Origin of the sequence: Arthrobacter globiformis (genome assembly GCF_003261175.1) — a bacterium.
In the GTDB taxonomy this organism is placed as follows: domain Bacteria; phylum Actinomycetota; class Actinomycetes; order Actinomycetales; family Micrococcaceae; genus Arthrobacter; species Arthrobacter globiformis_A.
Genome location: NZ_QLNP01000098.1, coordinates 285788 through 340769, shown reverse-complemented (window position 1 = coordinate 340769; position 54982 = coordinate 285788). Strand labels below are relative to the sequence as shown.

The window sequence follows — 54982 nt, the reverse complement described above, 5'->3', positions numbered from 1 at the left end:
CCCTTGAAGCTCAGCGTGGGCCCAAGGTGGTTGCCTTCGGCGGTGTGGTTGTAGACCACGTCGAGGATGACCTCGATGCCTGCCCGGTGCAGCGAACGGACCATTGCCTTGAAGTCCTGGACCTGCTGGCCGGTGTCCCCGGTGGAGCTGTAGGTGTTCTGGGGCGCGAAGAAGCCGATGGTGTTGTAGCCCCAGTAGTTACTCAGGCCCTTCTCCTGCAGCGTGCCGTCGTTGACGAACTGGTGCACGGGCATGAGCTCGATCGCGGTAACGCCCAGCTTCTGCAGGTGGGAAATCACGGCCGGGTGTGCCACGCCAGCGTAAGTGCCGCGCTGCTCCTCGGGAATCTCCGGGTGCAGCTCGGTGAGCCCCCGGACGTGCGCCTCGTAGATGACCGACTTGTGGTACGGGATGCGCAGGTTCTGGTCGTTGTCCCAGTCGAAGAACGGGTTGATGACCACGCCCATCATCATGTGCGGCGCGGAGTCCGCGTCGTTCTTGGATGAGGGGTCGCCCATGTTGTACGAGAACAGGGCGGGATCCCAGTCGATCTGGCCAGCGACTGCCTTGGCGTAGGGGTCAAGAAGCAGCTTGTTGGCGTTGAAGCGCTGGCCATTGTCCGGGTCGTAAGGACCGTGGACGCGGTAGCCGTACTTCTGCCCGGGCTGGATCTGCGGCAGGTAGCAGTGCCACACATAGCCGTCGACTTCGCGGAGGGTGACGCGGGTTTCGGTCCCCTCGTCGTCGAAGAGGCAGAGTTCCACCTTTTCCGCGTGCTCGCTGAACAATGCGAAGTTGGTTCCGGTGCCGTCAAACGTGGCTCCCAGCGGGTAAGCCGATCCGGGCCAGATTTCCATTCGTGCTCCTATACCTCGTCCAACACTGCGTCCGGCAGGTCTTCACGCACCACCTGCACGGAACTTGGTCTTACCGTAGCCGGTGGGTATGACTATTACGTGACCCACCGTTAATTACTAAGCGTGCTGACTTTACCCCATATTTCAGGTAGCGCGTCGCCAATCCGCCCCGCCGTCAGCGGGCCGCCGGCTGCAGCCGACGCTCCGGCCAGGCCGTGCAGGCTCGCCCCCATGGCGGCAATGGCCGCCCAGCGTTCGTCCGGATCGATGCCCATCCCCCGGAAGCGTCCGACGTCGGACCCCACCTGGGCGAGCAGCGCACCAATGATTCCGGCCAGCACATCACCGCTTCCGGCGGTGGCCAGCCAGGGCGTTCCTTCGGACTGGCTGTAGAAATCCTGGTACGGCGACGCCACCAGCGTGCTGGCGCCCTTCAGGAGCACGGTGGCCTCGGTCAGGCCGGCGGCGCGGCGCACGGAAGCGAGGGTGGAGGCCTCGACGGCCTCGCGGTCCAGGTCGGCGCCGAGGCGCTGCAGCAGGGTGGCCAGCTCCCCGGCGTGCGGCGTCAGCACCACCTGCGGTGCCAGCACGTCGGGCAGCACGGGCAGGGCGCCGGCGTCGGCCACGGTGGGCAGGCCGGAGTCGACGGCGTCGCGGACGCGCTGCATCTCTTCCTCGTCCTTGCCGTCCATCCCGGAGCCGACCAGCCACGCCTGGACGTGCGTTTCTGCCACGGTGCCTGTACTGCAGACCACCTCGGGGCAGCTGTGGCGGATGAGGTCCGCGACCTCCGGCGGCCCGACGTAGCGGACCATCCCGACGCCCGCGGCAAGCGCCCCGCGGCAGGCGAGCACGGCGGCGCCGGGGTAGGCCGGGGATCCGGCCACCACCCCGAGGACACCGCGCGAATACTTGTGGGCCCGCCTTGCCGGGCGAGGAAGCAGGACGGCCAGGTCGGCGGCTTCCAGGCGGCGCAGGGCGGGCCACGGGAGCGAATCCTCGATCCCGATCCGGACCACTTCCACCCGGCCGGCAAAGTCCGCTCCTGGGTCCGCCAGCAGCCCTGCCTTGGCCCCGCCGAACGCGACGGTGAGGTCCGCGGGCAGCACGGGTCCAGCGGCCTCTCCCGTGTCCGCATCCACGCCGCTGGGCACGTCGCACGCCACCACGAGGCCGCGTGCGCCGGCGGCAAGCTGCGACACTAGCTCCGCCGTAGCTCCCCGGAGTCCGCCCTGGGCGCCGGTTCCGAACAGCGCGTCAATCACGACGTCGGCCCTGCCGGCCAGCGCTGCGAGCTCGCCGGCGTTCGTGTCAGTGAGCGTCAGCACCCGCCCGCCGGCGCGCCGAAAGGCCGCCAGGCCGTCCGGATGCGCAGTGGCGGAGGCGAGCACCGCCGTCGTCCGCATTCCCCGTCCGGCAAGGTGCGCGGCGGCGAAGAGGCCGTCCCCGCCGTTGTTGCCCTTGCCGGCCAGGACAACAACGCTGGAGCCGTACAGGCGGCGTCCGCGGCTGCGCAGCTCCGCGATGGCGGCGCCGGCCATCCCGCGGGCCGCCCGCTGCATGAGAACAGCGCCCATACCTGAATCCAGCAGGGGCTTTTCGGCCTCCCTGATCTGGGTTCCGGTATAGGCGCTGATCATCTTGGTCAGTCGGTCCGGGGGTCAGCCCTCGGCCAGGACGGTGGCCGTGGCGATGCCGCCGTCGTGGCTCATGGACAGGTGCCACCGTTTGACGCCCTTGGCTTCGGCCACGGCGAGCACCGTTCCCTTGACCTGGACAGTGGGCCCGTTCTGGTCCAGCCCGATCCAGCAGTCCTGCCAGTTCATGCCGGCGGGCGCGCCAAGGACCTTGGCCACGGCCTCCTTGGCGGCGAAGCGCGCCGCCAGGGAGCGGGTGTTCAGTTCCCGTTCGGCAGGCACGAACAGCCGGTCCCGGAGTCCGGGGGTGCGCTCCAACTGCCGTCCGAAGCGCTCGATGTCCACTACGTCTACGCCGATGCCAACAATCATGGGCTTACTCTACTGTGACGCTCTTGGCCAGGTTGCGCGGCTGGTCCACGTCGTAGCCCTTGGCTGCGGCGAGTTCGCACGCGAAGATCTGCAGCGGGACGGTGGTCAGCAGCGGCATCAGCAGCGTCGGGGTTTCCGGGACGTAGAAAACGTGCTCGGCGTAGTCGCGGACCGCTTCGTCGCCTTCCTCGGCGATCACCAGGGTGCGGGCACCGCGGGCGCGGATCTCCTGGATGTTGGAGACCACCTTGGAGTGCAGCGAATCGCGGCCGCGCGGGGACGGGACCACCACGAACACCGGCTGGCCCTCGTCGATCAGGGCGATCGGGCCGTGCTTGAGTTCACCGGCGGCGAAGCCCTCGGCGTGGATGTACGCGATTTCCTTCAGCTTCAGCGCGCCCTCGAGCGCTACCGGGTAGCCCACGTGGCGGCCCAGGAACAGCACGGACTTCTCGTCCTTCATGCTGCGGGCCAGCTCGCGCAGTTCCTCGGCGGAGTCGAGGATCTTCTGGATCTTCGCCGGGATCTTGCCCAGGTCAGCCAGCACGTCCTTGACCTGCCCGGAGAAGATGTTCCCGCGCAGCTGCGCCAGGTAAAGGCCCAGCAGGTACGCCGCGGTGATCTGGGCCAGGAACGCCTTGGTGGAAGCCACCGCGATCTCCGGACCGGCGTGCGTGTACAGCACGGCGTCGGACTCACGCGGAATCGTGGACCCGTTGGTGTTGCAGATGGACACCGTCTTGGCGCCCTGCTCACGGGCGTAGCGGACGGCCATCAGCGTGTCCATCGTCTCGCCGGACTGGCTGATGGAGACCACCAGGGTGTTCTCAGTGACGATCGGGTCGCGGTAACGGAACTCGTGCGCGAGCTCCACCTCGGTGGGGATCCGGCACCAGTTCTCGATCGCGTACTTGGCCACCAGGCCCGCGTACGCGGCCGTGCCGCAGGCCAGCACGATGATCTTGTCGACCTTCTTCAGCAGCTGCGGATCAATGCGCAGCTCATCCAGGGTCAGCCGGCCGTTCAGGTCCGAGCGCCCCAGCAGCGTCTGGGCCACGGCGTCGGGCTGGTCATGGATTTCCTTCTCCATGAACGAGGCGAAGCCGCCCTTCTCAGCAGAGGCCGGGTCCCAGTCAACGTGGTACTCCTTGCCCTCCGCCGGGGCGCCGAAGAAGTCGGTGATCTCCACCGTGTCAGCGGTGATCGTCACGATCTGGTCCTGGCCCAGCTCCACCGCACGGCGCGTGTAGTCAATGAACCCGGACACATCCGAACCCAGGAAGTTCTCGCCCTCGCCCAGGCCCACCACAAGCGGGGAGTTCCGGCGCGCAGCCACGACCACGTCGGGCTGGTCAGCGTGCACGGCAAGGAGCGTGAACGCGCCCTCAAGCCGCTGGCAGGCCAGCTCCATCGCCCGGGTCAGGCCGCCGTCGGAGACGTCCCCGCCCAGCTTGTTCCGGAAAATGTCGCCCAGCAGCGCCGCGGCCACCTCAGTGTCAGTCTCCGACGCGAAGACAACACCCTTGGCCAGCAGCTCCTGCTTCAGCTCCGCAAAATTTTCAATGATGCCGTTGTGGATCACCGCAAGCTTCCCGCCATCAGACAGATGCGGGTGCGCGTTCTGATCCGTCGGGCCACCATGCGTGGCCCACCGCGTGTGCCCGATGCCGGTCAGCGACTCCGGCAGCGGCCGCTCCTCCAGCTCAGCCAGCAGGTTGCTCAGCTTCCCGGACTTCTTCCGCGAGGAAATCTCCCCGTCAGCCACCACAGCGACACCGGCCGAGTCATAGCCCCGGTACTCCAGACGGCGAAGCCCCTCAAGAACAACATCCAACGCGCCGTGCCCGGCATCAGCCCGACCCGACGAACGGCCTACATAACCCACGATTCCACACATGGGTATAAGCCTAACCGGCTTTGCGGGTAACCAACGTCGGATGACATCTCAGGGAACGCTCCGGCAAAACGACGTTCTGGCCCTGCCCACACCGTCTCAATGGCCCCGGAAGGCCCTTCATCAGGGACTTTACGGCAGGCCGCATTTCGCTCTCGGCGCCGGGCGGGGCAGAATCTCTAGGGTGACTTTGCAACGCAACGAAGCGAACGGAGAGGGTGTTTCCCCGTTCGTGGAGCTGGACCGGCAGACCTGGTCCCGGCTTTCGGCCCAGATGGAGCAGCCCCTTAATGAAGAGGACGTGCTGCGCCTCCGCGGCCTCGGTGACCCCTTGGACATCAGCGAGGTCCGTGAGGTCTACCTCCCGCTGTCCCGGCTGTTGCATCTGTACGTGGAAGCCGCCGGGCAGCTGCATGCGGCCACCACCACGTTCCTCGGCGAGAAGACCGAGCGCACCCCGTTCGTTATCGGCGTCGCCGGATCCGTTGCTGTGGGCAAGTCCACCATCGCGCGTGTCCTCCGCGAGATGCTGCGGCGGTGGCCGGGCACGCCGAACGTCGAGCTCATTACCACTGACGGCTTCCTTTATCCGCTGGCCGAACTCAAGCGCCGGCAGCTGCTCGACCGCAAAGGTTTCCCGGAGTCCTATGACCGCCGGTCGCTGCTGCGCTTCGTGAGCGAAATCAAGGGCGGCGCCGAGGAAGTGCGGGCACCCTGGTACTCGCACGTCACCTATGACATCGTCCCCGGCAAGGAAGTGGTGGTCCGGCGTCCGGACGTCCTCATTGTCGAGGGCCTGAACGTGCTGGCACCCGCCCGTCCCCGGCACGACGGCCGCCAGGGGCTGGCGCTGAGTGACTTCTTCGACTTCTCCATCTATGTGGACGCCAAGACGTCGTACATCGAGGAATGGTACGTGGACCGGTTCCGGAAACTACGTTCCACCGCCTTCGCGCAGCCGGAGTCGTACTTCCACCGTTACGCGACGCTTTCCGACTCCGAGGCCGAAGAGACGGCCCGCGACATCTGGAAGCGCATCAACGAACCGAACCTTGAAGAGAATGTGCTGCCCACCCGTGGGCGGGCCCAGCTGGTGCTCACCAAGGAAGCGGACCATTCCGTCCGCCGGATGCTGTTGAGAAAGGTCTAGCACGCATGTGCTACAACTGCTCTTCCGAGCCCTCCGCCGAGGCCCGGCCCGCCGTCGCCCGACCCGGGGATCGGCCCAGCCGCCGCGCGGTGGCACGGCTGCTGATGGCGGGTGCCGGCCTGTCTGCCCTGGCGGCCTGCACCCCTGGCCCTGCGCCGGAGGCATCGGGAACCACTTCGGAGGCTTCGGGCACGGCGTCCCCGGCCGCTTCCGGTGCGGCCTCTCCGGTCCCGTCGGGGTCCGGATCCGCCTCCAGCGGCTCCCCTGCAACGACCAGCGGCGCGGCCTCCCCCGCTGCCCCCGCGTCCGCTGCGTCGCCGGCCAGCTCATCCGCCTCGTCGCCGTCCACAACCGCACCAACCACGACGGCGGCGGCAGCCCCGCCGTCGGCCGCGTCCCGCCTGCCCAAGCAGTACTCGCTCACCGCGCCCAGCAGCCCCTGGGTGATCGTCAACAAGCACCGCCCGCTCAAGCCGGCCAACTACGTTCCGGCCGATCTGGTCCAGCCACGCGTGGCCCTCGCCGTCACCGGGGAGGCAGCCCAGCTGAACCGTACGACGGCGGCTGCCGCAGAACGGATGTTCGCCGCCGCGGCGGCGGCCGGCGTCACCATGACGCTGGCGAGCGGCTACCGCTCCTATGCGACGCAGACCGTCACTTACAACGGCTGGGTAAGCTCCCAGGGACGGGCCGCGGCGGACACCGCCTCTGCGCGCCCGGGCTTTTCCGAACACCAAACGGGCTGGTCGTTCGACATCGGCGACGGCGGCGGCGCCTGCAGCTTCCAGCCGTGCTTCGCCGAGCAACCGGCCGCCGCCTGGGCCAAGGCCAACGCGCACCGCTTCGGCTTCGTGGTGCGCTACCCGTTTATGCAGCACACCACCACCGGGTACTTCTACGAATCGTGGCACCTGCGGTACGTCGGTGTGGAGGCGGCCACGGACATGCGCAAACGCGGCATCGCCACCCTGGAGCAGTATTTCGGCTTGGACGCTGCCCCCGGCTACCGCTGACGCCATCGCACCGCCACCTGCGCTTCATGGGCCGGTAAGCGTCCCGTCAAGCCGGTGCGGTAATTTGGTTGGCATGCTTACTGGATTTAAGAAGTTCATTCTCAAGGGAAACGTCATCGACCTGGCGGTGGCGGTGGTCATCGGATCGGCGTTCAGCGCCGTGGTGGATGCGCTGGTCAAGAGCGTGCTGATGCCGCTGATCTCAATGCTGGTTGGTGAGCCGAACTTTGACGAATTCCTGGCGTTCGGCGATGTGCGGTTCGGCGTGCTGCTCACCGCGGTGGTCAACTTCCTGCTGGTTGCCTCCGCGCTCTACTTCGTCATCGTCGCCCCGATGAACCGGCTGATCGAGCACCGCAACCGCAAGCTGGGAATCGGGCAGGACGCCAAGAAGGAAGCTGCCGAGGATCCGCAGATCGCCCTGCTGAAGGAGATCCGCGACGCGCTGCAGACCCAGAACCAGGCCGCGAAGTAGCGCCGACGCCGAAGCGCAACAAGAAAAGCAGCCCGCCTCCGTTACGGAGGCGGGCTGCTTTTTCCCTTTGGGGCGCTTTACGGGGCGAGTCGAAACCTAGTCGCCGACGAGTTCGAGGGCCAGCTGGGTCTTCACAACCTGGGCGAGGCGCTCGGCGATGACCTGGGCGGTCTGCTGATCGCCTGCCTCCACCATGACGCGCACCACGGGCTCGGTGCCGGAGGGGCGCAGGAGCACCCGGCCGGCGTCGCCCAGCTCGGCTTCGGCCGCCGCCACGGCTGCAGCCAGGGTTGCGTCACCGCTGACCCGGGTCCGGTCCACGTCCTTCACGTTGATGAGGACCTGGGGCAGTTTGGTCATGACCGTCGCGAGTTCCTTGAGCGAGCGGCCGGTCAGGGCCACCTGCGCGGCCAACTGCAGGCCGGTCAGCACGCCGTCGCCCGTGGTGGCGTAGTCAGCGAGGATCACGTGCCCGGACTGTTCGCCGCCCAGGTTGTAGCCGCCGTCGCGCATTTCCTCCAGCACGTACCTGTCCCCCACGCCCGTTTCCCGGATGGCGATGCCGGCGTCGCGGAGGGCGATCTTGAGCCCGAGGTTGCTCATCACCGTGGCCACGAGGACGTCGTCCTTGAGCTTGCCGGCCTTCTTCAGCGCAACGGCGATGATGGCCATGATCTGGTCGCCGTCCACCTCGTTACCCTCGTGGTCCACGGCCAGGCAACGGTCGGCGTCGCCGTCGTGGGCGATGCCGAGGTCGGCGCCGTGCTCCACCACGGCCGCCTTGAGCGGGCCGAGGTGCGTGGAACCTACGCCTTCGTTGATGTTCAGGCCGTCCGGTTCGGCGCCAATCACAATCACGTCAGCACCGGCATCCTTGAACACCTGGGGGGAACAGCCGCTGGCGGCACCGTGCGCGCAGTCCAGGACCACTCTGATGCCATCGAGATTATGCGGGAGGGTTCCCAGGAGGTGGACGATGTACCGGTCCTCTGCGTCGGAGAACCTCTGGATGCGGCCCACCTCACCGCCCACGGGGCGGAAAGGCTCCTTGCCCATCTGGGCCTCAATGGCGTCCTCCACCTCGTCGGGGAGCTTCTGGCCGCCGCGGGCGAAGAACTTGATCCCGTTGTCGGGAGCCGGATTGTGCGAGGCGGAGATCATGACGCCGAAGTCGGCCTTCAGGTCTGCCACAAGGTAGGCGGCCGCGGGAGTGGGCAGGACACCGGCGTCGTAGACGTCGATGCCGGAGCTGGAAAGCCCGGCCTCAACGGCCGCGGCGATGAACTCGCCGCTTGCACGGGGGTCCCTCGCCACTACGGCTCGCGGGCGTGCACCTTCGCTGGTGCGTTCATGGCCAAGCACGACGGCGGCGGCCTGGGCCAGCTGCAATGCGAGCTCGGCTGTCAGCAGGCCATTCGCCAGGCCACGGACACCGTCTGTTCCAAATAATGTAGACATCGCGTCCAAGTTTAGACGATTGAGGTGCCCGCTCCTGCCTTGGACCCGGTCTGGACGGCGTCATCTGGCGGCGCCGGGGACGTTTTCCCTGCTCACCGGGGACCATGTTCCGTAACGGTGGTTAACGGCAGAAGCCCGCCCCGCAACGACTTAACGGCAGAAGCCCGCCCCGCCACATGGCGGAACGGGCTTCTGATCGAGGCGTAACGCCCCGGCAAGCGGATTTAGCGCTTGGAGTACTGCTGAGCCTTGCGTGCCTTCTTGAGACCGGCCTTCTTACGCTCGATGACGCGGGCGTCACGGGTGAGGTAGCCGGCCTTCTTCAGGGTGGCGCGGTTGTTCTCGACGTCGATCTCGTTCAGCGAACGGGCGATGCCGAGGCGCAGTGCACCGGCCTGGCCGGAGGGGCCACCGCCGTGGATGCGGGCAATGACGTCGTAGGCGCCTTCGAGATCCAGGATCTTGAAGGGCTCGTTGACGTCCTGCTGGTGCAGCTTGTTCGGGAAGTAGTTATCCAGCTCGCGGCCGTTGATGGTCCACTTGCCAGAGCCCGGCACAACGCGAACGCGTGCAACGGCTTCCTTGCGGCGGCCAACAGCTGCGCCGGCAACGGTCAGTGCCGGGCGCTCCTTCTTCGGGGCGGCTTCGGTAGCGCCGCTTTCCGAGGTGTAGCTGGTCAGGTTTTCCTCAGCCTCAACGGCTTCGGTGGTCAGTTCATCGTTCTGAGCCACGGTTCTCCTTGTAGATAAAAGTGTTGGTGGCCAGGACTACTGGGCGACCTGGGTGATTTCGAAAGTCTTGGGCTGCTGGGCTGCGTGGGGGTGCTCGGCGCCACGGTAGACCTTCAGCTTGCTCAGCTGCTGGGCAGCGAGGGAGTTCTTCGGGAGCATGCCCTTGATGGCCTTCTCAACGGCCCGGACCGGGTTGGACTCCAGGAGTTCCGCGTAGTTGACGGAGGTCAGGCCGCCCGGGTAACCGGAGTGGCGGTATGCGCGCTTCTGCTCCAGCTTGGCGCCGGTGAGGGCAACCTTTTCAGCGTTGATGATGATGACGAAGTCGCCCATGTCCATGTGGGACGCAAAGGTCGGCTTGTGCTTTCCGCGCAGCAGTGTTGCGGTCTGGCTGGCAAGACGACCCAGGACAACGTCGGTGGCGTCAATGACGTGCCACTGGCGGTTGATATCGCCGGGCTTCGGGGTGTACGTACGCACGGTGTTTGCCTCGTTCTTGTTCTGGCGTTCTTGTTTTAGGCGTCACACGGGGTGCGCCTACTATCTATGCGCGACCGGAACAGAGGTGAGGGCTCTATGGACCAGTTATCCCCTAGTCCCGAAAATGCCCGTCGGGTAGTGATCCTGCAACTGGATCCCCAAGCGGGCACGCATCATCGAGAAAGGACACGCACAACGACTACCAAGAATAGCGCCAACCGGCGGCCCGGGTCAAAATGGGGTATCCGGTGGCGGGGGTCGTGGAGTCCTGCGCCAGCGCCGGGCCCTTCCACCCAGGAGTGCACGTGACTTCAGCAGGTATCGCCGCCAGCGCCGGGCCGCTCTTCGCCTTGGTCATGGGACTCATTGGTATTTTACTGAGCCTGCTTGCTGAATACGTCATCGCCCGCACCCTCCCCCGCCTCGGCGGGCTGCCGGGCGCGCGGACAAGAATTACGACGGCGGCAGTTACCGGAGCCCTCTGCGCCGCCCTTGCGCTGCGACTGGGATCGGACTGGTCCCTGCCTGCTTTTCTCCTGCTTGCGGTCGTCGGCGTGCAGCTGGCCCGCATTGATGTGGCCCATCATCTGCTGCCGAACCCCCTCGTGCTCACGCTACTGGTGGCCGGCCTGGCGCTCCTGGTTCTGGGCAGTTCAGCCACGGCAGAGTGGGCCGAACTGCTCCGAGCGGGCGCCGGGGCGGCCATCCTGTTCGTCATTTTCCTGATTCTGGCCCTGATTTCGCCAAACGGCATCGGCATGGGCGATGTCAAGCTTGCCGCCCCCGTGGGCCTGTACTTGGGCTACTTGGGGTGGAGCCACCTGTTCTATGGCGGAGCACTCGGCTTTGTTTTGGGCGGTATCTTATCCGTCGTTTTGATTAGGCTGAAGCGCGCCAATTTCAGATCGGAAGTCGCCTTTGGCCCCTCGATGCTCGCCGCCGCCCTAGGGACTGTTTTACTGGCATCCTAAATACCGGCATTTCTGGTGAAACGTCGAATTACCTACAACAATCTTGATGATTTCTTGAGTTTCCGAGTAGCCCCGTGCTTGCAGTTTTCCTAGTATGAGTACCCGCTTGGGGGGAATACTTATTTCCCTGGGGGGAAAGACGGGTAGAACTACGCATTGTTGCCGGACTGCTTTCCGGTGGATTCTTTAGCTATCGAAGCACCAGCCCTTTCGCGGTACGGGGGAGGCTGGAATTCGAAAGCATTTATTCCATCGAACTTAAGGAAAAACAATGTCTACTTTCATGGTCTCCGTTCTTGCCTTCGTTTCCGGAATCAAGGGCCGGCTGGAATCAGAAAAAGGCGCCACCGCGACCGAATACTCACTGCTCGTGGCATTCATCGCGTTCCTGATCATTGGTGGCGTCGGTGTCTTCGGCGGCGCACTCGACACCTGGTTCCGGAATCTCGCCCTAGAGGTTGGCGGCTGGACAGTTCCCTAGCTCGACGTTCCGCCCGCTGCCGCCAGCCAACAAATGCGTGGGGCCCGGTCGCAGCAACAATCGGTGTGCCGCGTCCACGGACGCGGCACACCACCCTAATCGGCTGTAACTACTCACGGGGGATCCAGTGAACCGCAGCAACTTCCGAGCAAAAGGGCACCAAAGCGGCGCGGCTGCCGTCGAGTTTGCCCTGGTTGCGCCCATCCTCCTGGCCCTTGTGGCCGGCATTGTGGAGTTTTCTCACGCCTACAACCTGCAGATTTCCGTCACTCAAGCTGCCAGGGAGGCTGCCAGGGAGATGGCCATCGAGGACGACCAGAGCGCAGCAGCCGTTGCCGCATCCGCCGGCGCGCCCGGCCTGAACGGTGCGGATTTTGAGTACGCCTTCTCCCCCGGGTCTTGCACGGCCGGCGAGAACATGACCGTCACCATCACCTACCCCGCTCCAACACTGACGGGCATCTTCGGCAGCACCGTGACGGTCACCGGGACAGGAGCCATGCGATGCGAAGGCTAAAGCCTGGGCAACAGGATGGCGAGCGCGGAGCCGCTGGAGTCCTAGTGGCGGTCATGATGCTGGTGCTCATAGGTGCCGGTGCACTGGCCGTGGACGTCGGGCAGATCTACTCCGAACGGGCACAGCTCCAGAACGGCGCTGACGCGGGCGCCCTGGGCGTCGCCCAGGCCTGCCATAAGACGGGCTGCACCCAGGCAGAGGCCCAGGCATTCGCCGATCCATTGGCCAATAGCAATACAAACGATGGCGACGCGAACGTCTCCGAGGTAGACCTTTCCGTACCGGACCAGGTCACGGTCCGAACCACCACCAAGAACGGCAGCAGCAGCGTACTCGCCAAGCTTTTCGCCAGCGTACTGAATGCCCCCGCGGTGAGCGTGGGTGCACACGCCACAGCATCCATTGAGGTTCCGGGATCAGGAGGGGGCTTCCCGCTCGCCCTGTCCGAATGCCAGTACGACCTCACAGACGCCGTCGCAACCGGCATCCTCCAGCAGATCCGCTACAAGCCTGGAATGGGGACCTGCACGTCGACGTCCGGACATGCCATTCCCGGCGGGTTCGGCTGGCTGAACCAGAACGGTGGGCAATGCAGGGCGACCACAGACGCGGAGGACAACGCCGCCTACGATCCCGGCGCAGATTACCCCAACAAGCCGGGCGAAAACTGCGATTCCGTGCTTCAAGGCTGGATCAACACCATCCAGGCCGGCGACGAAGTACTCGGCGTCTTTCCGGTATACGACAATGCTGGCAAGGGCAAGGGTAACGGCTGGTTCCATATCCGCGGTTATGCCACTTTTCAAATGGTTGGCTGGAAGTTCGGCGGCGGTTCGAGCGGACCCCGTACTTACAACAATTCTCCCACTCCGGCTACCGCCTGCGTGGATCCTTGCCGGAGCATCATCGGCAAATTCAAGAAATTCGAGTCCATTGATGCATTCGAAGGAAACACAGGCACCGGAGACGACCTTGGAACCGTCTACATTCGCCTCGTCAACTAATAACTAGCTAGGGGGATAAAATGAAAGCTCGCCTAATTGGAGGCATTGCCGCCCTGTTGGTGGCAATTATTGGTACGGTTCTTTTGGTCAATTATGTGCAGAATGCGGATAGGCGCGCACTGGCGGACACCGAAACCGAATCCGTGTATGTAGTGGAGAAAACCATTGCGGCCGGCTCGGGAATCGATAAGGCTGCCGGCGCCGTCGTCCGGAAAGAAGTACCGAAACTGGCCGTGGCCTCCGGAGCGGTGACCGATCTCAACCAGATTGGCCAGAAGGTCGCTGCCGTGGACCTGATGCCCGGCGAGCAGCTCCTCGCCACCCGCATGGTTGATGCTGATTCCATCCTCGGGCCCGCCCGCGTCCAGGTCCCTGCGGGCATGCAGGAGATCACCCTCAAGCTGCCGATCGAACGGGTGGTGGGCGGCACCCTGACGGCCGGGGACACCGTGGGCGTATTCCTCTCCGTTGATGACTCTGCGACGAGGTCCGGCGGAACGCAGCTGACCTTCCACAAGGTGCTGGTCACGGCGGCGCAGTTCAGCAACGGCAGCACAGCCACGTCCCAAGAGGCCGAGGCCAAGGAGGATGCATCCAGTAGCGCACTCAACTCGAAGAAATCTGCCTCATCCAATGACACCTATCTCATCACCCTGGCCCGTAGCTCCGCGGACGCCGAAAAGATCATCTTCACCACAGAATTCGGAAGCGTCTACCTCTCCAAGGAGCCGGCGACCGCGGTGGAGGGCACGTCGGGAGTTGTGAACACCGGAAGGTTGTTCCGATGAGCCGCTTTGTCCTCATCACTCCGAACGCCGACTTTGAGCGCCGCATCCAGCTGGCAGTGTCCGGCATGCACGGTTCGCTGCGGGTGTTCCAGGCGGACTACCTTCCCGAGAGCCCGCAGGATTTCCTCCGGCAGCTCGTAGGTGAGCCGCCGGAGGTGCTGATCCTCGGACCAGGCCTGCCGGTCGACGGCTCCTTAAAGCTGGCGTCGGTCATGGATCTGCAGTACCCCGAAATCAGCGTTGTACTGGTGGTGCCTGAAACCAAGGAAGTAGTCCTCCAGGCAATGCGTTCCGGGGTTCGTGACCTGCTGGACCCAGCCGCGGACCCGGACGCCATCCGCGTCCTGCTGGAGCGGGCGAGCCTCGCGGCCGCGGGCCGCCGTCGGGGTTTGGCCCCGGGGGCGGCCGAGCACGCCGACCACGGCGAGGGCGGCCGGGTCATCGCGGTCATGTCCCCCAAAGGCGGGGTTGGCAAGACCACGGTGGCCACGAATCTCGCCGTCGGCCTTGGCAAAAGCGCGCCGATGAGCGTGGTGATCGTGGACCTGGACCTGCAGTTCGGCGATGTCGCCAGCGGGCTGATGTTGGACCCGGAACACACCATCACCGACGCCGTGGTGGGCGCCGCAAGCCAGGACTCCATGGTCCTGAAGGCGTACCTCACCGTCCACCCCGCGGGGATATACGCCCTCTGTGCGCCGAGAAACCCGATCGAAATGGACAGGATCTCCGGCGAACAGGTCAGCCGGCTCCTGAACCAGCTGCGCGACGAGTTCCACTACATCGTGGTGGACACGGCACCGGGCCTGGGTGAGCACGTCCTTGCAACACTGGAGCAGGCCACGGATGCTGTCTGGATTTGCGGAATGGATATTCCCAGCATTCGGGGCCTCAGGACGGGGTTCCAGATCCTCGCTGAGCTCGGCCTCGTCCCGGAGAAACGGCACGTGGTGCTGAACATGACGGACCGCAGGGCGGGCCTCACGCTGCAGGACATCGAAGCCACCATTGGCTCACCTGTTGACGTTGCGCTCCCCCGCTCCAAAACCCTGCCCTACTCCACGAACAAGGGAGTGCCCGTCCTGCAGGACGGAAGCCGGGACTCGGCCGGCAAAGGCCTCCGCCAGCTGGTGGAGCGCTTCAAACCGAATTGGGAAGAAAGACCTCACAAGAAGCTGCACCGAAGGGCGGTAGTCCAGTGAACCTCACAGACCGGTTCCAGAACCTGCGGGGCGAGTCCAAGCCGGGCCCCGAAAAGTCACAGCCTACCGACGTCTTCAAGCCCAAGCCGGCTGCCACCACGCTCGGCAGGAAGCATGAGGAGCAGGCTGCAGGCTCGGCAGCCACCGCAGCCTTGGAGATGCCAGCCGTTGCTTCCGTAGCCAGCGAAGCCCTGAACGCCCTGAAGGAACGGGCTACCCAGGCACTTTTTGAGCGGCTGGGTTCGCGGCTCACCGATTCCGCCCTCGAGGACGAGGAACTGCACCAGTTCGTCCGGGATGAACTGAAGACCGTTGTGGACGAAGAGCAGGTTCCGTTGTCGGGGCCCGAGCGGCAGCGGCTTATCCGGGACATCATCGACGATGTCCTGGGCCACGGCCCCATCCAGCGCTTCCTCGATGACCCTTCCATTACGGAGGTCATGGTGAACCGCCATGACCAGGTCTACGTGGAACGCCAGGGCCGCATCCTCCCCACGGACACAAAGTTCAGCTCCGAGGACGCATTACGGCGGGTAATCGACCGGATCGTGTCCAAGGTGGGCCGCCGCATCGACGAGTCCTCCCCCCTAGTGGACGCCCGGCTTGCGGACGGATCGCGCGTCAACGCCATCATTCCCCCGCTGGCCGTCAACGGTCCTGCCCTAACCATCCGGAAATTCGGCCGGGAGGCGCTGACGGTCCACGACCTCGTTTCCCTGGGCAGCCTCTCCCCCGAGATGGCGGAGCTCCTGAACGCCTGCGTCAAGGCTCGGCTAAACATCATCGTTTCCGGCGGCACCGGCACGGGCAAGACCACGCTTTTGAATGTGCTGTCCGGATTCATACCGCCGGACGACCGGATCGTGACCATCGAGGACGCCGTCGAACTTCAACTCCAGCAGGACCACGTCATCCGCCTCGAAAGCCGCCCGCAGAACATCGAGGGCAAAGGTGAGGTGTCCATTAGGGACCTGGTCCGGAACTCGCTGCGTATGCGGCCGGACAGGATTGTGGTGGGTGAGGTCCGCGGCGGCGAATGCCTCGACATGCTTCAGGCGATGAACACCGGCCACGACGGTTCCATCTCCACCGTGCACGCCAACTCGCCGCGGGACGCCATCGCCCGTCTTGAAACGCTGGTGCTGATGGCAGGAATGGACCTTCCGCTCCGGGCCGTGCGCGAACAGCTGGCCTCCGCGGTCAACCTGATCGTCCACATCACCAGGATGCGTGACGGCTCCCGCCGCGTCACCCATGTCACCGAGGTGCAGGGCATGGAGGGGGACATCGTCACCCTCCAGGACGCCTTCGTGTTCGACTATTCGGCGGGCATAGACGCCAACGGCCGCTTCGTGGGGAAGCCGGTGCCGACGGGCGTCCGGCCACGGTTCACGGAGCGTTTCGCCGAGCTCGGCATCGAGATCTCGCCGGCCGTGTTCGGAGCAATCCTCCCCGGCATTGCGCCGGCAAGGGGGCGGTAACTATGCCGGGGGACTCCGGCGTTTTCGTGGTGGCGCTGGTACTGCTCTACCTCTCGATCTTCCTGGTCTTCGGCGTTGCCCTCAAGCCAAATTCGGGTATTCCGCTGTCCCGCCGCCAGCCCGACGTCCCAACCCAGACCTCATCACTGACCAGACTGACCGACCATGCCGTGGGAGTGCTGAACAAGGGACTCAGGAAGCGCGGGCCGGGCCTGCTCACACAGGAGCGGCTGGATGAGTGCGGTCTCAAGAAGGAACCGGGCGACTACCTGATCATGGCAGGCGTCATAACCCTGACCGACGCAGTTGTCGGGTTGTTCCTAGGCGGTGTTTTCGCCGCTATCCTCCTGACTCTGCTGACCCCGCTTGGACTGCACCTGATGCTGAACGCCTTGGCGGGGCGCCGCCGTCGGCAGTTTGACCAGCAGGTGAGAGACACGCTCCAGATGTTCTCCGGCGGCCTGAGGGCCGGGCACAGTCTGCTTCGGGCTGTGGACGCGGCCGGGCAGGAAAGCCAGCCACCGATGTCGGAGGAACTGGGCCGGATCGTCAATGAGACCAGGATTGGACGCGACCTCGGCGAATCGCTGGCGGATGTGGCTAAGCGGACCCAGAGCGAGGATTTTCTCTCCATCGCGCAGGCCATCGAGATCCACCGGGAGGTGGGCGGAGACCTGGCGGAAGTGCTGGACCACCTGGGCGATACGGTCCGTGACCGCAACCAGGTCCGCGGCCAGATCCGAGCGCTGAGTGCTGAGGGCCGGATGTCGGCGATCGTCCTCATGGCCCTGCCCGTGGTGATGTTCATCGGGCTGACGCTGTTCAACGAGATGTACTCCCGCACCTTCACCGCCACCCTGCCCGGCTACCTCATGATCGCCGCGGCAGTCGTGCTGCTCACCGTCGGCGGCTTCTGGCTGAGCCGGATCATCAAACCCAAGTTCTAGAAAGAAGGTGGTCATCATGCAGCCTGTGGCTTATGCGGCGATTCTGGCAGTTATCGCACCCGTGACTGTCATGACGTGGTTTGTCTTCACCGGCGACCGAGCGGGACTCCGCAACATCCAGGAAAACCTTGGCCGTGTGTCCAAAGCCAAGGGTCCTGCACTCAGCTTCACCGAGAAACTGAAGCTGGCCAGCCAGCGCATCATGCCGAAGGGATACGCCGCCTGGCTGGACCGGCAACTCGCGGGCGCGGGCCGGCCCAAGGACTGGCCGCTGGCCCGGCTCATCATGGTCAAACCGCTGCTTGCCTTCGCGGGCGCCGTCCCCGGGTACCTGTTCTTTGCCGGCAGCCCGTCAGCCCAGCGGTTCCTGATCCTGTCGGGTGTGACTGCCCTCTGCTACTTCACCCCAGATCTGCTGGTGCGCAACCGGGCACAGAAGCGGCGGGAGGCCATCCGCCTGGAACTGCCGGTCGCTCTGGACCACATGCTGATCTCGGTCCAGGCCGGCCTCGGGTTCGAAGCGGCAATGGGACGCGCCGGTACCAGCGGCAACGGCCCAATGGCGGAGGAACTGGTCCGCACGCTCCAGGACATCCAGGTGGGCCGGTCGCGGAAAGACGCCTACCTCGCGATGGCGGAGCGCGTGGATGTGCCGGACGTTCGCAGCTTCATCCGGGCCGTGATCCAGGCTGACGCGTACGGCGTTGCCATCGCCGGCGTCCTCAAAACCCAGGCCGAAGACATGCGGATCAAGCGGAAGCAGCGCGCCGAGGAGCACGCCATGAAGATGCCGGTGAAGATGCTGTTCCCGCTCATCTTCTTCATTCTGCCCACCCTGTTCATCGTGGTTCTCGGGCCGACGGTGATGAGCATCATTTCGATGTTTGCGGGGTAGGTTTTCGTTTGCAGGGCCCTTCGGTTCGTGGACCGAAGGGCCCTTTTTTCGTATTTTCACCTTCAGCCGGGGCGCACTGTATCCGCATGAAAATCGCAGGATTTGTGCAGTAAACGCAGTAACAGCCCTCCTTGGCAAGGCTTGGCACAGGAAGCTGCAAGTTCCATATTCTTGAGCGAATTGCCTTGCTAACTTTTTTACAGAGCTGGTGATGGACCAGCTTCCCAACACTCGCTCAGGAGTAAAAAATGCTTGCTTTCTTCTCTAACGCTGCTGCCCGTGTCCGCCGTGACGAAAAGGGCGCCACCGCCGTTGAATACGGCATCATGGTCGCTCTCATCGCTGTTGTGCTTATTGCCGCAGTCACTCTCTTGGGCGGGGGCATGAAAGACACCTTCACGCAGGTGCAGTGCTCTATCAATCACAAGACGTTCACTCCCGTTGCCGCCGGTGCCGCCGCTGGAACCGCAACCTGCGCCTAAGGCGCAGATATAGCGGCACTTAGCCCACCTCCTGACCCTCTCGAGGTGGTGGTGGCCCTCAGCTCGCCACCACCTCGAAAATACGACTATCGGCATATCTGGAAGGCCGCCAAGTGTCGAAGTCATTAGAGCGTGGTGCTGTCGCAGTTGAGTTCGCACTTCTTGCGCCCGTACTAATCCTGTTGCTCCTAGGCATCATGGAATTCGGCCGGGCCTACAACGTCCAAGTGTCACTTACCAATGCCGCCCGCGAAGGTGTCCGCAACATGGCGATCAACGGCAGCCAAGCCACCGCTCGGACGGCGGCTAAAAATGCTGCAACGCAATTAAGCCCGGCTCTGGCGGATGCCGACATCGCCTTCAGTGGCGCTAACTGCGCCGTCGGGGTCCAGATGACGGTGACTGTCAGCTACTCACTCAGCACGATGACCGGCATCGCCGGTCCGTTCGCTATGACAGGGAGAGGAACCATGCTGTGCGGCGGCTAGCATCCCGGGCTGATAGGGAACGGGGCGGAATCGCCGTCATAGTCGCCATTCTCATGGTAGTGCTCCTCGGCTTCGCCGCCGTCTCCATTGACGTTGCGATGCTCTACTCTGAACGCGCCCAACTGCAGAATGGCTCGGATTCAGCTGCCCTGATGGTTGCCCATAAATGCGCCAAGGACGAGACAGATATCAACTGCTCCGCAACGGCTCCAATGGCGACTGACCTGGCCAATAACAATGCCGTGGATGGCCTAAGCAACGTGAAGTCCATCCACCTCGACAAACCTAACCACACGGTCCAAGTGACAGTAGGGGCAAAGGAATCAGGAACCACCCCTAATTCTGTCTCCCTTTTTTTCGCCCGCATTATTGGCTCCAGTACCTCGGAAGTGACAGCTACATCAAGCGTTCAGTGGGGGACGCCGTCAAAAGGCGGCATGATCCTGCCGCTTGCAATAGCGGAATGCAAGTTCAACCTGGATTCCGCAGCCGGCGTGGGAAGTGAGCAAGTGCTTGAACTGGCAGTCAACGGCTGCGGCGGAATTCCTGGCGGATTCGGTTGGCTGAAGGACCCAACGGACAGCACATGCGGCATCACTGTGACCGCCGGGCCTGCTGACCATCAAGGAACTTGGGTATACAGCGATACCGGTGCCAGTATGCCTTCCGAGTGCACCACGGCCGACCTAAGTAAAATGAACAATCAAACAGTGCTCCTCCCCCTCTACGCCGTCGCGGCAGGGACTGGCTCCGGAGGCGCCTACTACATCAAGGGCTTCGCTGCGTTTCACGTAACCGCCTACCGCTTTGCTAGTGCAAGTTGGCAAATATCTGGCAACCAAATTTGCAACAAATGCATTCGCGGACATTTCGTGAAGTACGTCTCGCTTTCCCAAGCCCTCGAGCTCGGCAACGCACCTGATTACGGCACGTCTGTCGTCCGTCTCACAATTGGAGAACCCTGACGTGAAGTCACGCCTAGTAGCCGGAATCGCGGCCCTAGTCCTCGCCATCATCGGCGGGATGTTGGTTATTTTCTATGCCCAGGGTGCTGATCAGCGGGCTGTCAAGAACCTCGAGCCCGTGGCGGTGCTGGTCGTGAAGACTGCGATTCCTGCCGGCACTCCGGTGGAATCCATGACGGCCTCGCTGACCACGGAGCAACTACCGGCAGCCGCCGTGACTGGCTCCTCCCTTAAGTCCCTTAACGAATCCAAGGGCGAGGTGGCCGCCGTCGATCTGGTTCCCGGGGAACAGCTAGTAGCCGAACGCCTGGTCGCTCCTGAAGAGCTCAAGACCCAGGGGTCAGTGGAAGTTCCGGCGGGACTGCAGGAAGTCTCCTTCCAGCTTGAGCCGGACCGTGTTGTGGGCGGCAGGCTGGCTCCGGGCGACCACGTAGGGGTCTTCGTCAACTTGGATAAAGGCGGACTGGACGGCAAGCCCGACGCCGAAGCCACCAAGCTGACGGTCCGCAAGGCTCTGGTAACGGCAGTACAGCGCGCGCCCGAGCCAGCAGCCACCACCCAGCCCGCACCTACTGCGAGTGCTGACTCCAACGCCGCTGACCCGCAGGACACGGCCCTCCCTATGGGCAACCTCATGCTGACCGTCGCCGTTAGCGACGTTGACGCCGCAAAGATCGTCTTCGCTGCGGAATACGCCAAGATGTGGCTCAGCAAGGAGCCCACCAATGCCAAGGACAGTGGTCCCCGTATCATCCAGCGCACCGAGGTGTACAAGTGAGCCGCTTTGTCCTGATCACCCCGAACGCTGACTTCGACAGCCGATTGCGGCAGGCAGTGACCGGCGGGCTGCAGGGCGATGTCCAGACGTTCCTCACCAACCTCCTGCCTGCAGGCCCATACGATCTGTTCGCGCAGCTCAACCAGAACCAGCCAGAAGTCCTCATTCTCGGTCCCGATGTGCCCATCGACGAGGCCCTGCGCCTGGCCACGGTGCTCGACGTCCAAGTGCCGGACCTTACAGTTCTCCTCGTCAGCGAACCTGATCCCGAGCTCATCCTGCAGGCCATGCGTGCAGGCGTCCGCGATATCCTCAGCCCATCCGCCGACCCCGCCCAGATGCGGGTGCTACTGGAGCGCGCATGCCAGTCGTTCGCGAGTCGTCACCGGCTGGAACAACCACAACAGGCTCACAGCAGCAAGGGGCGAGTAATCGGCGTCTTCTCTCCGAAGGGCGGAGTAGGTAAGACGACCATCGCCACAAATCTCGCGATAGGCTTGGGCAAAGTCGCTCCGATGAGCGTGGTGTTGGTGGACCTTGATCTGCAGTTCGGCGACGTGGCCTCTGGCCTTTACCTCAGCCCCGAGCACACCGTTACGGATGCAGTCTCCCCCGCCGCAAGCCAGGACACCCTGGTGCTCAAGGCGTTCCTCACGGTTCACCCTTCGAGTATTTATGCCCTTTGCGCACCCGACAACCCTGTCGATGCCGATCACATTGCGCCTGAGCAGGTCACCCGCTTGCTTGAGCAGTTGGCGGAAGAATTCCAGTACGTCGTTGTAGACACCGCGCCGGGTTTGCCGGAGATAGGACTGGCAGCAATGGAGGCCTGCACTGACGTGGTTTGGGTCAGCGCAATGGACATTCCCAGCGTCCGTGGCTTGCGCTCCGGCTTGAATATCCTCCGCCAGCTCAACATTCTGCCTGAAGGAAAACACGTGGTCCTGAACATGGCGGACGCCAAATGCGGGCTCTCTGTCCAGGACATTGAATCCACCATCGGCGCTCCGGTCGATGTCAGCGTTCCGCGTTCCCGTGCCGTGGCATTCTCTACCAACCGCGGGGTGCCGGTACTGCAGGAAGCAAAAAGGGATCCGGCGGTCAAGGGACTAAATCAGCTGGTGGAGCGATTCAGCCCGCATGACCAGGCCAAGGGCCAGCGGCGAAGCCACCGGCGGGTGGTGGTCTAGATGAAGCTGTCTGAACGAATTCAGGTGGCCCAGGCCAAGTCCCAGCATGGGGTCGCCCCGGCCACGGCGGCTGCCGTTGCGCCTTCCTCGTCGGTCGAGGCTCCGCCGGCGACCCAGCCAGGGACAGTGGGAAAAGCCTCCCCGGCGCGCTCTCAAGCAGGCCCGGCTGCATCTTCGTCACGTCATGAACCCATCGCGCCAAAACCAGTGCGGCAGGAGTTGGCACCGAAGCTCCCGCAGCCATCTGCAGCCAAGAGCGAGGTGTTCAAGCCGAAGCCTCAGCAACCGGTAGACGTCTTTGCAGCTCTCAAACAGCGCGCGGCAACCGCCCTGTTCGAAAAAATGGGGGCCAGGTTCAATGATTCCGCCATTACCGAACAGGAGCTTCGGAGCACTGCGCGGGAAGAGCTGATCCGCATCATCGACGCCGAACAGGTGCCGCTGACAGCAGAGGAGCGCACTCGTCTGGTGGCGGACGTGGCCGACGACGTGCTGGGCTACGGGCCGCTGCAGCGACTCCTGGACGATTCGGCGGTTACCGAGATCATGGTGAACCGGATGGACCAGATTTATGTGGAGCGCAAGGGCCAGCTGACTCTGACCGAATCCCGGTTCAGCTCAGAGGACCATCTGCGCAAGGTCATCGAGCGCATTGTTTCCAAAGTGGGCCGGCGCATTGATGAATCTTCGCCGCTGGTTGACGCGCGACTCGAAGACGGCTCCCGTGTGAACGCCGTTATTCCTCCGCTCGCCGTCGGGGGTTCGTCGCTGACAATCCGAAAATTCAGCAAGGTTCCACTGACCGTCCAGAACCTGATCAACTTCGGGACTCTCACACCCGAGATGGCGGAGCTGCTTAACGCCTGCGTCAAGGCCAAACTGAACATCATCGTCTCCGGCGGTACCGGCACGGGCAAAACAACACTGCTCAACGTCCTTTCATCGTTCCTCCCCGGTAATGAGCGCATCGTTACCATCGAGGATGCCGTGGAGCTCCAGATCCAGCAGGAGCACGTGGTGCGCTTGGAGAGCAGGCCGCCCAACACTGAGGGCAAGGGCGAAGTCACCATCCGCGAACTGCTCCGGAACTCGCTCCGTATGCGACCTGATCGCATCGTGGTGGGCGAAGTTCGCGGCGGGGAATCGCTCGACATGCTCCAAGCGATGAACACGGGGCACGACGGCTCGCTCTCCACCGTCCACTCCAACTCCCCCCGCGACGCCGTGGCGCGTCTGGAGACCCTGGTTCTCATGGCGGGAATGGACTTGCCGCTACGGGCCATCCGCGAGCAGATCGCCTCGGCGGTCAACCTCATCATCCAGATTTCCAGGCTGCGGGACGGCACCCGGCGGATTACGCACGTGACCGAGGTCCAGGGGATGGAGGGCGACATCGTCACTCTCCAGGATGCCTTCGTCTTCGACTATTCCGCGGGCGTGGACCAGCACGGACGGTTCCTGGGTTCGCCGATTCCGACGGGTATCCGTCCGCGCTTCATCGACCGCTTTGAAGACATGGGCATCCACGTTTCGGCAGGTGTCTTCGGCGCCTCTTCAGCCTCTAACGGAAAGCACTGACGTCCATGGTCCTGACTTTAGGAATCATCCTCGTGATTGCCGCCATCGCCCTCGCGGGGGTCGCAGTGATGATTCCCCGCACTCCTGCTGTGCCGCTCGACCGCCGTCGCCCGTTCCGGACCGAATCAGATTCCCAACTGACCCGCTTTGCCGGTTCAGCCGTCCAGGGAATAGAGCGCTTCCTTGCGAAGCGGAACATCCGGTTCTTCAACCGTGACGCCCTTGAAAACGCGGGCCTCCGACTCAGTCAGGCAGACTTCCTGCTCTTGGTCCTGATCGGCGCCTTTGTAGGCGCAATGGTGGGGCTCGTGGTGGCAGGGCCTTTGCTGGCCATTCTCCTTGTCATCGCGGCGCCGTTCATCGGACATCTTGTGTTGGGCGTCCTGACGGGCAAGCGGCATACCAAGTTCGGAGACCAGCTCGGCGACACCCTACAATTGCTGTCCGGCAGCCTCCGTGCGGGGCACAGTATCCTGCGGGCCATCGATGCAGCGGCCAACGAATCGCAGGCGCCGACCTCCGAGGAAATGCGCCGGGTCGTCTCGGAGACCAGCCTCGGCCGGGACCTGCTCGTGTCGCTCAACGACACTGCGGAGCGCATGCAGAACGAGGACTTTGTTTGGATCTCCCAAGCCATCCAGATCAACCGTGAAGTGGGCGGCAACTTGGCTGAAGTCCTGGACCAGGTCAACGAGACGATCCGCGAGCGCAACGAGATCAAGGGCCATATCAAGTCCCTCGCCGCAGAAGGGAAATTCTCCGCTTACATCCTTATGGCGCTCCCTATCGGCATCGCAGCCATGCTCATGGTGGTCAGCCCGGGTTACATGGATAAGATGGTTTCCACCGTTCTGGGCTGGATCATGATCGTTGCCTCGATCATCCTGATGACCATCGGTGGTCTCTGGATGCGCAAGATCATCGATCTGAAGTTCTGAGGCAGCCATGGATCCCTTAATTCTCCTTTCCCTCCTCCTGATCTGTCTGCCGCTCGGCTACCTTGTCTGGTCCCTGCTCTCCGCAGACAAAAAAGGCCAAGCGGTTGCCCGCGACATTCTTTCGAGGGGCGCCAGCCACCGGTCCGAAGTGGAGAAGAAAACCAGCACTGGCCGGCTTGAACAAATTGGCCGCCGGCTCACTCCTGCCAGCTACGTGCAGAAGCTCGACCACCTGCTCTCCCTCGCTGGCCGCCCGGCAAACCTTCCGCTTGGCCGCGTGCTCGCGGCCAAACCCGCCCTGGGTCTGGTGGGCGGCCTCGTTGGACTGTGGCTCAGCTCCATCGGGACGACGCCGATCATGAAGCTCGTTGGCATCTTCATCCTGTTCCTGGGCTACTTCATCCCGGACCTGATGCTCTACAGCAAGGGACAGGAGCGGCAGAAGGCCATGCAACTGGAACTCGCCAACACCCTGGACCAGATGCTGATTTCCGTTGAGGCAGGCCTGGGTTTCGAGGGCGCCATGGCGCGCGCCGGCGAGAACGGCAAGGGCCCTCTCTCGGAGGAACTAGTCCGCACGCTCCAGGACATGCAGGTGGGCCGGAGCCGCCGTGAGTCCTATCTCGCACTGGCCGAGCGCACAAACATCCCGGAACTGCGCAGCTTCGTGCAGGCTGTGGTGCAGGCAGACATGTACGGCATTGCCATCAGCCGCGTCCTGCGCGTTCAGGCCAAGGTGATGCGCGTCAAGCGCCGCCAGCGTGCCGAGGAAAAGGCGATGAAGCTGCCGGTGATGATCCTGTTTCCGCTGCTGTTCTTCATCTTCCCGGTCCTCTTTATCGCCATCCTGGGCCCGGCCGTCATCAACACGATCGAGACGTTCTCAAACCAGTAAGGTTGTTGGTTCCGCAGGCCTACCCCCACCACAAGGTACCCGCAGGGTTTCCACAGGATCCAAGCTCAATCAGGGTTTTCCCAACCTCAGAAAGTAGCCTTAAGTCATGTCCATTTCAGGTTCCGGAGCAGCCGAGAGCAACGCCAACGGCGTCTGCCTTCCGGCGCCTGCGAGCGACGATGGCATGCTTCACCACGAATCGGAGAGTGCCACCTTGCCCGTCTTAAACTTGGATGTCCTTCACGATTTGGAAGAAGACATGGGCAACACCGGCGTGGCGCACAACTTCGCCAGAGACTACATCAAGATCTGGGACAAGCGCCGGACCTACCTCGAAGCGTCGGTCGAAAACGACGACGCGGATGCAGCCATGGACGCCGTGCTCAGCCTGAAGAACTCGGCCATGATGGTGGGTGCCTCACGACTGGCCCAGCTGGCGGTAAACCTGGAACGCCTCGTCAAGAGCGGAGACCTATCCGCTGTCCGCCGGCTGCTGCCCTTCGTGGTGCTTACCGGCGACCAAACCGTGTGCGGCCTCCAGCACGGTTACCTCCCGCCGGAGGCCTAGGAGCCTAGGTAAGGCGCCTACTCCGCCCTCTTCGGCGCCAGCCGGTAGCCCACGCCCCGCACGGTAACGAGCCAACGGGGATCCTGCGGGTCCTCCCGGAGTTTCCGGCGCAGGTTACCGATGTGGACCTCGACGGCCCGCTCGTCGGCCTCGCTGATGTAGGTGTCCTCGCCGTAATACTCGCCCCGCACCACTCGCACCAGATCGGCCCGGGTGCGCACCGCGCCCGTTCCCTTCAGCAGCTCGTGCAGCAGGTCGAATTCGCTACGGGTCAGCCCCAGAGGCGTGCCGCCCAGGGCGACGGTCCGGGTTTCGGTGTCGAGTGCCAGCCCGTTGTGCTGCAGCACGGTGCCCCGGCGCGAACCGGAGGGCGCGGCGGAGCCAGCCGGCCCGGACTCCGCAGAAGACGGAGCATCATCGCCAGAAGAAACCCGGGGCCTGCGCAGCATCGCCGTTATCCGGGCCCGCAGTTCCCGAGGCCGGAAGGGCTTGACGATGTAGTCGTCCGCTCCGCCCTGGAGTGCCGTGATGGTGTCCAGCTCCTCATCCCGGCCGGTCAGCATCACAATGTAGGCGTCGCTGAACTGCCGGATGCGCCGAAGGACTTCAAAGCCGTCAATGTCCGGAAGACCGACGTCGAGGGTTATTACGTTCGCCTGGCGCTGCCTGGCAACATCAACCCCGTCACGCCCGGTCCCTGCCGAGTGCACCTCAAAACCAGCCTGCTGCAAAACCGCGTCAAGGAGATTCCGAACGTCAACATCATCCTCGATGACCACGGCAACACCAAGATCACCCACCACTACCTCTATCCAGGCAAAACCACCGCACAGCCCAGCGCAATGCGGTAAGCGTTACCAGATTACCTACGCTACAACGTAGAGGGGCCCAATGAGCGAAAATTGCCCATATCTTTTGGACGTACACCGGGCACCGGCGCCGCCCCCTCCAAATGCCGAAGAATAGGCGTGCATAATGGGCATCATGTCATCGCACAAACACGGGCGGTCTCCGAATTCGGAAGAGCAGGCCAGTACCGGGCGCAGCCGCCTTGGGTGAGCACGTGCTGGTCCGCGACACGGACCGCTTCTTCCGCCGCCTGCAGCCCCGCGTCCAGGTGGCGCTCTGCCAGCTCCCGGTAACAGTCATCCTCGCCGCGCTGGCGATCGCCGCGCCCGCAGTGTGGCCCACACTGATCGAGAGCCCAGTATTTATTGCTGCCATCGTCATGATGGTGACGACGTTTCTCGCCTGCTTTCTGGTTCCCTGGGAACGGCTACCGCCCAACGCCTACCTGGTTATTCCGATACTCGACATGGTGATCATCGGACTCGCCCGCAACGGCGCGGTTCCCGCCGTTGCCGGACTTGGAGTTCTGGCGATATTCCCGGTGATCTGGCTTTCCAGCTCCGACAACTTCCCGCGTACCACCATATTCCTGAGCTTTTTCGGCACCCTCCTCATCGGCATTCCAACGCTGGTGCAAAAGTTTCCCAAAATTTCACCTTCGGACATGGCCACTGCAATTCTGCTGCCGCTAATGATGCTGGCTGTGTCGCTGGCAATCAGGTTTGCCAGCGCCAACGTCCGCCTGCAGCGCCAGAGGCTGGAGAAGAAGGACGCTGAACTCCGCGAACTTCTCGTGGAAAGCAGGAACCGCGAACGGCTGCTCAAGACCATCCTGGACACCACCGACGTTGGGATTGTGGCCGTGGATGCGGACGGCCAGAAGGTTTTGGTCAACAACCAACAACAAACCTTCCGGCAGGCAGCGGCCCCCGCCGGCACCGAGCAACCGCTGGAAGCCCAGCAGCTCATGTTCGGGCAGGACCGGGTAACTCCGCTTCCATTGGACAAGCGCCCGATCCACCGTGCCGTTGCCGGCGAGACCTTCGCTGATTACCTGGTGTGGCTGGGCGAGGGACCCTCGCAAAAGGCCGTCTCCACCGCCGCGCGCATCATCAAGAACGACGACGGCGGGTTCAGCGGGGCGGTCGTCGTCTACACAGACGTCACAGGTCTTGTGGAAGCCCTCTCCGCCAAGGAAGAGCTGATCTCCAACGTCTCCCACGAATTCCGCAGTCCGCTGATGTCGGTCCTGGGCAATGTTGACCTGGTCCTTGATGAAGCGGACGGCCTGTCCCCTGACTCCGTGCACCGGCTGGAAGTGGTGCAACGCAATGCCGAACGGCTGCTCTCCCTGGTCTCCGAGTTGTTGGTGTCGGCGTCCGCCGTCCTGGCCGTGCATCCCCGGCGGACCGATCTGGCGGGCCTCATCGAGAACAGCATCGGCTCGGTCCAGGCGCAGGCCGACGCCAGCCACGTCGCCCTTGCCACCGACGTCCCGGCGCCGCTGTGGGCGCATGCTGACCCGCTCCGCATCGGTCAAGCTCTGGACAACTTGGTGTCCAATGCCATCAAATACTCTCCCGACGGCGGCAAAGTCACCGTGAGTGCCCGGCGTAGCGAATCGTGGGTGCAGCTGAAGGTCCAGGACACGGGCATGGGTATCAGCGAAGAGGAAACCTCGCGTATCTTCACGCGGTTCTTCCGCACCCAAGCGGCGCGCCAGGCCGCCATTCCCGGGGTGGGACTGGGTCTGTCCATCACCAAGACCATTGTGGAGCGGCACGGTGGGAACATCTCTTGCCAGAGCAAACCCGGGGCTGGCACCACCTTCACCCTCACGCTGCCGGCTGAGGCGATTCGCGAGTCCTGACGCGGTTTTAGGCCAGGTCCGGTTATCCACATAGCCCCAGGGCAACGTCGTTTTTGTCATCGGCCGATGGCAGGCTTTGGGTATGGATAACAGTGCGGCTGCGGATGCTTTGGAGGCTATCAGTCCCTCCGCGCTTTCGCTGGCTGCTGAGCTCCGTGGGGCAGCTGATCCGGGTCCGACCGGCGCGGATTTGCTGCCGGATACGGCGGAATCGCCGCAGGATGAGGCGGATCCGCTCGGGGATCAGGCGGATGCGTGCCTGGACGGTCTGGCTGGTGCGGCCAGGATGGAGGCGCGGCTGGCGGCCGTGAAGGTGCATCTCGCAGCAGGTTACTCCGCAGCGGAGGAGGCCATGACTCCGCCTGGCGCGTCTGCGCAGGACCGCACCGTACGGCGGATGTCCGTGACGGCGGAGGTGGCGGGTGCGCTGACTGTGAGTGAGGGGTCGGCGGCACGGTTTCTGGAGGAATCGGCGAGGCTGAGCGGGGATCTGCCGTTGACGCTGGCCGCGCTCGGGGCGGGAACAATCTCGTGGCAGCACGTGCGCATCTTGTGTGATGAAACGGACGGGCTGGATCCGGAAGCGGCCGCGGCGTTTGAGGCGCATTTCCTGGACCCGGACGCGCCCAACGCGGCGCGGGGCTGTGCCGCGGGGGAGCTGACGCCGGCGAGGTTTCGGGCGAAGGCGCGCTATTGGCGGGAACGGCACCACCCGGTCAGCATCGAAAAACGCCATTGCAAGAGCGTGAAGGACCGGCGGCTGGAGTACGTCCCGGACCGGGACGGCATGGCCTGGTTCTCGACGTATCTGCCCGCGGACCAGGCGGCCGGGATCTGGAACCGCACCACCGTCGCCGCCCGCGCCCTGCAGGGCCCCACCGAATCCCGGACCCTGACCCAGCTCCGCGTCGACGCCTTCGCCACGTGGCTCCTCAGCCCGGCGCCGGGAGTCGGCGGCACGGCTGAGGACCCGCCCGCAGAAAAGGTCCCCGCAGACGCCGTGCCGGCCGGTTCAACGCCCGCAGGTTCTGTCCCCGTAGGTGATGCGCCGTCCGGTCTTGTGCCGGTCGGTCAGGTGCCGGTTGGTGGTGTGCCGTCCCCGCGGGCGCAGGTGCTGGTCACAGTTCCGGTGTTCTCGCTGCTCGGCCTGTCCGAGGAACCGGCCACGCTGGACGGGTACGGGCCCATCCCCGCCAGCATGGCGCGCCGCCTCGCCGCCGACGGCGCGACGTCATTCCTTAGGGTGCTCACCGACCCCCGCGACGGTGCGCCGCTGGAAATCGGACGCACCAGCTACCGCCTAACGAAACCGATGCGCCAATGGCTACGGCTCCGGGACGCCAGCTGCACATTCCCGAGCTGTAACAACCACTCACTGGACAACGACGCCGACCACATCCTCGCCTGGGCCGGCGGCGGCGGCACCGGCGTCACCAACCTCGGCCAACCCTGCCCCAAACACCACCGACTGAAGCACGCCACTGCGTGGAGACCGGTCGGCGCTACCGCCCACGAATCGCCCGGCTGGATCTCACCGTCGGGACGTTCCTACCCCAGCGAACATCAGGACTGGGAACCACCCGAATGGCCACGACAAATCCAGGCCTGGCTAGAGCCCCTGGGCTGGCCAGAACCGGCCGGCTGGCCCGAACCGATGGACCAACCAGACGGGCCGGAGGAGTTCGAAAGGTTCGACGATGACTACGGTCTCGCCGGTTTCGAAGGTCGCGAATGCCCGGAAGCTTATGACGCACCGGACGGCGTCGACGGCCCCGACGCGTTCAACGGCACGGAATCAGCACTGCCATCGGATCCGTGGCCTGACCGGGCGTCGGTAACAGCCGCGTAGGAAGCACGCGTCAGTAGGGAGACGTGCCCTCTCCCTTGCCCTTAATCCAGCGGGAGGGTCACGGTCACGCGGGTTCCCTCCGCGGGAGCCGAATCGATCGCCATCTTGCCTCCCGCAGAACCGACGGCAAGGCGCATGAGCCTCAGCCCCATGCCCGAGTGCCTGCCGTGCGTGGCGGTCTCCACATCGAAACCGCCGCCGTCGTCGGTAACGCGGAGCTGGACCGCATGGTTGTCCCCGGATCGGCAGACACAGCAGAGCCGGACGGTCACGGAGGACGCGTCGGCATATTTATGGATGTTGCTCAGGAGCTCCTGCGCCGCCCGGTAGAGCAGCGTGGCGGACTTCCTGTCCACTTCCATTCCATGATGGGGCGCCTCGAGGTGCACGGCGATCCCACGTTCGCGCAGCGGGAGGGCCAAACGGTCAATCGCCCCCGCGACGCCAAGCACGTAGAAATCGACCGGATGCGTATCGGTAAGAACGCCACGGACTGCGACGACGTCGTCGCTCGTAAGTGATTTCATGACTTAACCGTGCGCCCGGCGCCTTGTTATTTTCTTGTAACCTTGACGGCGTGTCCCCCGTTTGCAGGGGCGCATTCTGAGCGTCCCGGACGGCGCGGACGCCGCAGCGTCCTGACCTCCGGACACACCCCCGACGTGGCCTATGCCAGGGTGTAGCCGGACCCGCGGACAGTCTTCAGCCAGCGGGGCTGCCTCGCGTCGTCCCCCAGCTTGCGGCGCAGGTTGCCGACGTGGGTTTCGACAATCCGGCCAGGGTCCCGCGCACCCGCATTGCCGCCACGGCCCATCGCGCCTGCTTCCCGCTTCGCAAGACCCAAAAGCCCGACGAGTTCCGCCTTGCTGACCACGCCACTCCCCCGCTGCAGCAGGATGTACAGGAGGTCGAACTCGGTACGGGTCAGCTGCAGGGCACGCCCACCGAGCGTTGCGGCCCGCGTTGCGCTGTTGATCTCCAGCCCGTTGTGCTCGAAGGCCTGCCCTGCTGCACGGCCCTGGGCCGCCGGAAGGCCCTGCGCTGCTGCAAGGGATTGCGCCGGAGCGGGTTCAGGCATGGCCTTCGCCTTTGCGGAGGCCCGCAGCCGCGGTGATACCAGCGGCGCTTCCCGCGGCGTCACGATCGGCGGGACCGTCAGTTGCCGCGGCCGGCGCAGCATGCCGTCCACACGGGCCCGCAGCTCCCGCGGCCGGATGGGTTTGACCATGTAATCGTCAGCCCCGGCATCGAAGGCCTTCAAGGTCGCTCCAAGGCCGCTTCGCGCGGTGATGATCAGGATGTAGGTGTGGCTGAATTCGCGGATGCGCCGCAGCACCTCATAGCCGCCGATGTCCGGGAGTACCAGATCCAGGGTGACGGTGTCCGGCTGCTTGGCACGCACCAGCGCAAGTCCGGCTTCGCCGGTGGCAGCGCAGTGCACCACGAAACCGGCCTCCCCGAGCGTGGTGCGCAAAAAGGACCGGACTTCCTGGTCCCGATCGATAACGACAACGACGCGACGATCATTCATCCCTTACCCCCTGTAAGGACCGCATGATTAAAGACTGCGACTCAGCCTACTAGCCGCGGCGCGAAAACCGGGGCAGATACTACTGGCGCACCGCCCGTGTGAGCTCCGCCCGGGCCAGCAGTTCACCGTCGGAGGGGTAGGCCACTTCCTCGAACACCAGGGGGTGCGGTGCAGCCAGGACGGAGCGGGCGTCGCGCTTCCTTGCCAGCAGGCGCTCGTGCAGCCACTCCGGACGCTCCTGCCCCTCCCCCACGTACAGCGCCGAGCCCACCAGGGCACGCACCATGTTGTGGCAGAAGGCGTCGGCCTGGACGGTAACGACTATGACGCCGTCCTGCCCGCGCTCAAACTCGAAGCGCTGCAGTTCCCGGACGGTGGTGGAACCTTCCCTCGGCTTGCAGAAGGACAGGAAGTTGTGCAGGCCCAGCAGCTGCGCCGAGCCTTCGTTCAGCAGGTCCACGTCCAGGGGCGTCTTGTGCCAAAGGGTGTTGTACCGGCCGAGCGGATCCCACTTCTCCGGGCCGTCGGCAATGCGGTAGCTGTAGCGGCGCCACAGGGCGGAGAAACGGGCGTCGAACCCTTCAGGGGCCACAGCAGCGTGGCGCACCATGATGGCGCCGGTCTGGTCCCCCAGCCCGCGGCTGAGCGTACCCCGGAGGCGGCGCAGGAGGGCGACGGCGGGATCGACCGCCGCACCACGGTTCAGTCCCAGCCACTCGGCTTCCGTGAGGTCAAGGTGCACCACCTGGCCGCGGGCGTGCACGCCGGCGTCGGTGCGGCCGGCCACCGTGACACGTATGGGGCGGCGGAGCAGCAGCTCCAGCGCCTCTTCCAAAACTCCCTGGACGGTGCGCCGTCCCGGCTGCACTGCCCACCCGCTGAACGGACGGCCGTCGTACGCCAAATCAAGCCGGATACGCAAAAACCCGCCGCCCCCCAAAACGGGGGCAGCGGGTTCCTGGTGGGTCATAGACTCAAGTCTATGCGAAGGATTTAGCGAATTACTTCGCGTCCTTGGCCTCGTCAGCAGCAGCAGCAGCGTCTGCAGACTCGTCCGCAGCAGCCTCTTCAGCAGCAGCTTCTTCGGCCGGAGCTTCCTCAGCGGCGGGAGCCTCTTCGGTTGCAGCTTCGGTCTCTGCAGCTTCGGTCTCAACGACCTCTGCCTCGGGTGCTTCCTCAGCGGCCGGAGCAGCAGCGGCAGCAGCCTGGGTGGCCTCGGCTACAACAGCCTGCTTGGCGGAAACCGGATCGAGAACCAGCTCGATGACAGCCATGGGAGCGTTGTCGCCCTTGCGGTTGCCGATCTTGGTGATGCGGGTGTAGCCGCCGTTGCGGTTCTCCACAGCCTGAGCGATGTCGGTGAACAGCTCGTGGACGACGCCCTTGTTGCTGATCAGGCCGAGAACGCGGCGGCGGGAAGCGAGGTCGCCGCGCTTGGCGAAGGTGACCAGGCGCTCTGCGTACGGCTTCAGGCGCTTGGCCTTGGTGACCGTGGTGGTGATCCGCTTGTGCTCGAACAGTGCTGCTGCCAGGTTCGCGAGCATGAGACGCTCGTGAGCCGGGCCGCCTCCGAGGCGCGGACCCTTAGTGGGGGTAGGCATAATTGTTTCTCCTCATATGGAAGCCGGGAGGCTGCGCACTACGCGGTGCGGGCCAGCCCCTCGGCCAAGATCTGCTTGTTAGAGCTCGTCGTCGCTGAACGCGGCGTCGTCCTCTTCGATGGCTGCGGCGCGGGCTGCCAGGTCGAAACCGGGAGGGGAGTCCTTCAGGGACAGACCCAGTTCAACCAGCTTTGCCTTGACCTCATCGATGGACTTCGCACCGAAGTTGCGGATGTCCATCAGGTCAGCCTCGGAGCGGGCAACGAGTTCACCCACGGTGTGGATGCCCTCACGCTTGAGGCAGTTGTAGGAACGGACGGTGAGGTCCAGATCCTCGATCGGCAGAGCCATGTCTGCTGCCAGGGCAGCATCCGTCGGCGACGGGCCGATCTCGATACCCTCAGCTGCGGTGTTCAGCTCGCGGGCCAGACCGAACAGTTCCACCAGGGTGGTACCAGCGGAAGCAACGGCATCGCGCGGGGCGATGGCCTGCTTGGTCTCGACGTCGACAATGAGCTTGTCGAAGTCGGTGCGCTGCTCAACACGGGTGGCTTCCACGCGGAAAGTAACCTTCAGCACCGGCGAGTAAATGGAGTCAACCGGAATACGGCCGATCTCTGCGTCGCCGGACTTGTTCTGAGCTGCCGAAACGTAGCCGCGGCCGCGCTCGATGGTCAGTTCGAGTTCGAACTTGCCCTTCGAGTTCAGCGTGGCAATGTGCAGATCCGGGTTGTGGAACTCGACGCCGGCCGGCGGAGCAATGTCCGCCGCGGTGACGACTCCGGGGCCCTGCTTGCGCAGGTAAGCAACAACCGGCTCGTCGTGCTCGGAGGACACGGACAGGTTCTTGATGTTGAGGATGATCTCGGTGACATCTTCCTTGACACCCGGAACCGTGGTGAACTCGTGCAGCACGCCATCGATCCGGATGCTGGTTACAGCGGCACCGGGGATGGAGGAGAGCAGGGTACGGCGGAGGGAGTTTCCGAGGGTGTATCCGAAGCCCGGCTCCAGCGGTTCAATGATGAACCGGGAGCGGTTGTCGGAGACGACCTCTTCGGAGAGGGTGGGGCGCTGTGCAATGAGCACTTAGGTTTCCTTTCGGCGAGCATCCGCTATATGACGCAACACAGGTGGTGGAAAATCGGTCTGAGGACTTAACGCGGCGGGCTTGCCCGGACCCGAAACGGGCCCGGGCAAGCTCCGGCTGCGCGGAAAGTACTTAGACGCGGCGGCGCTTCGGCGGACGGCAGCCGTTGTGCGCGGCGGGCGTGACGTCCTGGATGGAGCCAACCTCGAGGCCGGCAGCCTGCAGCGAACGGATGGCGGTTTCGCGTCCGGAACCCGGTCCCTTGACGAACACGTCAACCTTCTTCAGGCCGTGCTCCTGTGCACGCTTGGCGGCGGCTTCGGCAGCCATCTGCGCAGCGAACGGGGTGGACTTACGCGAGCCCTTGAATCCAACCTCACCGGCGGAAGCCCAGGAAATCACAGCACCGGTCGGGTCCGTGATGGACACGATGGTGTTGTTGAACGTGCTCTTGATGTGCGCCTGGCCAAGCGCGATATTCTTCTTGTCCTTCTTACGCGGCTTGCGAACCGCGCCACGAGTCTTCGGGGGCATTTCTTCTCCTACAGAAAGTTATTTGGGGGAAGGCCTTGCTGATCCCACATTTGCCGTCAGGCAAGTGCGGTTTAGCGGGCCTTCTTCTTGCCGGCGACGGTACGCTTCGGGCCCTTGCGGGTACGAGCGTTGGTCTTCGTACGCTGACCGCGTACGGGCAGGCCCTTGCGGTGACGCAGGCCTTCGTAGCTGCCGATCTCAACCTTGCGGCGGATATCTGCTGCTACTTCGCGGCGAAGGTCACCCTCAACCTTGTAGTTGCCTTCAATGTAGTCACGCAGCTCTACCAGCTGCGCGTCCGTCAGGTCCTTGACCCGAACGTCAGCGCTGATGCCGGTGGCAGTCAGGGTTTCGTGTGCACGGGTCTTGCCCACGCCGTAGATGTAAGTAAGCGCAATTTCCAGCCGCTTTTCGCGGGGAATGTCTACGCCAGCGAGACGAGCCATAGTGGCGGTACTCCTTGAATAAACCGGAGGTCGTAGGCAGTACACCCGCACTTTCAGTGCGGCCCCAGCCTCCGACCGGGGGTTAGCTGTCCGGGCTCATGCGTCCCAGTTCAGCTTGTGCTGCCTTTATTTACTTGCGTGGGTTAGCAACCCAGGGATTCCCTGACGGGAATTAGCCCTGGCGCTGCTTGTGGCGCGGGTTCTCGCAGATCACCATGACCCGGCCGTTACGGCGGATCACTTTGCACTTTTCGCAGATCTGCTTGACGCTCGGCTTGACCTTCATGGCGTTCCTTTGCGTGATAGCAGTTGGGCCGTTGGAGCGGCCTTAGGCAATTGCCTTGGCCACCCAACGTTTACTTGTAGCGGTAGACGATACGACCACGTGTCAGGTCATAAGGGCTCAGCTCCACCACTACGCGGTCCTCAGGAAGAATCCTGATGTAGTGCTGGCGCATCTTCCCCGAGATGTGTGCGAGGACCACGTGCTTGTTGGTGAGCTCAACGCGAAACATCGCGTTGGGCAGCGCCTCAGTCACTACGCCCTCGATCTCAATGACCCCGTCCTTCTTGGCCATATCCTCCGCTAACTGTTGTTTGCCACAGCCTTCGGGTTTGCACCGTGAAAGACTGCGGACGTTTTTGATTTGATTGACCGTCGCCCTCCGGCCGCAAATGGGCGTGGCAGGGCAGACAACCAACATGCAACTCTACGGCATTAGGCCCGGAAAGTTAAATCCAGCCATGTTAGCGCACATTGCCCGGGTATGCACCAAATTCGCCTGCCGGAGTTGTTACCGCCCGGGCGCTGCTGATCCCATCCAGGATGGCCAAACGTACGACGTCGGCTGCCGCACTCTGCAGGGTAATGAGACTTATCTGCCGGGCAGCTTCCGTACTCCTGTCCAACTCTTGGGCCCCGGTGGCGAGGCAGAACACTGTGTCCCCGTCCGCCAGAGTGTGGCTCGGATTCAGCGCCCGCGCCAGCCCCGCATGGGCAGCCGAGGCGGTCCGCTTGCACTCGGCCACATCCAGCACCGCGTTCGTGGCGACGACGACGAGCGTGGTGTTCAGGCTCGCCGGTACCTGGTTGGGTTCCGTCCCGGTCTGCGCAGGCTCAAACCCGAAGGGCAGGCCCAGGGCGTTCACGATTGCCAGGGCACCGACCACCACGCCGATCTCCAGCGTGACCGAAGCCGTGCCTACTCCACCTTTGTATTTCCCGCGTCCGATGACGGCTCCGGTGCCGGCACCCACGTTGCCGCGTCCGACGTCGTGCCCTTCCGTTTGCGCTCCTGCAGCCGCTGCCGCCGCGTAGCCCATGGCCGCATCCGGGCGGGCGCCGAAATCGCCGCCGCGGCCGAGGTCGAAGATGGCGGCTGCCGGCACGATGGGCACCACCCCTCCCATCACGGCGAAGCCTCGGCTCTGTTCCTCGCACCACCGCTGGACGCCATGCGCAGTAACCAGGCCGTAGGCACTGCCACCGGTGAGCACCACGGAGTCCACGGTGTGCACCAGGGTGGTGGGGTCCAGCGCATCGGTCTCATGGGTTCCGGGCCCTCCCCCACGGACGTCCACCGAACCGACGGTCCCCGCAGGGGGCAGTACAACGGTCACGCCGCTCAGCCACCCGCCGTCGGACTTCTGCTGGTGCCCCACACGCACGCCCGCTACATCGGTGATCTTTCCCTGCGCCCCGGCTGCTTTGCCCGCTCCGTCACTCGGTCCCATGGCCCCATTCTGCCCCACCCAACTGACTGGCAGTTGTTGTCGTTTTCGGCCCTCAAAACGACAGCAAGTGCGAGTCAGTTTGGGAAACCTAGGGAATCGGGACCGGCACCACGCCAAGGGGCGCGAGCCTGGCCGCGCCGCCGTCGGGCGAGGACAACACCCAGATGCCCTTCTCGTGGACGGCCACGGAATGCTCCCACTGGCACGAACGCTTGCCGTCGGTGGTGACCACGGTCCAGTCGTCCTCGAGCACTGCGGTCTCAATGCCGCCGCGCACCAGCATCGGTTCGATGGCCAGGCACAGGCCGGGGCGAATCTTCGGACCGCGGTGGCTGGTCCGGTAGTTCAGGACGTCGGGTGCCATGTGCATCTCGGAGCCGATGCCGTGGCCCACGTAGTCCTCGAGGATGCCCAAAGGCTTGCCCGGAACAGAGGAGACGTAGTCGTCCACTGCTGCGCCGATGTCGCCCACGAACTTGCCCTTGGCCAAGGCAGCGATGCCGTGCCACATCGCCGTCTCCGTGACGTCGGAGAGGCGCTGGTCCTCCGGGTCCGGGGTTCCTACGATCACAGTCCGCGCAGAGTCGGAGTGCCAGCCGTTGACGATCGCGCCGCCGTCGATGGAAATGATGTCCCCGTCCTGGAGGACCTTGTCCCCCGGGATGCCGTGGACCACTTCCTCATTGACTGAAGTGCAGATGGTGGCGGGGAACCCGTGGTAGCCCAGGAAGTTGGACTTGGCGCCTGCCTCGAGCAGCACGGCAGCGAAGACCTCGTCGAGCTGCTTTGTGGTGACCCCGGGGGCAGCCGCGGCCACGGCAGCATCGAGGGCGCGACTCAGCACGAGCCCGGCCTCATGCATGGTGCGCATCTGGGCGTTGGTCTTGTATTCAATCCGTGGCTGGCCGAATGCCATCAGCGGTGTTTCCTCTCGATGTCCCCGCCCTTCCGGCCGCAGGATGCGTAACCGGAAAGGGGCGGGGCTAAAAGCCGGAGGCCCCTCCCCATGGTCCGGGAGGAGCCTCGCAGCGTTGGAACTAATTTCAGGCGGTCTGAGCTTCCTTGATGGCCTGCATGACGCGGTCGGTGACCTCGTCGATCTGGCCGATGCCGTCAACCTGGGTCAGGATGCCGCGTTCGGCGTACTTGGCCACGACGGCTTCGGTCTGCTCGTGGTACAGGTCCAGGCGGTGGCGGATGACGGCTTCGTTGTCGTCACTGCGTCCGGTTTCCTTCGCGCGGCCCAGCAGGCGGGCAACGAGTTCCTCATCGTCGGCGGTGAGCTGCAGGACAACGTCCAGCTTCTGGTCGCCGTCGGCCAGGATCTGGTCCAGGTAATCGACCTGGGCAGTGGTGCGCGGGTAGCCGTCCAGCAGGAAGCCGTCCTCGACGTCAGCTTCACTGAGACGGTCGCGGACCATCTTGTTGGTCACGCTGTCCGGGACGAAGTCCCCTGCGTCCATGTACTTCTTGGCCTCAACGCCGAGCGGCGTCTCGCCCTTGACGTTGGCGCGGAAGATGTCGCCGGTGGAGATCGCAACGACGCCGAGGCGGTCTGAGATGCGCTCCGCCTGCGTGCCCTTGCCCGAACCCGGTGGTCCGATAATCAACATTCTGGTCATCGCAATAGCCCTTCGTAGTGACGCTGCTGTAGCTGCGCGTCAATTTGCTTGACGGTTTCCAAGCCAACGCCCACCATGATCAGGATCGAGGTGCCACCGAACGGGAAGTTCTGGTTTGCGTTGATCAGCACGAGCGCCACCAGCGGGATCAGTGCCACGAAGCCAAGGTAGATGGCACCGGGCAGGGTGATGCGCGACAGGACGTACTGCAGGTAATCCGCGGTCGGCTTGCCGGCACGGATACCCGGGATGAAGCCGCCGTATTTCTTCATGTTGTCGCTGACCTCTTCAGGGTTGAAGGTGATCGCGACATAGAAGTAGGTAAAGAAAACGATCATGGCGAAGTACAGCGCCATGTAGATGGGGTGGTCCCCGCGGGTCAGGTTGTTGTTGATCCACTCAACCCACGGCTGGATGGACTCCCCCGGCTTCGGCTGGTTGAACTGTGAGATCAACGCCGGCAGGTAGAGCATCGAGGAAGCGAAGATGACGGGAATGACGCCGGCCATGTTCACCTTGATGGGGATGTAGGTGCTGGTGCCGCCCACTGTGCGGCGGCCGATCATGCGCTTGGCGTACTGCACCGGGATGCGGCGCTGGGACTGCTCCACGAAGACCACCAGGGCAACGGTCAGCAGGCCGATGGCCAGGACGATGAAGAACGTGCCCGGACCCTGCGCGGACCAGATGGCGCCCAGCGAGGTGGGGAAGCCGGCAGCGATGGCCGTGAAGATCAGCAGGGACATGCCGTTGCCGACGCCCTTCTCGGTCACGAGCTCACCCATCCACATGATGAGGCCGGTGCCGGCCGTCAGCGTGATGACGATGAGGATCGTGGTGATGACGCTCTGGTCCGGGATGATCGGCAGGTTGCAGCCGGGCAGCAGCTGGCCGGACCGTGCCAGCGACACCAGTGTCGTGGCGTTCAGCAGGCCAAGGGCGATCGTCAGGTACCGAGTGTATTGCGTCAGCTTGGACTGCCCGGAGGCACCCTCTTCGTACAGCTGCTGGAACCGCGGGATGACCACGCGCAGCAACTGAACAATGATGCTCGCCGTGATGTACGGCATGATTCCCAAGGCGAAGATGGAGACCTGCAGCAACGCACCGCCGCTGAAAAGATTGACGAGCTGGTAGATCCCGCCCTGGGTCTGCCCGTTCGACAAGCATTGCTGGACATTCTGGTAGCTCACACCGGGCGAGGGGATAAAGGCTCCCAAGCGGAAGATTGTGATGATTCCCAGCGTGAACAACAACTTGCGTCGCAGATCAGGCGTCCGAAACGCCCGGCCGAATGCGCTTAGCAAGCGTCCTCCTCAGTTGTTAATAAGTCTCGTGATGCAGGTCTATAAACCCAACAACCGAGTCTAACCGGTGTTTGCGGCATGCGAACAATCCGGAAGACCCAATAGGTATGAAAAAACTCCCGGCACAGGGGCCTCGGCCCCCGTGCCGGGAGTTTGTGCAGCGGGCTATCGCCCACCGGCTCCGGGACAGAATCCCTTAGAGCGCGGTGGTGCTTCCGCCGGCTGCAGCGATCTTTTCAGCGGCGCTGGCCGAGAATGCGTGCACGGTGACGTCAACCTTGACGGTGATGTCGCCGGTGCCCAGCACCTTGACGGGCTGGTTCTTGCGAACGGCACCCTTTTCGACCAGGTTCTCCACGGTGACAGCGCCACCTTCGGGGAACAGCTCGTTGAGCTTGTCCAGGTTTACAACCTGGAACTCAACCCGGAACGGGTTCTTGAAGCCGCGCAGCTTCGGCAGGCGCATGTGCAGCGGCAGCTGGCCGCCGGCAAAGCCAGCCTTGATCTGGTAGCGGGCCTTCGTACCCTTGGTACCGCGACCTGCGGTCTTACCCTTGGAACCCTCACCACGACCAACACGGGTCTTGGCGGTCTTGGAACCCGGGGCGGGACGCAGGTGGTGAACCTTCAGAGCGCTCTGCTTCTCAGCAGCGGCGGTCTCGGCGGTGTTCTTCTCTGCCATTACTTCGCCTCCTCAACATTCACAAGGTGCGGAACCGTGTTGAGCATTCCGACGGTCACGGCGTCAGCGGTGCGGACAACGGTGTGTCCGATGCGCTTGAGGCCGAGCGACCGAAGGGTGTCGCGCTGGTTCTGCTTGGCGCCAATGACGCCCTTGATCTGGGTGATCTCCAACTTGGCGTCGGAGGGAGTCAGGTTCTTAGCCATAACCTAGACACCTGCCTTTTGGTTCATCAGAGCCTTCACCAGTGCCGGCGGAGCGATCTCGTCGAGGGGCAGGCCGCGGCGTGCTGCCACAGCTGCCGGCTCTTCGAGGCGCTTCAGGGCATCAACGGTCGCGTGAACGATGTTGATGGCGTTGGAGGAACCGAGCGACTTGGAGAGGATGTCGTGGATGCCCACGCACTCCAGTACTGCACGGACCGGACCACCGGCGATAACACCGGTACCGGCGGAGGCCGGACGCAGCATTACGACACCAGCGGCGGCTTCACCCTGAACGCGGTGAGGAATGGTGTTGCCAACGCGGGGAACGCGGAAGAAGGACTTCTTGGCCTCTTCAACGCCCTTGGCGATAGCAGCGGGAACTTCCTTGGCCTTGCCGTAGCCGACGCCGACCATACCGTTGCCGTCACCAACGACGACGAGTGCGGTGAAGCTGAAGCGACGACCACCCTTGACGACCTTGGAAACGCGGTTGATGGTGACAACGCGCTCTACGAACTGGTTCTTCTCGGCTTCACGTCCGCCATCGCGGCCGCCACGGCCACCGCGGTCGCCGCGGCCCTGGCCACGGTCGCCACGCTCGCCGCGACGGGCGCCACCACGGCGGTCGTCGGCAGCGGCGGGGGCAGTGGTCTCAGCAGCTGCGGCTTCGGGAGCCTTCTCTTCTGCAGACACAGTGTCCTTTTCCTTGTTTGCTTCGGTCACAGTGACAGCCCACCTTCGCGTGCACCGTCAGCGACGGCAGCGATCCGGCCGTGGTACTTGTTACCACCACGGTCGAAGACAACAGCTTCGACACCGGCAGCCTTGGCACGCTCGGCTACGAGCTCGCCAACGCGCTTGGCCTTGGCGGTCTTGTCACCGTCGAATGCACGAAGGTCAGCTTCCAGAGTGGACGCGCTTGCTACGGTCTGGCCAATGGTGTCATCGACAACCTGGACAAATACGTGGCGTGCGGAGCGGTTGACGACCAGGCGAGGACGTACAGCCGTTCCGGAGATGCGCTTGCGGATACGAAGCTGGCGGCGGCTGCGCGAAGCAGACTTGCTCTTGTTCGTACGCTTCTTGTTAATGGCGATGGCCATGGTTACTTACCAGCCTTTCCGACCTTGCGGCGGATGACTTCGCCCGCGTAGCGGATGCCCTTGCCCTTGTACGGGTCAGGCTTGCGCAGCTTGCGAATGTTGGCAGCAACCTCGCCGACCTGCTGCTTGTTGATGCCTGAGACAGAGAGCTTGGTCGGTCCCTCTACTGCAAAGGTGATGCCGGCCGGAGCGGTAACGCTGACCGGGTGGCTGTAGCCGAGAGCGAACTCAAGGTCAGATCCCTTGGCCTGAACGCGGTAACCGGTACCGACGATTTCAAGCTTCTTCTCGTAGCCTGCGGTGACGCCCTGGATCATGTTGGAGATCAGGGTGCGGGTCAGGCCGTGGAGCGAACGGGAGGCGCGCTCGTCGTTCGGGCGGGTGACGGTCAGGGTGCTGTCTTCCAGCGCAACCTCGATCGGGCTGGCCACAGTGTGGCTCAGCTCGCCCTTGGAACCCTTGACGTTGACGACAGAGCCGTCAACCTTGACCTCAACGCCGGCAGGAACGGTGATGGGGAGACGTCCAATACGTGACATTATTCTCTTCCTTTCCCGTTACCAGACGTAAGCGAGGACTTCGCCGCCCACGCCCTTCTTGCCGGCCTGCTTGTCAGTCAGGAGGCCGGAAGAGGTGGACAGAATTGCGATACCCAGGCCACCCAGCACGTGCGGCAGGTTGGTGGACTTCGCGTAAACGCGGAGACCCGGCTTGGAGATGCGACGGACACCCGCGATTGAACGCTCGCGGTTGGGGCCGAACTTGAGATCAAGGGTCAGCTTCTTGCCGACTTCTGCGTCCTCTTCCTTCCAGCCGGCGATGAAACCTTCGGCCTTCAGGATGTCAGCAACGCGAGCCTTGAGCTTGCTGTAAGGCATAGACACGGAATCGTGGTATGCCGAGTTTGCGTTACGCAGGCGCGTAAGCATATCTGCGACAGGATCTGTCATTGTCATTTGGGCACTTGCCCTTCCTCGTAACGGTTTCCGCCGTACTGTCCTTGCGGGATCAGAGCGGCCGGACCTTTTACGTAGTTAATTAAGCTTCGGTTTTGAACGGGAAACCAAGCGCCTTGAGCAGCGCGCGGCCTTCGTCGTCGGTCTTGGCGGTGGTCACAACCGTGATGTCCATACCGCGGGTGCGGTCGATGGAGTCCTGGTCGATCTCGTGGAACATAACCTGCTCGGTCAGACCGAAGGTGTAGTTGCCGTTGCCATCAAACTGCTTGCCGCTGAGGCCGCGGAAGTCGCGGATACGGGGCAGGGCCAGCGTGACCAGACGGTCCACGAATTCCCACATGCGGTCGCCACGCAGGGTTGCGTGTGCACCAATGGGCATGCCTTCGCGCAGCTTGAACTGGGCGATCGACTTGCGGGCCTTGGTGACCTGCGGCTTCTGGCCGGTGATCAGGGTGAGGTCGCGGACGGCGCCGTCGATCAGCTTGGAGTCCTTGGCGGCATCTCCAACACCCATGTTCACTACAACCTTGACCAGACGGGGAACCTGGTTCACGTTCTCGTACTTGAATTCCTCAAGAAGCGCGCTCTTGATGGAATCGGCGTACTTGGTCTTCAGACGAGGAACGATCTTCGTTGCCGGAGTCTCGAGAGTCTCAGTCATTAGATGTCCTTCCCGGAGCTCTTGGCCACGCGGATGCGGACGGTCTTCTTGACGCCGTCCTTCTCTACGGTGTCGAGGCGGAAACCAACGCGGGTCGGCTTCTTGGTGCTCGGGTCAACCAGAGCCACGTTGGAAACGTGGATGGAAGCCTCGACAACCTCGATGCCGCCGGTCTTGGTGCCGCGCTGCGACTGTCCGACCTTGGTGTGCTTGGTTACGCGGTTGATACCCTCAACCAGCACGCGGTTGGTTTCCGGGAACACGCGCAGAACCTTGCCCTGCTTGCCACGGTCGCCGCCGCGCTCAGCCTTGGCGCCAGTGATGACCTGTACCAGGTCACCCTTCTTGATCTTAGCCATGGACTAGAGCACCTCCGGAGCCAGAGAAACGATCTTCATGAACTTCTTGTCACGGAGTTCACGACCAACCGGTCCGAAGATACGGGTACCGCGGGGGTCACCGTCGTTCTTCAGGATGACGGCTGCGTTCTCGTCAAACTTGATGTAGGAACCATCCGCACGGCGGCGTTCCTTCTTGGTACGGACGATGACAGCCTTGACGACGTCGCCCTTCTTTACGTTGCCGCCCGGAATTGCATCCTTGACGGTTGCGACGATGACGTCGCCAATGCCTGCGTAGCGACGGCCAGATCCACCGAGAACGCGAATGGTAAGGATTTCCTTAGCACCCGTGTTGTCGGCGACCTTGAGTCGCGACTCCTGCTGAATCACTATTTACTCCTTGCGTCGCGCCGGTTCTCAGACCGAAAATCTTCCTACGGAATGAGCCTTGCGGAACGGTTGATCGGGGTGTCTCTTGACCTGACTGGATTTTGCCAGACCAGGCCTAAACGCCCGTGCCACAAACAGTTGCTTCCCAGCCCTTCGAGGCGCAGGGGAACACTATGCCGTGGCACGATTGTTTACGAGGTTTGCTGTCGGCGCACAACAGGCGCCATACAAACTCAATATCCTAGCACATTTCCCGGGCATCCCCATATCACCCGGCAGCGCTCCCCCGCAACGTACGACGGCGTCACTCACGGCAGCCTTTCGGCCCACCTGGCTCTTCACTCCCCCGAAAACCCGGCCTGCCGCCGTCGTACGCGTGCCAAAAACCTGCGCCGCGTGACAGCCGCCCCCCGCTTAACGAGGAAACCCCCGCTCCCAAAGGGAACGGGGGTTTCCGTTACAGCCGCCAGGGGCGATGCTGCAGGTGTTACTTAGCCTTCTCGAGGATCTCCACGAGCCGCCAGTTCTTGGTGGCGGACAGCGGGCGGGTCTCGGCGATGACAACCAGGTCGCCGATGCCGGCGGTGTTCTGCTCGTCGTGTGCCTTGACCTTAGAGGTGCGGCGGATGACCTTGCCGTACAGGGCGTGCTTCACGCGGTCTTCAACCTGAACAACGATGGTCTTGTCCATCTTGTCAGAGACCACGTAGCCGCGACGCGTCTTACGGTAACCGCGCTGCTCAGCCGTAGCTGCCGTAGCAGTTTCCGTCACGTTCTCGTCCTTTTCACTCACTTGGCGTCCTCCTCGGTCTCAGCCTCGGCAGGCTTTTCAGCCTTCTTAGCTGCAGACTTCTTGGACTTCTTTTCTTCCTTGGCTTCCACAACCGGTGCGGCAACCTCGGCACGAATGCCCAGCTCGCGCTCACGGAGAACGGTGTAGATGCGGGCGATGTCCTTCTTTACCGCGCGCAGACGACCGTGGTTCTCCAGCTGTCCGGTGGCGGACTGGAAACGCAGGTTGAACAGCTCTTCCTTGGACTTGCGGAGTTCTTCAACGAGACGCTCGTTGTCGAAACCGTCCAGCTGTGCGGGTGCAAGATCCTTTGACCCAACTGCCATTTCTATTCACCACCTTCGCGACGCACAATGCGTGCCTTCAACGGGAGCTTGTGGATCGCCAGGCGCAGGGCCTCGCGAGCTACCTCATCACTGACACCGGAGAGTTCAAAGAGAACCCGGCCCGGCTTGACGTTGGCGACCCACCATTCCGGCGAACCCTTACCGGAACCCATGCGGGTTTCGGCAGGCTTCTTGGTCAGCGGACGGTCCGGGTAGATGTTGATCCAGACCTTACCGCCACGCTTGATGTGGCGGGTCATCGCAATACGGGCAGATTCGATCTGACGGTTCGTGACGTATGCCGGGCTCAGGGCCTGGATGCCGTACTCACCGAAGGAGACCTTGGTACCGCCCGTGGCAGCGCCGGAACGACCCGGGTGGTGCTGCTTACGGTGCTTGACTCGACGTGGGATAAGCATTTAAGCCTGTCCTCCTTCTGCTGCCTGTGCCGGAGCTGCTGCCTCGGCTGCCGGAGCTGCAGCAGCAGGTGCTGCGTCGGCTGCCGGACGGTCGGTACGACGACGGCGGTCACCACGGTCAGCGCCACCCGGGCGGCCCGGACGGTCGCCGGAACGGCCCCGGGACGGAGCAGCAGCTGCCTGCTGAGCCAGTTCCTTGGAGGTGACGTCGCCCTTGTAGATCCAGACCTTCACGCCGATGCGGCCGAAGGTGGTCTTGGCTTCGTAGAAGCCGTAGTCGATGTTCGCGCGGAGGGTGTGCAGGGGCACACGGCCTTCGCGGTAGAACTCCGAGCGGGACATTTCTGCGCCACCCAGACGGCCCGAGCAAGCGATACGGATACCCTTGGCACCGGCACGCTGTGCGGACTGCATGGCCTTCTTCATCGCACGGCGGAAAGCCACGCGGGAAGTCAGCTGCTCTGCAACACCCTGGGCAACAAGCTGGGCTTCCATCTCGGGGTTCTTGACCTCGAGGATGTTCAGCTGAACCTGCTTGCCGGTGAGCTTTTCGAGCTCGCCGCGGATGCGGTCTGCCTCGGCGCCGCGGCGGCCGATGACGATGCCCGGACGTGCCGTGTGGATGTCCACGCGGACACGGTCGCGGGTGCGCTCGATCTCAACCTTGGCGATGCCGGCGCGCTCCATGCCCGTGGACATGAGCTGGCGGATACGGATGTCTTCGCGAACGAAGTCCTTGTACCGCTGGCCGGACTTGGTGCTGTCAGCGAACCAGTGCGATACGTGATCGGTGGTGATGCCGAGTCGGAACCCGTGCGGGTTTACTTTCTGTCCCACTTAGCGAGCCTCCTCTTTCTCCGGGGTAGCGACTACCACGGTGATGTGGCTGGTGCGCTTCTTGATCTGAAATGCACGACCCTGAGCACGCGGCTGGAACCGCTTCATGGTCGGGCCTTCATCAACAAACGCTTCGCTGATGATGAGGTCACCTTCGTCGAACGCAACACCGTCACGGTCCGCGAGGACCCGGGCGTTGGAGATTGCCGACTGAACTACCTTGAATACCGGCTCCGAAGCTGCCTGGGGGGCAAACTTCAGAATTGCCAGAGCCTCGTTCGCTTGCTTACCACGAACAAGGTTGACGACGCGCCGGGCCTTCATAGGCGTTACGCGGATGTGGCGCGCAATTGCCTTGGCTTCCATTGCTTTCCTTCTCTCGTCTTTGACGTAAGTGCAGGCGCCTAGCGGCGCTTGCCCTTACGGTCGTCCTTGACATGGCCGCGGAATGTCCGCGTAGGAGCGAATTCGCCGAGCTTGTGCCCGACCATCGACTCGGTGACAAACACCGGGATGTGCTTGCGTCCGTCGTGCACGGCGATCGTGTGCCCGAGCATGTCGGGGATGATCATCGAGCGGCGGGACCAGGTCTTGATGACGTTCTTGGTGCCCTTTTCGTTTTCCCTGTCCACCTTCACAAAGAGGTGCTGGTCAACGAAAGGACCTTTTTTCAGGCTGCGTGGCATGTGTCCAGGCTCCTATCGCTTGTTCTTGCCAGTACGACGGCGACGAACAATAAGCTTGTCGCTCTCTTTGTTGGGGCGGCGGGTACGGCCTTCAGGCTTACCGTTCGGGTTGACCGGGTGACGACCACCGGAGGTCTTACCTTCACCACCACCGTGCGGGTGGTCAACCGGGTTCATGGCGACACCACGGACGGTCGGGCGAACGCCCTTCCACCGCATACGGCCGGCCTTGCCCCAGTTGATGTTCGACTGCTCGGCGTTGCCGACCTCGCCGATCGTGGCGCGGCAGCGCACGTCAACGTTGCGGATTTCGCCGGAGGGCAGACGCAGCTGGGCGAAACGGCCTTCCTTGGCGACGAGCTGAACAGAAGCACCGGCGGAACGGGCCATCTTGGCACCGCCGCCCGGGCGCAGCTCAACCGCGTGGATAACCGTACCCACGGGGATGTTGCGCAGGGGCAGGTTGTTGCCAGGCTTGATGTCAGCGTCCGCGCCGGCTTCCACGAAGTCGCCCTGGGAGAGCTTGTTCGGGGCGATGATGTAACGCTTGGTGCCATCAACGTAGTGCAGGAGGGCGATGCGAGCCGTGCGGTTCGGATCGTACTCGATTTCGGCAACGCGGGCGTTGACGCCGTCCTTGTCGTGGCGACGGAAGTCGATCAGACGGTACTGGCGCTTGTGGCCACCACCCTTGTGACGGGTCGTGATCTTACCGGTGTTGTTACGGCCACCCTTTTTGGGCAGCGGACGTACCAACGACTTTTCCGGCGTCGACCGCGTGATTTCAGTGAAGTCCGCTACGCTCGAGCCGCGACGGCCCGGGGTAGTCGGCTTGTATTTACGGATTCCCATAATTCATTTCCTCGTTAAAGTGGTCTCCGCTACGCGAGCGGACCGCCGAAGATGTCGATCGTGCCTTCTTTGAGGGTCACAATGGCACGCTTGGTGTTCTTGCGGGTTCCCCAGCCGAATTTGGTGCGCTTGCGCTTACCGGCACGGTTGATGGTGTTGATCGATTCGACCTTGACGGAGAAGATCTTCTCCACGGCCAGCTTGATCTCGGTCTTGTTCGAGCGGGGGTCCACCAGGAAGGTGTACTTGCCCTCGTCGATCAGGCCGTAGCTCTTTTCCGAGACGACGGGTGCAAGCACGACGTCGCGCGGGTCTTTGATGGTGGCTGCGCTCACTTGGCATCCTCCTCGTTCTTTGCAGCCTTGTCAGCAACGAATGCTTCATAGGCAGCCTTGGTGAAGACTACGTCGTCAGAAACGAGAACGTCGTAGGTGTTCAGCTGGTCTGCGTACAGAACGTGAACTTCCTCGAGGTTGCGCACGGACAGTGCAGCAACATCGTTGGCGCGCTCAATGACAACGAGCAGGTTCTTGCGCTCGGAGACGCCGCGCAGCGTTGCCAGTGCTTCCTTGGAGGACGGCTTGTCGCCGGCAACCACATCAGCAATAACGTGGATGCGTCCGTTACGGGCGCGGTCAGACAGTGCGCCGCGAAGTGCAGCAGCAATCATCTTCTTGGGGGTGCGCTGGCTGTAGTCACGCGGGGTGGGACCGTGGACAACGCCACCACCGGTCATGTGAGGAGCACGGATCGAACCCTGACGGGCGCGGCCGGTACCCTTCTGCTTGAACGGCTTGCGGCCTGCACCGGAAACTTCGGCGCGGGTCTTGGTCTTGTGGGTACCCTGGCGAGCAGCAGCGAGCTGTGCAACGACGACCTGGTGCAGCAGCGGCACGTTGGTCTGAACGTCGAAGATCTCTGCAGGCAGGTCAACCTTGACAGTGCTAGTCATTTAACTAGGCTCCCTTCACGGCGGTGCGTACGAGTACGACCTGGCCGCGGGCGCCGGGGACGGCACCCTTGATCAGGAGCAGCGACTTCTCGACGTCAACCGCGTGAACAGTGAGGTTCAGCGTGGTGTGACGAACGGCGCCCATGCGGCCGGCCATTTTCATGCCCTTGAAGACGCGGCTCGGGGTGGATGCTCCACCGATAGAACCGGGCTTACGGTGGTTCTTGTGGGCACCGTGGGAAGCTCCAACGCCGTGGAAGCCGTGACGCTTCATAACACCGGCGAAGCCCTTACCCTTGGTGGTGCCTACGACGTCGATCTTCTGGCCGGCTTCGAAGACCTCTACAGAGAGCTCCTGGCCCAGCTCGTACTCAGCAGCATCTGCGGTACGGAGTTCGACGACGTGACGGCGAGGCGTGACGCCTGCCTTTTCAAAGTGACCAGCCAGCGGCTTGGTGACCTTGCGGGGATCGATCTGGCCGTAGCCGATCTGAACGGCGACGTAGCCATCAACTTCTGCGTTACGCAGCTGGGTGATGACGTTTGAGTCAGCCTGGACAACAGTGACGGGGATGAGCTTGTTGTTCTCGTCCCAGACCTGGGTCATGCCGAGCTTCGTGCCCAGCAGGCCCTTTACGTTACGGGTTGCGGTCATAGTCTCTCAGCACCTCCCTACAGCTTGATTTCGATGTTCACGTCGGCCGGCAGGTCGAGACGCATGAGCGAGTCAACAGCCTTGGGCGTGGGGTCGATGATGTCGATCAGACGCTTGTGCGTGCGCATTTCAAAGTGCTCGCGGCTGTCCTTGTACTTGTGGGGAGAGCGGATAACGCAGTACACGTTCTTCTCCGTCGGCAGCGGCACGGGGCCGACTACCGTTGCGCCTGCGCGCGTGACCGTCTCAACGATCTTCCGTGCTGAAACGTCAATGACCTCGTGGTCGTATGACTTCAGCCGGATGCGGATTTTTTGTCCCGCCATGTCGCCTGACTCTCTTTCAGTAAGTGCTGCTCTGTTTACTTGCGTGTTGCATGTGGCTGCCGAAGCATTTGAAGTCTTAACTACCACCCGCCGCACAAGCTGAATCCGGATGAATCCGGGTTCCTCAACCTGCCGACGTAACCGACCCCCGCGGTCGGGCGTGTCGCGCTGTGCAAAACGCACGAGCCCGCATTTCCTTGGGGGGTGGGTTATGTTTGGGCTTCAACCTGGACCCTGACACCCGGCATTATCCGGATCGGGACGCGAAAAAGCGCTTGAACAACTCATCTAGTATGCCGGAATTTGTCCGAGGAAGCGAATCGAGCCCCGGATGGCGCATTACCGGCCCGCACTCCCCTCCCCCTTGAACGCAGCGGCGGCTGGATGGACCGCGCTACGGCTGGGCACTTCGCGGAGTATGCGGCAGCCGCCGGAACGGGGCTCGGCGACCGGGTGGCGCAATGGCTAACACTCAACGAACCCGTCTCCGTCACACTGAACGGCTACGCACTCGGCGTCCACGCGCCCGACCGCGACCTGCTGTTCAACGCGCTGCCCTCGGTCCATCACCAGCTGCTCGGCCACGGACGATACCCCACCACATGCTTCGGGTTGCCGGTGGCGGCGGACCATCTAAGCATCCTGCTGCGGGAGCCTAGGACAGGTATGGGGCGCCTTGCCGGCCGTGTACATCACCGAGAGCGGCGCAAGCTTTCCGGAGCCCGAGAATGTCACCGGTCCCACAGCGGACTCAAAGCGCATCGAATATCTGGCCCGCCACTTGGACCAGGCAGCGAGGTCCGCGGGCGCGCCTACTGGTTCTTGTTCGCCCGGTTGATCCGCTTGGCGCGTTCAATCTCGTGGCGGAAGTGCTTCTTCGCCCAAACAACGCCCACCACCACGGCGGCAACCACCAGCAGGAATATAAGCCAACCCATGATGTTCCTCTCTCTCGCGAGCACTAACCCTATCAGGCCGGCCCGCTGCCCACTGACGGGAACTGCGGATACAAAAACAGCCCCGCTGCGAGTAGCAGCGGGGCTGTTTTCGAACATCACGTCAGGCCGTCAGCCGGCCTTCCGATCCGCAATCAGCAAGAGTTACTTGATGATCTTGGTGACACGTCCCGAACCAACGGTGCGGCCGCCTTCACGGATAGCGAAGCCGAGGCCCTCTTCCATAGCGATCGGCTGGATGAGCGCAACGGTCATCTCAGTGTTGTCGCCGGGCATAACCATTTCCGTGCCTTCCGGCAGGGTGATAACGCCGGTTACGTCCGTGGTACGGAAGTAGAACTGCGGGCGGTAGTTCGAGTAGAACGGGTTGTGACGTCCGCCTTCGTCCTTGGAAAGGATGTAGACGTTGGCCTCGAAGTCGGTGTGCGGGGTGATGGAACCCGGCTTGACGACAACCTGGCCACGCTCGACGTCGTCACGCTTCAGACCGCGGAGCAGCAGGCCACAGTTCTCGCCGGCCCATGCTTCGTCGAGCTGCTTGTGGAACATCTCGATACCGGTAACCGTGGTCTTCTGGACCGGGCGGATACCGACGATCTCGACCTCAGAGTTGATGGCGAGGGTACCGCGCTCGGCGCGGCCCGTCACAACGGTGCCACGACCGGTGATGGTGAAGACATCTTCGATCGGCATCAGGAACGGCTTGTCACGGTCACGTACGGGGTCCGGAACGGACTCGTCGACAGCAGCCATCAGGTCCTCAACGGACTTGACCCACTCCGGGTCGCCTTCCAGAGCCTTCAGGCCGGAAACGCGGACAACCGGTGCTTCGTCGCCGTCGAAGCCCTGCGAGCTCAGGAGCTCACGAACTTCCATTTCGACGAGGTCGAGGAGTTCCTCGTCGTCAACCATGTCTGCCTTGTTCAGCGCGACCAGCAGGTAGGGAACACCAACCTGGCGGGCGAGCAGAACGTGCTCGCGGGTCTGGGCCATCGGACCGTCAGTAGCGGCAACCACGAGGATTGCGCCGTCCATCTGAGCAGCACCGGTGATCATGTTCTTGATGTAGTCAGCGTGACCCGGAGCGTCTACGTGTGCGTAGTGGCGCTTCTCGGTCTGGTACTCAACGTGGGAGATGTTGATGGTAATGCCGCGCTGACGCTCTTCGGGAGCAGAGTCGATCGACGCGAAGTCACGCTTCTCGTTGAGAGTCGGGTACTTGTCGTACAGCACCTTGGAAATGGCGGCCGTCAACGTCGTCTTACCGTGGTCAACGTGACCAATGGTACCGATGTTAACGTGCGGCTTAGTCCGCTCGAACTTTGCCTTTGCCACAGGTTCCTCCTAGAACGTTTTTCAAATGGCTTACCTTCAACCGCGCTTATCGCGGCAGAAACTCCAGTAAGTCTACTTGGGGGCTTTGGATTGGTGAAATTTCAGATTCAGGAACTAATACTAGTGCCTAGAGCCTGTTCGTGCTGATGGCCGGAACCGGGCCGGAACCAGTGTTCCGGCCATCCGCACTAGGTGTGTTCCGCAGGGGAAACCCACCCGGTTTTTCGCAGCTTGTCGCGTGGACAGTCCTAAGGACTACTCGCCGCGGGACTTCTGGATGATCTCGTCGGCAACTGCCTTCGGGACCTCGGCGTAGCTGTTGAACGTCATGGAGTACACAGCGCGGCCCTGGGTCTTTGAACGCAGATCACCGATGTAGCCGAACATGCCGGACAGCGGGACGTGCGCGCGGACAACCTTGACGCCCTGGGCATCCTCCATGGACTGCATCTGGCCACGGCGGGAGTTGAGGTCACCGATAACTTCACCCATGTATTCCTCAGGGGTGCGGACCTCGACATCCATCAGCGGTTCGAGCAGAACAGGGTTCGCCTTGCGTGCGGCTTCCTTGAAAGCCATACGGCCGGCGATCTTGAACGCCATTTCCGACGAGTCAACATCGTGGTACGCGCCGTCAATCAGCGTGGCCTTGATGCCGACAACCGGGTAACCGGCCAGGACGCCGTCGTTCAGTGCATCCTGGATACCGGCGTCAACCGAGGGGATGTACTCGCGCGGAACGCGGCCACCGGTGACCTTGTTCTCGAACTCGTACAGCTCACCTTCGGAGGTGTCCATCGGCTCGATCGCAATCTGGATCTTTGCGAACTGGCCGGAACCACCGGTCTGCTTCTTGTGCGTGTAGTCGTGACGCTCAACAGCACGCTTGATGGTTTCGCGGTAAGCAACCTGCGGCTTGCCAACGTTGGCCTCGACCTTGAACTCGCGGCGCATGCGGTCCACCAGGATGTCCAGGTGAAGCTCGCCCATGCCGGCGATGATGGTCTGGCCGGTGTCTTCGTTGAGGGAGACCTGGAAGGTCGGGTCCTCAGCGGAGAGCTTCTGGATGGCCGTGGAGAGCTTCTCCTGGTCACCCTTGGTGTTGGGCTCGATGGCAACCGAGATCACGGGCTCCGGGAAGCTCATGGACTCGAGAACGATCTGGTTGCTGGAGTCGCACAGGGTGTCGCCCGTGGTGGTGTCCTTCAGACCGATGGCTGCGTAGATGTGGCCCGCGGTAGCGCCGTCAACCGGCATTTCCTTGTTGGCGTGCATCTGGAACAGCTTGCCGATGCGCTCCTTCTTGCCCTTGGTGGAGTTGACCACCTGTGCGCCTGCTTCCACGTGACCGGAGTACACGCGGATGAAGGTGAGCTGGCCGAAGAACGGGTGCGCAGCAATCTTGAAGGCCAGTGCAGAGAACGGCTCTTCGGAAGAAGGCTTGCGGGTCAGTTCCTTCTCTTCGTCGCGGGGATCGTGACCGATCATCGGCGGGACGTCGAGCGGGTTCGGCAGGTAGTCGACAACAGCATCGAGCATCGGCTGAACGCCACGGTTCTTGAACGCGGAACCACAGAACACCGGGTAGATCTCGGAATTGATCGTCATCTTGCGGATGCCGGCCTTGAGCTCATCGATGGTGATTTCTTCACCTTCGAGGTACTTCTCCATGAGTTCTTCGGAGGCCTCTGCGACGGCTTCCACGAGGTTTGCGCGGTATTCCTCGGCCTTGGCCTTGAGGTCTTCCGGGATCTCGCGGATTTCGTACTTGGCGCCCATGGTGACGTCACCCTTGGCATCGCCAGGCCATACGAGTGAACGCATGTACAGCAGGT

General features: G+C 63.2%; 68 protein-coding genes and 1 pseudogene (2 of these 69 cut by a window edge). 24 read left to right on the top strand and 45 right to left on the bottom strand.

What is annotated here, in order from left to right:
• The 4 genes from glgX to glmS all read right to left on the bottom strand — a co-directional run.
• Positions 1-857, bottom strand: the start of a protein-coding gene (gene glgX / locus DBZ45_RS18210; protein WP_111905231.1) for a glycogen debranching protein GlgX. 1534 nt of this gene lie to the left of the window's left edge; only the first 857 of its 2391 coding nucleotides appear in the window; its start codon is at positions 855-857; its stop codon lies off the left edge, out of view.
• Between the two features lie 110 nt (positions 858-967).
• Positions 968-2497 (bottom strand): NAD(P)H-hydrate epimerase, encoded by a 1530-nt coding sequence (locus DBZ45_RS18205; protein WP_111905230.1) that lies wholly within the window; start codon positions 2495-2497, stop codon positions 968-970.
• 21 nt (positions 2498-2518) lie between these two features.
• Complete coding sequence (locus DBZ45_RS18200) at positions 2519-2866, bottom strand: holo-ACP synthase (protein WP_066277757.1); 348 nt, start codon at positions 2864-2866, stop codon at positions 2519-2521.
• Positions 2867-2870: 4 nt separating this feature from the next.
• Positions 2871-4763 carry a glutamine--fructose-6-phosphate transaminase (isomerizing) gene (gene glmS, locus DBZ45_RS18195; protein WP_111905229.1) on the bottom strand — a complete coding sequence of 631 codons (1893 nt, stop codon included), beginning with the start codon at positions 4761-4763 and terminating at the stop codon, positions 2871-2873.
• 181 nt (positions 4764-4944) lie between these two features.
• Here glmS and coaA point away from each other — a divergent pair, with 181 nt between their 5' ends.
• A complete protein-coding gene (coaA, locus tag DBZ45_RS18190; protein WP_111905228.1) occupies positions 4945-5910 on the top strand; it encodes a type I pantothenate kinase in 966 nt (321 codons plus the stop codon).
• A 10-nt stretch (positions 5911-5920) separates the two neighbouring features.
• Here the strand turns inward: coaA and DBZ45_RS23840 are convergent, their stop codons facing one another.
• Complete coding sequence (locus DBZ45_RS23840; protein ID WP_146617538.1) at positions 5921-6364, bottom strand: hypothetical protein; 444 nt, start codon at positions 6362-6364, stop codon at positions 5921-5923.
• Here DBZ45_RS23840 and DBZ45_RS23835 point away from each other — a divergent pair.
• Complete coding sequence (locus DBZ45_RS23835; protein WP_111905226.1) at positions 6354-6923, top strand: M15 family metallopeptidase; 570 nt, start codon at positions 6354-6356, stop codon at positions 6921-6923. The genes DBZ45_RS23840 and DBZ45_RS23835 overlap by 11 nt on opposite strands.
• Before the next feature lie 73 nt (positions 6924-6996).
• On the top strand, positions 6997-7398 hold the full coding sequence (mscL, locus tag DBZ45_RS18175; protein WP_111905225.1) for a large conductance mechanosensitive channel protein MscL: 402 nt from the start codon (positions 6997-6999) through the stop codon (positions 7396-7398).
• 96 nt (positions 7399-7494) lie between these two features.
• Here mscL and glmM read toward each other — a convergent pair whose 3' ends face one another.
• The 3 genes from glmM to rplM all read right to left on the bottom strand — a co-directional run bounded on the left by glmM (position 7495) and on the right by rplM (position 10067).
• Complete coding sequence (glmM, locus tag DBZ45_RS18170) at positions 7495-8856, bottom strand: phosphoglucosamine mutase (protein ID WP_111905224.1); 1362 nt, start codon at positions 8854-8856, stop codon at positions 7495-7497.
• A gap of 224 nt (positions 8857-9080) precedes the next feature.
• Positions 9081-9587, bottom strand: a complete 507-nt coding sequence (rpsI, locus tag DBZ45_RS18165; protein ID WP_102973654.1) for a 30S ribosomal protein S9 — start codon at positions 9585-9587, stop codon at positions 9081-9083.
• A gap of 36 nt (positions 9588-9623) precedes the next feature.
• Positions 9624-10067: a 50S ribosomal protein L13 gene (rplM, locus tag DBZ45_RS18160; RefSeq protein WP_003805351.1), complete on the bottom strand. Its 444-nt coding sequence runs from the start codon at positions 10065-10067 to the stop codon at positions 9624-9626.
• Positions 10068-10372: 305 nt separating this feature from the next.
• Here rplM and DBZ45_RS18155 point away from each other — a divergent pair, with 305 nt between their 5' ends.
• The 18 genes from DBZ45_RS18155 to DBZ45_RS18070 all read left to right on the top strand — a co-directional run bounded on the left by DBZ45_RS18155 (position 10373) and on the right by DBZ45_RS18070 (position 26235).
• Positions 10373-11038, top strand: coding sequence for a prepilin peptidase (locus DBZ45_RS18155; protein ID WP_223257145.1), 666 nt, complete (start codon positions 10373-10375; stop codon positions 11036-11038).
• A gap of 271 nt (positions 11039-11309) precedes the next feature.
• Positions 11310-11519 carry a Flp family type IVb pilin gene (locus tag DBZ45_RS18150; RefSeq protein WP_111905223.1) on the top strand — a complete coding sequence of 70 codons (210 nt, stop codon included), beginning with the start codon at positions 11310-11312 and terminating at the stop codon, positions 11517-11519.
• A 127-nt stretch (positions 11520-11646) separates the two neighbouring features.
• Complete coding sequence (locus DBZ45_RS18145) at positions 11647-12036, top strand: TadE family protein (RefSeq protein WP_111905222.1); 390 nt, start codon at positions 11647-11649, stop codon at positions 12034-12036.
• A complete protein-coding gene (locus DBZ45_RS18140) occupies positions 12024-13040 on the top strand; it encodes a Tad domain-containing protein (RefSeq protein ID WP_111905221.1) in 1017 nt (338 codons plus the stop codon). The genes DBZ45_RS18145 and DBZ45_RS18140 overlap by 13 nt, the downstream gene beginning before the upstream one ends.
• Before the next feature lie 20 nt (positions 13041-13060).
• Entirely contained in the window at positions 13061-13828 is a 768-nt protein-coding gene (cpaB, locus tag DBZ45_RS18135; protein WP_190243176.1) for a Flp pilus assembly protein CpaB, read from the top strand.
• On the top strand, positions 13825-15030 hold the full coding sequence (locus DBZ45_RS18130; protein ID WP_111905219.1) for an AAA family ATPase: 1206 nt from the start codon (positions 13825-13827) through the stop codon (positions 15028-15030). Before cpaB (DBZ45_RS18135) ends, DBZ45_RS18130 begins: the two co-directional genes overlap by 4 nt.
• Positions 15027-16511 carry a CpaF family protein gene (locus DBZ45_RS18125; RefSeq protein WP_223257144.1) on the top strand — a complete coding sequence of 495 codons (1485 nt, stop codon included), beginning with the start codon at positions 15027-15029 and terminating at the stop codon, positions 16509-16511. The genes DBZ45_RS18130 and DBZ45_RS18125 overlap by 4 nt, the downstream gene beginning before the upstream one ends.
• 2 nt (positions 16512-16513) lie before the next feature.
• Positions 16514-17458 carry a type II secretion system F family protein gene (locus DBZ45_RS18120; protein ID WP_111905218.1) on the top strand — a complete coding sequence of 315 codons (945 nt, stop codon included), beginning with the start codon at positions 16514-16516 and terminating at the stop codon, positions 17456-17458.
• A gap of 16 nt (positions 17459-17474) precedes the next feature.
• Positions 17475-18353: a type II secretion system F family protein gene (locus DBZ45_RS18115; protein ID WP_111905322.1), complete on the top strand. Its 879-nt coding sequence runs from the start codon at positions 17475-17477 to the stop codon at positions 18351-18353.
• A 248-nt stretch (positions 18354-18601) separates the two neighbouring features.
• A complete protein-coding gene (locus DBZ45_RS18110) occupies positions 18602-18835 on the top strand; it encodes a Flp family type IVb pilin (protein WP_111905217.1) in 234 nt (77 codons plus the stop codon).
• A 113-nt stretch (positions 18836-18948) separates the two neighbouring features.
• A complete protein-coding gene (locus tag DBZ45_RS18105) occupies positions 18949-19323 on the top strand; it encodes a TadE/TadG family type IV pilus assembly protein (protein ID WP_111905216.1) in 375 nt (124 codons plus the stop codon).
• Positions 19311-20288 (top strand): TadE/TadG family type IV pilus assembly protein, encoded by a 978-nt coding sequence (locus tag DBZ45_RS18100; protein ID WP_111905215.1) that lies wholly within the window; start codon positions 19311-19313, stop codon positions 20286-20288. Before DBZ45_RS18105 ends, DBZ45_RS18100 begins: the two co-directional genes overlap by 13 nt.
• 1 nt (position 20289) lies before the next feature.
• Positions 20290-21066, top strand: coding sequence for a Flp pilus assembly protein CpaB (cpaB, locus tag DBZ45_RS18095; RefSeq protein WP_111905214.1), 777 nt, complete (start codon positions 20290-20292; stop codon positions 21064-21066).
• The gene (locus DBZ45_RS18090) at positions 21063-22256 is read left to right on the top strand and encodes an AAA family ATPase (RefSeq protein WP_111905213.1); all 1194 of its coding nucleotides are present in this window, start codon (positions 21063-21065) and stop codon (positions 22254-22256) included. Before cpaB (DBZ45_RS18095) ends, DBZ45_RS18090 begins: the two co-directional genes overlap by 4 nt.
• The gene (locus DBZ45_RS18085; protein WP_111905212.1) at positions 22257-23834 is read left to right on the top strand and encodes a CpaF family protein; all 1578 of its coding nucleotides are present in this window, start codon (positions 22257-22259) and stop codon (positions 23832-23834) included. It abuts the gene before it with no gap.
• Positions 23835-23839: 5 nt separating this feature from the next.
• Positions 23840-24772 (top strand): type II secretion system F family protein, encoded by a 933-nt coding sequence (locus DBZ45_RS18080; RefSeq protein WP_111905211.1) that lies wholly within the window; start codon positions 23840-23842, stop codon positions 24770-24772.
• Between the two features lie 7 nt (positions 24773-24779).
• Positions 24780-25667: a type II secretion system F family protein gene (locus DBZ45_RS18075; protein ID WP_111905210.1), complete on the top strand. Its 888-nt coding sequence runs from the start codon at positions 24780-24782 to the stop codon at positions 25665-25667.
• 106 nt (positions 25668-25773) lie between these two features.
• Positions 25774-26235 (top strand): Hpt domain-containing protein, encoded by a 462-nt coding sequence (locus tag DBZ45_RS18070; RefSeq protein ID WP_111905209.1) that lies wholly within the window; start codon positions 25774-25776, stop codon positions 26233-26235.
• 17 nt (positions 26236-26252) lie between these two features.
• Here DBZ45_RS18070 and DBZ45_RS18065 read toward each other — a convergent pair whose 3' ends face one another.
• Complete coding sequence (locus DBZ45_RS18065) at positions 26253-27035, bottom strand: response regulator transcription factor (protein ID WP_190243175.1); 783 nt, start codon at positions 27033-27035, stop codon at positions 26253-26255.
• Between the two features lie 251 nt (positions 27036-27286).
• On the opposite strand from DBZ45_RS18065, the gene DBZ45_RS18060 reads away from it, so the two are divergent.
• On the top strand, positions 27287-28954 hold the full coding sequence (locus DBZ45_RS18060) for a sensor histidine kinase (RefSeq protein WP_111905207.1): 1668 nt from the start codon (positions 27287-27289) through the stop codon (positions 28952-28954).
• A gap of 82 nt (positions 28955-29036) precedes the next feature.
• The gene (locus tag DBZ45_RS18055) at positions 29037-30803 is read left to right on the top strand and encodes an HNH endonuclease signature motif containing protein (protein ID WP_111905206.1); all 1767 of its coding nucleotides are present in this window, start codon (positions 29037-29039) and stop codon (positions 30801-30803) included.
• A 41-nt stretch (positions 30804-30844) separates the two neighbouring features.
• Here the strand turns inward: DBZ45_RS18055 and DBZ45_RS18050 are convergent, their stop codons facing one another.
• The 33 genes from DBZ45_RS18050 to rpsJ form a co-directional block, all read right to left on the bottom strand.
• The gene (locus tag DBZ45_RS18050; RefSeq protein WP_111905205.1) at positions 30845-31330 is read right to left on the bottom strand and encodes a sensor histidine kinase; all 486 of its coding nucleotides are present in this window, start codon (positions 31328-31330) and stop codon (positions 30845-30847) included.
• Between the two features lie 140 nt (positions 31331-31470).
• Entirely contained in the window at positions 31471-32334 is an 864-nt protein-coding gene (locus DBZ45_RS18045; RefSeq protein WP_111905204.1) for a response regulator transcription factor, read from the bottom strand.
• 79 nt (positions 32335-32413) lie between these two features.
• Positions 32414-33304 (bottom strand): tRNA pseudouridine(38-40) synthase TruA, encoded by an 891-nt coding sequence (gene truA, locus DBZ45_RS18040; RefSeq protein WP_190243174.1) that lies wholly within the window; start codon positions 33302-33304, stop codon positions 32414-32416.
• 31 nt (positions 33305-33335) lie between these two features.
• Entirely contained in the window at positions 33336-33935 is a 600-nt protein-coding gene (gene rplQ, locus DBZ45_RS18035; protein WP_111905202.1) for a 50S ribosomal protein L17, read from the bottom strand.
• Positions 33936-34013: 78 nt separating this feature from the next.
• Complete coding sequence (locus DBZ45_RS18030; RefSeq protein WP_056626606.1) at positions 34014-35024, bottom strand: DNA-directed RNA polymerase subunit alpha; 1011 nt, start codon at positions 35022-35024, stop codon at positions 34014-34016.
• Between the two features lie 133 nt (positions 35025-35157).
• On the bottom strand, positions 35158-35559 hold the full coding sequence (gene rpsK, locus DBZ45_RS18025) for a 30S ribosomal protein S11 (RefSeq protein WP_003803734.1): 402 nt from the start codon (positions 35557-35559) through the stop codon (positions 35158-35160).
• A 71-nt stretch (positions 35560-35630) separates the two neighbouring features.
• Positions 35631-36005 carry a 30S ribosomal protein S13 gene (gene rpsM, locus DBZ45_RS18020; RefSeq protein WP_018760436.1) on the bottom strand — a complete coding sequence of 125 codons (375 nt, stop codon included), beginning with the start codon at positions 36003-36005 and terminating at the stop codon, positions 35631-35633.
• Between the two features lie 172 nt (positions 36006-36177).
• Complete coding sequence (gene rpmJ / locus DBZ45_RS18015) at positions 36178-36291, bottom strand: 50S ribosomal protein L36 (RefSeq protein ID WP_009358722.1); 114 nt, start codon at positions 36289-36291, stop codon at positions 36178-36180.
• Between the two features lie 70 nt (positions 36292-36361).
• The gene (infA, locus tag DBZ45_RS18010; RefSeq protein WP_011775571.1) at positions 36362-36583 is read right to left on the bottom strand and encodes a translation initiation factor IF-1; all 222 of its coding nucleotides are present in this window, start codon (positions 36581-36583) and stop codon (positions 36362-36364) included.
• 169 nt (positions 36584-36752) lie between these two features.
• On the bottom strand, positions 36753-37739 hold the full coding sequence (locus tag DBZ45_RS18005) for a P1 family peptidase (protein WP_111905201.1): 987 nt from the start codon (positions 37737-37739) through the stop codon (positions 36753-36755).
• Positions 37740-37827: 88 nt separating this feature from the next.
• On the bottom strand, positions 37828-38655 hold the full coding sequence (map, locus tag DBZ45_RS18000) for a type I methionyl aminopeptidase (protein ID WP_111905200.1): 828 nt from the start codon (positions 38653-38655) through the stop codon (positions 37828-37830).
• 127 nt (positions 38656-38782) lie between these two features.
• Positions 38783-39352, bottom strand: coding sequence for an adenylate kinase (locus DBZ45_RS17995; RefSeq protein WP_190243188.1), 570 nt, complete (start codon positions 39350-39352; stop codon positions 38783-38785).
• Positions 39353-39357: 5 nt separating this feature from the next.
• Positions 39358-40668 carry a preprotein translocase subunit SecY gene (gene secY, locus DBZ45_RS17990; protein WP_111905198.1) on the bottom strand — a complete coding sequence of 437 codons (1311 nt, stop codon included), beginning with the start codon at positions 40666-40668 and terminating at the stop codon, positions 39358-39360.
• 196 nt (positions 40669-40864) lie between these two features.
• Positions 40865-41350 carry a 50S ribosomal protein L15 gene (gene rplO / locus DBZ45_RS17985; RefSeq protein WP_102973683.1) on the bottom strand — a complete coding sequence of 162 codons (486 nt, stop codon included), beginning with the start codon at positions 41348-41350 and terminating at the stop codon, positions 40865-40867.
• On the bottom strand, positions 41350-41556 hold the full coding sequence (gene rpmD, locus DBZ45_RS17980; RefSeq protein WP_003803757.1) for a 50S ribosomal protein L30: 207 nt from the start codon (positions 41554-41556) through the stop codon (positions 41350-41352). The genes rplO and rpmD overlap by 1 nt, the downstream gene beginning before the upstream one ends.
• Positions 41557-41559: 3 nt before the next feature.
• The gene (rpsE, locus tag DBZ45_RS17975; protein WP_111905197.1) at positions 41560-42279 is read right to left on the bottom strand and encodes a 30S ribosomal protein S5; all 720 of its coding nucleotides are present in this window, start codon (positions 42277-42279) and stop codon (positions 41560-41562) included.
• Positions 42276-42659: a 50S ribosomal protein L18 gene (gene rplR, locus DBZ45_RS17970; protein WP_003803763.1), complete on the bottom strand. Its 384-nt coding sequence runs from the start codon at positions 42657-42659 to the stop codon at positions 42276-42278. Before rplR ends, rpsE begins: the two co-directional genes overlap by 4 nt.
• 2 nt (positions 42660-42661) lie before the next feature.
• On the bottom strand, positions 42662-43198 hold the full coding sequence (gene rplF, locus DBZ45_RS17965; protein ID WP_111905196.1) for a 50S ribosomal protein L6: 537 nt from the start codon (positions 43196-43198) through the stop codon (positions 42662-42664).
• An 18-nt stretch (positions 43199-43216) separates the two neighbouring features.
• Positions 43217-43615, bottom strand: a complete 399-nt coding sequence (gene rpsH, locus DBZ45_RS17960; protein WP_015937843.1) for a 30S ribosomal protein S8 — start codon at positions 43613-43615, stop codon at positions 43217-43219.
• Between the two features lie 82 nt (positions 43616-43697).
• Complete coding sequence (rplE, locus tag DBZ45_RS17955) at positions 43698-44279, bottom strand: 50S ribosomal protein L5 (RefSeq protein WP_003803769.1); 582 nt, start codon at positions 44277-44279, stop codon at positions 43698-43700.
• Positions 44279-44638: a 50S ribosomal protein L24 gene (rplX, locus tag DBZ45_RS17950; RefSeq protein WP_102973687.1), complete on the bottom strand. Its 360-nt coding sequence runs from the start codon at positions 44636-44638 to the stop codon at positions 44279-44281. The genes rplE and rplX overlap by 1 nt, the downstream gene beginning before the upstream one ends.
• 3 nt (positions 44639-44641) lie before the next feature.
• On the bottom strand, positions 44642-45010 hold the full coding sequence (gene rplN / locus DBZ45_RS17945) for a 50S ribosomal protein L14 (protein WP_003803789.1): 369 nt from the start codon (positions 45008-45010) through the stop codon (positions 44642-44644).
• Positions 45011-45497: 487 nt separating this feature from the next.
• A complete protein-coding gene (gene rpsQ, locus DBZ45_RS17940) occupies positions 45498-45803 on the bottom strand; it encodes a 30S ribosomal protein S17 (protein WP_076801234.1) in 306 nt (101 codons plus the stop codon).
• The gene (gene rpmC, locus DBZ45_RS23490; RefSeq protein ID WP_003803792.1) at positions 45800-46129 is read right to left on the bottom strand and encodes a 50S ribosomal protein L29; all 330 of its coding nucleotides are present in this window, start codon (positions 46127-46129) and stop codon (positions 45800-45802) included. Before rpmC ends, rpsQ begins: the two co-directional genes overlap by 4 nt.
• A 2-nt stretch (positions 46130-46131) precedes the next feature.
• Positions 46132-46548 carry a 50S ribosomal protein L16 gene (gene rplP, locus DBZ45_RS17930; RefSeq protein WP_102973688.1) on the bottom strand — a complete coding sequence of 139 codons (417 nt, stop codon included), beginning with the start codon at positions 46546-46548 and terminating at the stop codon, positions 46132-46134.
• Positions 46549-47385 carry a 30S ribosomal protein S3 gene (gene rpsC, locus DBZ45_RS17925; RefSeq protein ID WP_111905195.1) on the bottom strand — a complete coding sequence of 279 codons (837 nt, stop codon included), beginning with the start codon at positions 47383-47385 and terminating at the stop codon, positions 46549-46551.
• The gene (gene rplV, locus DBZ45_RS17920; protein WP_003803798.1) at positions 47386-47751 is read right to left on the bottom strand and encodes a 50S ribosomal protein L22; all 366 of its coding nucleotides are present in this window, start codon (positions 47749-47751) and stop codon (positions 47386-47388) included. It lies immediately after the preceding gene.
• A 38-nt stretch (positions 47752-47789) separates the two neighbouring features.
• Positions 47790-48071, bottom strand: a complete 282-nt coding sequence (rpsS, locus tag DBZ45_RS17915) for a 30S ribosomal protein S19 (protein ID WP_011692805.1) — start codon at positions 48069-48071, stop codon at positions 47790-47792.
• A gap of 12 nt (positions 48072-48083) precedes the next feature.
• Positions 48084-48923, bottom strand: coding sequence for a 50S ribosomal protein L2 (gene rplB / locus DBZ45_RS17910; RefSeq protein WP_111905194.1), 840 nt, complete (start codon positions 48921-48923; stop codon positions 48084-48086).
• A gap of 29 nt (positions 48924-48952) precedes the next feature.
• Entirely contained in the window at positions 48953-49258 is a 306-nt protein-coding gene (rplW, locus tag DBZ45_RS17905; RefSeq protein ID WP_011692807.1) for a 50S ribosomal protein L23, read from the bottom strand.
• Positions 49255-49875, bottom strand: coding sequence for a 50S ribosomal protein L4 (gene rplD, locus DBZ45_RS17900; protein ID WP_111905193.1), 621 nt, complete (start codon positions 49873-49875; stop codon positions 49255-49257). The genes rplW and rplD overlap by 4 nt, the downstream gene beginning before the upstream one ends.
• 4 nt (positions 49876-49879) lie before the next feature.
• Complete coding sequence (gene rplC, locus DBZ45_RS17895) at positions 49880-50530, bottom strand: 50S ribosomal protein L3 (protein WP_102973689.1); 651 nt, start codon at positions 50528-50530, stop codon at positions 49880-49882.
• A gap of 17 nt (positions 50531-50547) precedes the next feature.
• Positions 50548-50856 carry a 30S ribosomal protein S10 gene (gene rpsJ, locus DBZ45_RS17890; RefSeq protein ID WP_003803825.1) on the bottom strand — a complete coding sequence of 103 codons (309 nt, stop codon included), beginning with the start codon at positions 50854-50856 and terminating at the stop codon, positions 50548-50550.
• 351 nt (positions 50857-51207) lie between these two features.
• On the opposite strand from rpsJ, the pseudogene DBZ45_RS23830 reads away from it, so the two are divergent.
• Positions 51208-51444: pseudogene (locus DBZ45_RS23830) on the top strand (family 1 glycosylhydrolase); the annotation flags it as partial.
• A gap of 224 nt (positions 51445-51668) precedes the next feature.
• Here the strand turns inward: DBZ45_RS23830 and DBZ45_RS23420 are convergent.
• The 3 genes from DBZ45_RS23420 to fusA form a co-directional block, all read right to left on the bottom strand.
• Positions 51669-51794, bottom strand: a complete 126-nt coding sequence (locus DBZ45_RS23420; RefSeq protein ID WP_262982871.1) for a hypothetical protein — start codon at positions 51792-51794, stop codon at positions 51669-51671.
• A gap of 162 nt (positions 51795-51956) precedes the next feature.
• Complete coding sequence (tuf, locus tag DBZ45_RS17880; RefSeq protein ID WP_003803827.1) at positions 51957-53147, bottom strand: elongation factor Tu; 1191 nt, start codon at positions 53145-53147, stop codon at positions 51957-51959.
• A gap of 255 nt (positions 53148-53402) precedes the next feature.
• A protein-coding gene (gene fusA, locus DBZ45_RS17875; protein WP_111905192.1) for an elongation factor G crosses the window boundary here: on the bottom strand, positions 53403-54982 show its 3' portion. Its footprint extends 535 nt past the window's final position; 1580 of the gene's 2115 nt are visible here — the last part of the coding sequence; its start codon lies beyond the right edge, outside the window; it ends in the stop codon at positions 53403-53405.

Bases quoted from the DNA above. Each gene is read 5' to 3' on its own strand.
- DBZ45_RS18205 (WP_111905230.1), bottom strand. From the start codon at position 2,497: ATGATCAGCGCCTATACCGGAACCCAGATCAGGGAGGCCGAAAAGCCC.
- DBZ45_RS18200 (WP_066277757.1), bottom strand. From the start codon at position 2,866: ATGATTGTTGGCATCGGCGTAGACGTAGTGGACATCGAGCGCTTCGGA.
- glmS (WP_111905229.1), bottom strand. From the start codon at position 4,763: ATGTGTGGAATCGTGGGTTATGTAGGCCGTTCGTCGGGTCGGGCTGAT.
- mscL (WP_111905225.1), top strand. From the start codon at position 6,997: ATGCTTACTGGATTTAAGAAGTTCATTCTCAAGGGAAACGTCATCGAC.
- glmM (WP_111905224.1), bottom strand. From the start codon at position 8,856: ATGTCTACATTATTTGGAACAGACGGTGTCCGTGGCCTGGCGAATGGC.
- DBZ45_RS18150 (WP_111905223.1), top strand. From the start codon at position 11,310: ATGTCTACTTTCATGGTCTCCGTTCTTGCCTTCGTTTCCGGAATCAAG.
- DBZ45_RS18140 (WP_111905221.1), top strand. From the start codon at position 12,024: ATGCGAAGGCTAAAGCCTGGGCAACAGGATGGCGAGCGCGGAGCCGCT.
- cpaB (WP_190243176.1), top strand. From the start codon at position 13,061: ATGAAAGCTCGCCTAATTGGAGGCATTGCCGCCCTGTTGGTGGCAATT.
- DBZ45_RS18130 (WP_111905219.1), top strand. From the start codon at position 13,825: ATGAGCCGCTTTGTCCTCATCACTCCGAACGCCGACTTTGAGCGCCGC.
- DBZ45_RS18120 (WP_111905218.1), top strand. From the start codon at position 16,514: ATGCCGGGGGACTCCGGCGTTTTCGTGGTGGCGCTGGTACTGCTCTAC.
- DBZ45_RS18115 (WP_111905322.1), top strand. From the start codon at position 17,475: ATGCAGCCTGTGGCTTATGCGGCGATTCTGGCAGTTATCGCACCCGTG.
- DBZ45_RS18110 (WP_111905217.1), top strand. From the start codon at position 18,602: ATGCTTGCTTTCTTCTCTAACGCTGCTGCCCGTGTCCGCCGTGACGAA.
- DBZ45_RS18085 (WP_111905212.1), top strand. From the start codon at position 22,257: ATGAAGCTGTCTGAACGAATTCAGGTGGCCCAGGCCAAGTCCCAGCAT.
- DBZ45_RS18080 (WP_111905211.1), top strand. From the start codon at position 23,840: ATGGTCCTGACTTTAGGAATCATCCTCGTGATTGCCGCCATCGCCCTC.
- DBZ45_RS18075 (WP_111905210.1), top strand. From the start codon at position 24,780: ATGGATCCCTTAATTCTCCTTTCCCTCCTCCTGATCTGTCTGCCGCTC.
- DBZ45_RS18070 (WP_111905209.1), top strand. From the start codon at position 25,774: ATGTCCATTTCAGGTTCCGGAGCAGCCGAGAGCAACGCCAACGGCGTC.
- DBZ45_RS18055 (WP_111905206.1), top strand. From the start codon at position 29,037: ATGGATAACAGTGCGGCTGCGGATGCTTTGGAGGCTATCAGTCCCTCC.
- DBZ45_RS18050 (WP_111905205.1), bottom strand. From the start codon at position 31,330: ATGAAATCACTTACGAGCGACGACGTCGTCGCAGTCCGTGGCGTTCTT.
- DBZ45_RS18045 (WP_111905204.1), bottom strand. From the start codon at position 32,334: ATGAATGATCGTCGCGTCGTTGTCGTTATCGATCGGGACCAGGAAGTC.
- truA (WP_190243174.1), bottom strand. From the start codon at position 33,304: ATGACCCACCAGGAACCCGCTGCCCCCGTTTTGGGGGGCGGCGGGTTT.
- rplQ (WP_111905202.1), bottom strand. From the start codon at position 33,935: ATGCCTACCCCCACTAAGGGTCCGCGCCTCGGAGGCGGCCCGGCTCAC.
- rpsK (WP_003803734.1), bottom strand. From the start codon at position 35,559: ATGCCCCCGAAGACTCGTGGCGCGGTTCGCAAGCCGCGTAAGAAGGAC.
- rpsM (WP_018760436.1), bottom strand. From the start codon at position 36,005: ATGGCTCGTCTCGCTGGCGTAGACATTCCCCGCGAAAAGCGGCTGGAA.
- rpmJ (WP_009358722.1), bottom strand. From the start codon at position 36,291: ATGAAGGTCAAGCCGAGCGTCAAGCAGATCTGCGAAAAGTGCAAAGTG.
- infA (WP_011775571.1), bottom strand. From the start codon at position 36,583: ATGGCCAAGAAGGACGGGGTCATTGAGATCGAGGGCGTAGTGACTGAG.
- DBZ45_RS18005 (WP_111905201.1), bottom strand. From the start codon at position 37,739: ATGGGACCGAGTGACGGAGCGGGCAAAGCAGCCGGGGCGCAGGGAAAG.
- map (WP_111905200.1), bottom strand. From the start codon at position 38,655: ATGGCATTCGGCCAGCCACGGATTGAATACAAGACCAACGCCCAGATG.
- DBZ45_RS17995 (WP_190243188.1), bottom strand. From the start codon at position 39,352: ATGTTGATTATCGGACCACCGGGTTCGGGCAAGGGCACGCAGGCGGAG.
- rplO (WP_102973683.1), bottom strand. From the start codon at position 41,350: ATGGCAGAGAAGAACACCGCCGAGACCGCCGCTGCTGAGAAGCAGAGC.
- rpmD (WP_003803757.1), bottom strand. From the start codon at position 41,556: ATGGCTAAGAACCTGACTCCCTCCGACGCCAAGTTGGAGATCACCCAG.
- rplR (WP_003803763.1), bottom strand. From the start codon at position 42,659: ATGGCCATCGCCATTAACAAGAAGCGTACGAACAAGAGCAAGTCTGCT.
- rplF (WP_111905196.1), bottom strand. From the start codon at position 43,198: ATGTCACGTATTGGACGTCTCCCCATCACCGTTCCTGCCGGCGTTGAG.
- rpsH (WP_015937843.1), bottom strand. From the start codon at position 43,615: ATGACAATGACAGATCCTGTCGCAGATATGCTTACGCGCCTGCGTAAC.
- rplE (WP_003803769.1), bottom strand. From the start codon at position 44,279: ATGACTGAGACTCTCGAGACTCCGGCAACGAAGATCGTTCCTCGTCTG.
- rplX (WP_102973687.1), bottom strand. From the start codon at position 44,638: ATGGCTAAGATCAAGAAGGGTGACCTGGTACAGGTCATCACTGGCGCC.
- rpmC (WP_003803792.1), bottom strand. From the start codon at position 46,129: ATGGCAGTTGGGTCAAAGGATCTTGCACCCGCACAGCTGGACGGTTTC.
- rplP (WP_102973688.1), bottom strand. From the start codon at position 46,548: ATGCTTATCCCACGTCGAGTCAAGCACCGTAAGCAGCACCACCCGGGT.
- rplV (WP_003803798.1), bottom strand. From the start codon at position 47,751: ATGGAAGCCAAGGCAATTGCGCGCCACATCCGCGTAACGCCTATGAAG.
- rpsS (WP_011692805.1), bottom strand. From the start codon at position 48,071: ATGCCACGCAGCCTGAAAAAAGGTCCTTTCGTTGACCAGCACCTCTTT.
- rplB (WP_111905194.1), bottom strand. From the start codon at position 48,923: ATGGGAATCCGTAAATACAAGCCGACTACCCCGGGCCGTCGCGGCTCG.
- rplD (WP_111905193.1), bottom strand. From the start codon at position 49,875: ATGACTAGCACTGTCAAGGTTGACCTGCCTGCAGAGATCTTCGACGTT.
- rplC (WP_102973689.1), bottom strand. From the start codon at position 50,530: ATGACCGCAACCCGTAACGTAAAGGGCCTGCTGGGCACGAAGCTCGGC.
- rpsJ (WP_003803825.1), bottom strand. From the start codon at position 50,856: ATGGCGGGACAAAAAATCCGCATCCGGCTGAAGTCATACGACCACGAG.
- DBZ45_RS23420 (WP_262982871.1), bottom strand. From the start codon at position 51,794: ATGGGTTGGCTTATATTCCTGCTGGTGGTTGCCGCCGTGGTGGTGGGC.